The sequence below is a fragment of the Chryseobacterium sp. CBo1 genome (assembly GCF_001693475.1).
Classification (GTDB): Bacteria; Bacteroidota; Bacteroidia; order Flavobacteriales; family Weeksellaceae; genus Chryseobacterium; species Chryseobacterium formosense.
Genome location: NZ_MAUH01000067.1, coordinates 1 through 57,671, shown reverse-complemented (window position 1 = coordinate 57,671; position 57,671 = coordinate 1). Strand labels below are relative to the sequence as shown.

General features: G+C 34.5%; 48 protein-coding genes, 3 tRNA genes and 1 pseudogene (1 of these 52 running past the window's edge). 36 read left to right on the top strand and 16 right to left on the bottom strand.

Features of this window, described 5'->3' with window-relative positions; all coding sequences use genetic code 11:
• Together ribB and BA768_RS18990 are read right to left on the bottom strand one after the other, a co-directional pair.
• Positions 1-677 carry the 5' portion of a 3,4-dihydroxy-2-butanone-4-phosphate synthase gene (gene ribB, locus BA768_RS18995; RefSeq protein WP_034673097.1) on the bottom strand. Its footprint begins 445 nt before the window's first position, so the window shows 677 of its 1,122 coding nt (coding positions 1-677); the start codon lies at positions 675-677; its stop codon lies beyond the left edge, outside the window.
• 280 nt (positions 678-957) lie between these two features.
• On the bottom strand, positions 958-1,959 hold the full coding sequence (locus BA768_RS18990; RefSeq protein ID WP_083206748.1) for an LLM class flavin-dependent oxidoreductase: 1,002 nt from the start codon (positions 1,957-1,959) through the stop codon (positions 958-960).
• A gap of 172 nt (positions 1,960-2,131) precedes the next feature.
• Between BA768_RS18990 and BA768_RS18985 the strand changes: the two genes are divergently transcribed.
• Positions 2,132-2,611, top strand: a complete 480-nt coding sequence (locus BA768_RS18985) for a hypothetical protein (protein WP_065722012.1) — start codon at positions 2,132-2,134, stop codon at positions 2,609-2,611.
• Here the strand turns inward: BA768_RS18985 and BA768_RS18980 are convergent.
• A complete protein-coding gene (locus tag BA768_RS18980) occupies positions 2,608-4,734 on the bottom strand; it encodes a helix-turn-helix domain-containing protein (RefSeq protein ID WP_065722011.1) in 2,127 nt (708 codons plus the stop codon). The two genes, BA768_RS18985 and BA768_RS18980, sit on opposite strands and share 4 nt — an antisense overlap.
• A gap of 92 nt (positions 4,735-4,826) precedes the next feature.
• On the opposite strand from BA768_RS18980, the gene BA768_RS18975 reads away from it, so the two are divergent.
• A complete protein-coding gene (locus tag BA768_RS18975; protein ID WP_065722010.1) occupies positions 4,827-5,267 on the top strand; it encodes a hypothetical protein in 441 nt (146 codons plus the stop codon).
• A gap of 260 nt (positions 5,268-5,527) precedes the next feature.
• On the opposite strand, the gene BA768_RS18970 is transcribed toward BA768_RS18975, so the two are convergent.
• The gene (locus tag BA768_RS18970; RefSeq protein ID WP_065722009.1) at positions 5,528-6,043 is read right to left on the bottom strand and encodes a gamma carbonic anhydrase family protein; all 516 of its coding nucleotides are present in this window, start codon (positions 6,041-6,043) and stop codon (positions 5,528-5,530) included.
• Positions 6,044-6,196: 153 nt separating this feature from the next.
• Here BA768_RS18970 and BA768_RS18965 point away from each other — a divergent pair, with 153 nt between their 5' ends.
• The 4 genes from BA768_RS18965 (at position 6,197) to BA768_RS18950 (ending at position 8,889) form a co-directional block, all read left to right on the top strand.
• Positions 6,197-7,075 carry a NifU family protein gene (locus tag BA768_RS18965; protein WP_065722091.1) on the top strand — a complete coding sequence of 293 codons (879 nt, stop codon included), beginning with the start codon at positions 6,197-6,199 and terminating at the stop codon, positions 7,073-7,075.
• 84 nt (positions 7,076-7,159) lie between these two features.
• Positions 7,160-8,182 (top strand): ferrochelatase, encoded by a 1,023-nt coding sequence (gene hemH / locus BA768_RS18960; RefSeq protein WP_065722008.1) that lies wholly within the window; start codon positions 7,160-7,162, stop codon positions 8,180-8,182.
• Positions 8,183-8,395: 213 nt separating this feature from the next.
• Entirely contained in the window at positions 8,396-8,623 is a 228-nt protein-coding gene (locus tag BA768_RS18955; protein ID WP_034673087.1) for a hypothetical protein, read from the top strand.
• On the top strand, positions 8,623-8,889 hold the full coding sequence (locus BA768_RS18950) for a hypothetical protein (RefSeq protein ID WP_065722007.1): 267 nt from the start codon (positions 8,623-8,625) through the stop codon (positions 8,887-8,889). The genes BA768_RS18955 and BA768_RS18950 overlap by 1 nt, the downstream gene beginning before the upstream one ends.
• A gap of 128 nt (positions 8,890-9,017) precedes the next feature.
• Here BA768_RS18950 and BA768_RS18945 read toward each other — a convergent pair whose 3' ends face one another.
• Positions 9,018-10,229, bottom strand: coding sequence for a DUF5103 domain-containing protein (locus tag BA768_RS18945; RefSeq protein ID WP_065722006.1), 1,212 nt, complete (start codon positions 10,227-10,229; stop codon positions 9,018-9,020).
• A 71-nt stretch (positions 10,230-10,300) separates the two neighbouring features.
• Here BA768_RS18945 and BA768_RS18940 point away from each other — a divergent pair, with 71 nt between their 5' ends.
• Positions 10,301-10,939, top strand: coding sequence for an MBL fold metallo-hydrolase (locus tag BA768_RS18940; RefSeq protein WP_034673081.1), 639 nt, complete (start codon positions 10,301-10,303; stop codon positions 10,937-10,939).
• Positions 10,940-11,217: 278 nt separating this feature from the next.
• Here BA768_RS18940 and BA768_RS18935 read toward each other — a convergent pair whose 3' ends face one another.
• Genes BA768_RS18935 through BA768_RS18925 form a run of 3 tightly spaced genes read right to left on the bottom strand, consistent with a single transcriptional unit; the run spans position 11,218 to position 16,393 of the window.
• On the bottom strand, positions 11,218-13,656 hold the full coding sequence (locus tag BA768_RS18935; RefSeq protein ID WP_065722005.1) for a TonB-dependent receptor: 2,439 nt from the start codon (positions 13,654-13,656) through the stop codon (positions 11,218-11,220).
• Positions 13,657-13,682: 26 nt separating this feature from the next.
• Positions 13,683-15,161, bottom strand: coding sequence for a trehalase family glycosidase (locus BA768_RS18930; protein WP_065722004.1), 1,479 nt, complete (start codon positions 15,159-15,161; stop codon positions 13,683-13,685).
• Between the two features lie 2 nt (positions 15,162-15,163).
• Entirely contained in the window at positions 15,164-16,393 is a 1,230-nt protein-coding gene (locus BA768_RS18925; protein ID WP_034673075.1) for an MFS transporter, read from the bottom strand.
• A 121-nt stretch (positions 16,394-16,514) separates the two neighbouring features.
• On the opposite strand from BA768_RS18925, the gene BA768_RS18920 reads away from it, so the two are divergent.
• Positions 16,515-17,420: an AraC family transcriptional regulator gene (locus BA768_RS18920; RefSeq protein ID WP_065722003.1), complete on the top strand. Its 906-nt coding sequence runs from the start codon at positions 16,515-16,517 to the stop codon at positions 17,418-17,420.
• A 428-nt stretch (positions 17,421-17,848) separates the two neighbouring features.
• Here BA768_RS18920 and BA768_RS18915 read toward each other — a convergent pair whose 3' ends face one another.
• Positions 17,849-18,403, bottom strand: coding sequence for a thioredoxin family protein (locus BA768_RS18915; RefSeq protein ID WP_034673072.1), 555 nt, complete (start codon positions 18,401-18,403; stop codon positions 17,849-17,851).
• Positions 18,404-18,703: 300 nt separating this feature from the next.
• Here BA768_RS18915 and BA768_RS18910 point away from each other — a divergent pair, with 300 nt between their 5' ends.
• From BA768_RS18910 to BA768_RS18895, 4 genes are all read left to right on the top strand, one after another.
• On the top strand, positions 18,704-19,300 hold the full coding sequence (locus BA768_RS18910) for a TetR/AcrR family transcriptional regulator (RefSeq protein WP_065722002.1): 597 nt from the start codon (positions 18,704-18,706) through the stop codon (positions 19,298-19,300).
• Between the two features lie 333 nt (positions 19,301-19,633).
• Complete coding sequence (locus BA768_RS18905) at positions 19,634-20,794, top strand: efflux RND transporter periplasmic adaptor subunit (protein ID WP_065722001.1); 1,161 nt, start codon at positions 19,634-19,636, stop codon at positions 20,792-20,794.
• Between the two features lie 131 nt (positions 20,795-20,925).
• Positions 20,926-24,108, top strand: a complete 3,183-nt coding sequence (locus BA768_RS18900) for an efflux RND transporter permease subunit (RefSeq protein WP_034673069.1) — start codon at positions 20,926-20,928, stop codon at positions 24,106-24,108.
• A gap of 379 nt (positions 24,109-24,487) precedes the next feature.
• The gene (locus BA768_RS18895; protein WP_065722000.1) at positions 24,488-25,900 is read left to right on the top strand and encodes an efflux transporter outer membrane subunit; all 1,413 of its coding nucleotides are present in this window, start codon (positions 24,488-24,490) and stop codon (positions 25,898-25,900) included.
• A gap of 235 nt (positions 25,901-26,135) precedes the next feature.
• On the opposite strand, the gene miaA is transcribed toward BA768_RS18895, so the two are convergent.
• A complete protein-coding gene (miaA, locus tag BA768_RS18890; RefSeq protein WP_065721999.1) occupies positions 26,136-27,056 on the bottom strand; it encodes a tRNA (adenosine(37)-N6)-dimethylallyltransferase MiaA in 921 nt (306 codons plus the stop codon).
• A 172-nt stretch (positions 27,057-27,228) separates the two neighbouring features.
• Here miaA and BA768_RS18885 point away from each other — a divergent pair, with 172 nt between their 5' ends.
• From BA768_RS18885 to BA768_RS18815, 15 genes are all read left to right on the top strand, one after another.
• On the top strand, positions 27,229-28,086 hold the full coding sequence (locus BA768_RS18885; protein WP_034673062.1) for a YicC family protein: 858 nt from the start codon (positions 27,229-27,231) through the stop codon (positions 28,084-28,086).
• A gap of 70 nt (positions 28,087-28,156) precedes the next feature.
• Positions 28,157-28,720: a guanylate kinase gene (gene gmk / locus BA768_RS18880; protein WP_065721998.1), complete on the top strand. Its 564-nt coding sequence runs from the start codon at positions 28,157-28,159 to the stop codon at positions 28,718-28,720.
• Between the two features lie 96 nt (positions 28,721-28,816).
• Positions 28,817-29,836: a quinolinate synthase NadA gene (gene nadA, locus BA768_RS18875; RefSeq protein WP_065722090.1), complete on the top strand. Its 1,020-nt coding sequence runs from the start codon at positions 28,817-28,819 to the stop codon at positions 29,834-29,836.
• Positions 29,837-30,069: 233 nt separating this feature from the next.
• A complete protein-coding gene (gene folB / locus BA768_RS18870) occupies positions 30,070-30,456 on the top strand; it encodes a dihydroneopterin aldolase (protein ID WP_065721997.1) in 387 nt (128 codons plus the stop codon).
• 27 nt (positions 30,457-30,483) lie between these two features.
• The gene (locus tag BA768_RS18865; protein WP_065721996.1) at positions 30,484-31,842 is read left to right on the top strand and encodes a DUF4403 family protein; all 1,359 of its coding nucleotides are present in this window, start codon (positions 30,484-30,486) and stop codon (positions 31,840-31,842) included.
• 18 nt (positions 31,843-31,860) lie between these two features.
• Entirely contained in the window at positions 31,861-32,358 is a 498-nt protein-coding gene (locus tag BA768_RS18860) for an RDD family protein (protein ID WP_065721995.1), read from the top strand.
• A gap of 48 nt (positions 32,359-32,406) precedes the next feature.
• Positions 32,407-32,477: transfer RNA gene (locus tag BA768_RS18855), tRNA-Cys, on the top strand.
• Positions 32,478-32,755: 278 nt separating this feature from the next.
• Positions 32,756-33,289 (top strand): glycine zipper domain-containing protein, encoded by a 534-nt coding sequence (locus BA768_RS18850; protein WP_065721994.1) that lies wholly within the window; start codon positions 32,756-32,758, stop codon positions 33,287-33,289.
• A gap of 53 nt (positions 33,290-33,342) precedes the next feature.
• Complete coding sequence (locus BA768_RS18845) at positions 33,343-34,977, top strand: LIC_10190 family membrane protein (protein ID WP_065721993.1); 1,635 nt, start codon at positions 33,343-33,345, stop codon at positions 34,975-34,977.
• A 51-nt stretch (positions 34,978-35,028) separates the two neighbouring features.
• Positions 35,029-36,099, top strand: coding sequence for a chorismate synthase (gene aroC / locus BA768_RS18840; RefSeq protein ID WP_065721992.1), 1,071 nt, complete (start codon positions 35,029-35,031; stop codon positions 36,097-36,099).
• A gap of 14 nt (positions 36,100-36,113) precedes the next feature.
• Complete coding sequence (locus BA768_RS18835) at positions 36,114-36,677, top strand: thioredoxin family protein (RefSeq protein WP_065721991.1); 564 nt, start codon at positions 36,114-36,116, stop codon at positions 36,675-36,677.
• Between the two features lie 10 nt (positions 36,678-36,687).
• Complete coding sequence (locus tag BA768_RS18830; RefSeq protein WP_065721990.1) at positions 36,688-37,227, top strand: TlpA family protein disulfide reductase; 540 nt, start codon at positions 36,688-36,690, stop codon at positions 37,225-37,227.
• 82 nt (positions 37,228-37,309) lie between these two features.
• The gene (locus BA768_RS18825) at positions 37,310-37,654 is read left to right on the top strand and encodes a YkvA family protein (protein WP_034673033.1); all 345 of its coding nucleotides are present in this window, start codon (positions 37,310-37,312) and stop codon (positions 37,652-37,654) included.
• A 247-nt stretch (positions 37,655-37,901) separates the two neighbouring features.
• The gene (gene pyrF, locus BA768_RS18820; protein WP_065721989.1) at positions 37,902-39,260 is read left to right on the top strand and encodes an orotidine-5'-phosphate decarboxylase; all 1,359 of its coding nucleotides are present in this window, start codon (positions 37,902-37,904) and stop codon (positions 39,258-39,260) included.
• A 158-nt stretch (positions 39,261-39,418) separates the two neighbouring features.
• Positions 39,419-42,238 (top strand): aminopeptidase, encoded by a 2,820-nt coding sequence (locus tag BA768_RS18815; RefSeq protein ID WP_065721988.1) that lies wholly within the window; start codon positions 39,419-39,421, stop codon positions 42,236-42,238.
• A 45-nt stretch (positions 42,239-42,283) separates the two neighbouring features.
• On the opposite strand, the gene BA768_RS18810 is transcribed toward BA768_RS18815, so the two are convergent.
• On the bottom strand, positions 42,284-43,975 hold the full coding sequence (locus BA768_RS18810) for a T9SS type A sorting domain-containing protein (RefSeq protein WP_083206746.1): 1,692 nt from the start codon (positions 43,973-43,975) through the stop codon (positions 42,284-42,286).
• A 19-nt stretch (positions 43,976-43,994) separates the two neighbouring features.
• Positions 43,995-44,711 carry a hypothetical protein gene (locus BA768_RS18805; RefSeq protein ID WP_065721986.1) on the bottom strand — a complete coding sequence of 239 codons (717 nt, stop codon included), beginning with the start codon at positions 44,709-44,711 and terminating at the stop codon, positions 43,995-43,997.
• 412 nt (positions 44,712-45,123) lie between these two features.
• On the opposite strand from BA768_RS18805, the pseudogene BA768_RS20980 reads away from it, so the two are divergent.
• A pseudogene (locus BA768_RS20980) lies at positions 45,124-45,447 on the top strand (DNA-binding protein); the annotation flags it as partial.
• 59 nt (positions 45,448-45,506) lie between these two features.
• On the opposite strand, the gene BA768_RS18800 reads toward BA768_RS20980, so the two are convergent.
• Positions 45,507-46,427 carry a T9SS type A sorting domain-containing protein gene (locus BA768_RS18800; protein WP_065721985.1) on the bottom strand — a complete coding sequence of 307 codons (921 nt, stop codon included), beginning with the start codon at positions 46,425-46,427 and terminating at the stop codon, positions 45,507-45,509.
• A gap of 343 nt (positions 46,428-46,770) precedes the next feature.
• On the opposite strand from BA768_RS18800, the gene BA768_RS18795 reads away from it, so the two are divergent.
• Positions 46,771-49,842: a hypothetical protein gene (locus BA768_RS18795; protein WP_410493545.1), complete on the top strand. Its 3,072-nt coding sequence runs from the start codon at positions 46,771-46,773 to the stop codon at positions 49,840-49,842.
• A gap of 214 nt (positions 49,843-50,056) precedes the next feature.
• On the opposite strand, the gene BA768_RS18790 is transcribed toward BA768_RS18795, so the two are convergent.
• Positions 50,057-50,127: transfer RNA gene (locus tag BA768_RS18790), tRNA-Gln, on the bottom strand.
• 144 nt (positions 50,128-50,271) lie between these two features.
• Positions 50,272-50,342: transfer RNA gene (locus BA768_RS18785), tRNA-Gln, on the bottom strand.
• Between the two features lie 99 nt (positions 50,343-50,441).
• On the opposite strand from BA768_RS18785, the gene BA768_RS18780 reads away from it, so the two are divergent.
• The 5 genes from BA768_RS18780 to BA768_RS18760 all read left to right on the top strand — a co-directional run bounded on the left by BA768_RS18780 (position 50,442) and on the right by BA768_RS18760 (position 54,970).
• Positions 50,442-51,470, top strand: coding sequence for an AMP-binding protein (locus BA768_RS18780; protein WP_034673019.1), 1,029 nt, complete (start codon positions 50,442-50,444; stop codon positions 51,468-51,470).
• 77 nt (positions 51,471-51,547) lie between these two features.
• Entirely contained in the window at positions 51,548-51,940 is a 393-nt protein-coding gene (gene arfB / locus BA768_RS18775; protein ID WP_034673016.1) for an alternative ribosome rescue aminoacyl-tRNA hydrolase ArfB, read from the top strand.
• A 46-nt stretch (positions 51,941-51,986) separates the two neighbouring features.
• Positions 51,987-52,655, top strand: coding sequence for a hypothetical protein (locus tag BA768_RS18770; protein ID WP_074958857.1), 669 nt, complete (start codon positions 51,987-51,989; stop codon positions 52,653-52,655).
• A 27-nt stretch (positions 52,656-52,682) separates the two neighbouring features.
• The gene (locus BA768_RS18765; protein ID WP_034673009.1) at positions 52,683-53,654 is read left to right on the top strand and encodes a deoxyhypusine synthase family protein; all 972 of its coding nucleotides are present in this window, start codon (positions 52,683-52,685) and stop codon (positions 53,652-53,654) included.
• A 224-nt stretch (positions 53,655-53,878) separates the two neighbouring features.
• The gene (locus BA768_RS18760) at positions 53,879-54,970 is read left to right on the top strand and encodes an acyltransferase family protein (RefSeq protein ID WP_065721984.1); all 1,092 of its coding nucleotides are present in this window, start codon (positions 53,879-53,881) and stop codon (positions 54,968-54,970) included.
• A gap of 468 nt (positions 54,971-55,438) precedes the next feature.
• On the opposite strand, the gene BA768_RS18755 is transcribed toward BA768_RS18760, so the two are convergent.
• Positions 55,439-56,230 (bottom strand): glucose 1-dehydrogenase, encoded by a 792-nt coding sequence (locus tag BA768_RS18755; protein ID WP_034673005.1) that lies wholly within the window; start codon positions 56,228-56,230, stop codon positions 55,439-55,441.
• 215 nt (positions 56,231-56,445) lie between these two features.
• On the opposite strand from BA768_RS18755, the gene BA768_RS18750 reads away from it, so the two are divergent.
• Positions 56,446-56,742 carry an MGMT family protein gene (locus BA768_RS18750; RefSeq protein ID WP_065721983.1) on the top strand — a complete coding sequence of 99 codons (297 nt, stop codon included), beginning with the start codon at positions 56,446-56,448 and terminating at the stop codon, positions 56,740-56,742.
• Positions 56,743-56,870: 128 nt separating this feature from the next.
• Positions 56,871-57,551 (top strand): alpha/beta hydrolase, encoded by a 681-nt coding sequence (locus BA768_RS18745; RefSeq protein ID WP_065721982.1) that lies wholly within the window; start codon positions 56,871-56,873, stop codon positions 57,549-57,551.
• The last annotated feature ends 120 nt before the right edge of the window (positions 57,552-57,671 follow it).

The window sequence follows — 57,671 nt, the reverse complement described above, 5'->3', positions numbered from 1 at the left end:
TCATACTCTCCATAAGCGGTATTTACTTTTCTTTCTTCAAGTCTTTCGATCAGGTTACCTTTTTTAAGCTGATAATGAATCAGATCTTCGATGGAAACGATCTTCATATCATGCTTCTGAGCAAATGCATAAAGTTCAGGTAAACGAGACATTGAACCATCTTCATTCATGATTTCACAAATAACACCACCTTCTTTCAAACCTGCAAGACACGTAAGATCGATCGCAGCTTCAGTATGCCCTGCTCTTTTTAGAACACCACCTTTTCTAGCACGAAGCGGGAAAATATGACCGGGACGCATAAAATCTGTAGGTTTAGATTTTTCATCCATCAAAGCTAAAATTGTTTTCGCTCTGTCACTCGCAGAAATTCCGGTAGAAGTTCCGTTTCCTAAAAGATCGACAGATACGGTAAAAGCAGTTTCTTTTGGATCGCTGCTTCGGCTCACCATCACATCAAGACCCAGCTCATCACATCTTTTCTCAGGAAGCGGCATACAGATCAAACCTCTCCCATGGAATGCCATAAAATTGATGATTTCAGGCGTTGTCAATTCAGCTGCACAAAGAAAATCTCCTTCATTTTCTCTGTCTTCATCATCTACAACTATGATTATTTTACCATTTTTAAGGTCTTCAATCGCCTCAGGAATAGTATTTAATTTAATATCAGACATTTTTACTTTAAATTTTCGCAAAGATACTTAATAAAATAAGCATCGACAATTAATATCAGTGGTTTGTTTTAAGCCATAAATTTTAACCACAAGAAGTTTTTAACACATGAGTCACATTAGTTTTAGTTTAAAATATTGAAAACACTTTAGAACATATAAGATTTGAAAATCAAAGATTTTAACAAACCGATTGTAACTCTCCCTCTCAAAAATCTTTGATTTTTTCCCTAATGTGTTCTAAATATTTTCAATCCAAGAAAAAATCTTTGTGACTTATGTGCTATCCAACTAAAGAATTTTTCGCTTTCCTAATGATTTCATATGACTCCAATCTTTTCTGATGGTCGTAAATGTGAGAATTAATCATCAGTTCATCAACCTGATATTTTTCCTGAAAGTTTTTAAGCTGCTCTGCAATTTCTTCTTGGTTTCCAATAAAACTGAACTTTAATTTCTGTAAAACCATCGATTTTTCCATGGCTGACCAAATTTCGTCCATATCTTCAACCGGAGCAGGAAAAGGTTTTCTGTCGTTTCTGATGATGTTGATAAATGCCTGAAATAAAGTAGTCGAAAGAAAATGTGCTTCTTCGGAAGTTTCTGCAGCAACTCCGTTCACACAAGCCAAAACAAAAGGTCGATCTAAATATTTCGAAGGTTCAAAATGTTCTCTGTAAATTTTAAAAGCCATATCCATCTGTTCGGGCGCAAAATGTCCTGCAAAAGCATAAGGAAGTCCCAACTCGGCAGCCAACCACGCGCTGTCTGTGCTCGAACCGAGAATATACATCGGAATATCTAAACCTTCACCAGGAATCGCCCGAACCAAAGCGTTTGAATTTTCTTTCGAAAAATATTTCTGCAATTCTAAAATTTGTCTTGGAAATTGTTCATTAATGATTGCAGGATTTCTACCCAAAGCTTGAGCCGTCAAACCATCGGTTCCGGGAGCTCTTCCCAAACCCAGATCGATTCTTCCGGGAAAAAGCGATTCCAAAGTTCCGAATTGTTCGGCAATCACGAGCGAACTGTGATTCGGAAGCATAATTCCACCTGAACCGACTCTTATTTTCTTTGTTCCGTTGGCAATAAAACCAATCAGAACGGATGTTGCAGAACTTGCAATGCTTTCCATATTGTGATGTTCGGCAAGCCAGAATCTTTTATAATCTAAATTTTCAGCGTGATTTGCCAAAGACAAACTATCCTGAAAAGTATCGTGAATGGTCTTTCCTTGTTTTACGGGAGCAAGATCAAGCACGGATATATCAAAATTTTTCATTATAACTAATTTGAATTAACAAATTTAAAGCTAATAAACTGCATTAGTTACTTTTTGTAATTGATGGAATTGATTGGGTTGTTGTGGGAAAAACTATTGGAAAATGAGTTCTAATATTTAAACTTTTATTTAGCGAAAACTCTATTTTGTATATTTGACTATATATAATTATATGAGTAAATTTAATAACAATATTGAATTCATCATCAAAACCCAAAATTCTAAAGTCAGTCAAGAAAGTATTGTTCATAATAAGAATTCGAGAAGAAATAAGATTAAATTAACTTCCGCAGAGTACAATGATTTAATTATTATTTGGAGTTTATCACAGTTTCAGAGACAAATGCATTATGATGGAATCGAATGGCAATACCAATCATCTAGAAACAAATTAAATAATGGATTATTGGCTGAAAACATTTTAACTTTGCTAAATTCTGAAATAATTTTTGAAAATTATTTACCTAAAGAAAATGACTTTTTGAAAATTTGGTTAGAATATAAACACACTAAAAACCATAATAAATCAAGACCTTATATTGGCGATTTCATTTCATTCATTTATAATAAGGAATGGAAAATAAACAATGGTTTTGATCATATAAACTTTGAATATGAAATATTACAAGAAGGTGAAATAAAAATTTATTAGTTATTCTTCTCCTTCTGATACGTAAAATGATTAATCAAAATCCTGATTTCATTAAATTCAAAATTACTTGGTAGAGCATTTTTCCACTCTGTCAGATTTTCTTTTGGATTTTTGTAAAACATTTCTTCAAACGCTTTTATTTTATCGGAAGTGATGACTCTTGAAATATCCAGTAAGCCCTGTTCTGCAAATTTGGCAAGGTGACCGATGATGGTTTCTTTTACCAAACCTCTTTCCAAAGCAATTTCTGAGATGGTTTTCCCTTCCTCAAACAACTGAAAAGTAAGAACCTGAGACGGAACTTTTGCAATTTTCATGCTGACTTCCTTATCATTTTTTTCGTCGAGAAGTTTGGTTTCGAGCAAATGAATTTCTTTTAAACTGTTCAGATATTCTTCAATATCTTCCAACCAATTTTTAAGCTCTTCATTGTATTGCTTTAAGCCTTTTGCACCTTTTATTTCGGAGTAAAAATCTTTTAACGGATTAAAAACCTTGTCTCTGATTTCGGTAAAAAAGAAATTCACAGCGCCTTTAGATTTACTTTCGATCTCAGTCCATTGTTCTTTATTCTCAATAAACAGATTCACTTTTTGGAAAATTACCCTCTCTAATTTTTCGAAAATCTTTCCTAAATTTAAAACATCACGCTTTAACTGAAGATACAATTGATTAGATTTTGTACGGTCGATGCTTTTGGTCACAATTGAAAGATTATTCCATTGTTCTACTTCTTTTAAAAACCATTGACAATCTAGTGTACGAAGCAGTTTTCTGATGCTGTAATCGTATTTTTCCTGATTTAAGATATTTTCAACGTTATCATTTGCCTGAGTTTCACCCTGGAATTTAAGAATCCGGTTATCTTTAAAGATAACATCGGGAGTAATTTTTGATTTTAAAACAATTCCTTCCAAAGTACGACAACGGGACAATGCCACATAAACCTGACCTGCCGTAAAACTTTTTCCGGCATCAATGATCACTTTATCAAATGTCAAACCCTGACTTTTGTGAATCGTCACCGCCCATGCTAATTTTATCGGAAACTGCTCAAAGCTTCCCAAAACTTCTTCCTTGATATTTTTATCGGTATCGAGCGAGTATTTTTTCTGTTCCCAGACTTCTCTTTTTACAACGATTTCTCTTTCACTTCCTTCAAGAATGACCTTGATTTCATTTTCATCTAATAATGAAATTTCACCTAATTTACCATTGAAATATTTCTTTTCACCTGAAATATCATTCCGAATAAACATCACTTGAGCACCAATTTTTAATTCTAAAAACTGATCATTAGGAAACTGATTTTCTTTAAACTCACCAAAAAGTTTAGCTTCATACGTACTTGGACTGACTTTTATATCTTTCAGTTTTTCCTGATTGATGTCGTCTGCCATTTTGTTGTGCGAGCAAAGATAGACGTAAGGTTCATCGCCTGCTTCAAAACCAGGATCGTATCTTTCATTCAGATGATTAAAATCGATATTGGCAACATCTCCGTCACGGATTGCATTTAATATTTCTAAAAATTCCTGATCGGTTTGGCGGTAAACTTTCGTTAATTCAATCGTGATTAACGGAATATCTTTAATTGCCAAACTATCGAAAAAGAAAGGCGAATTGTAAAACATTTTCAAGACATGCTCATCTCTCACCACCGGCGGAAGCTGATACAAATCTCCGATGAACAACATCTGAACACCACCAAAACGCTGATTATTTCTACGGATAAATCTCAGAGAAAAATCCATCATATCCAAAACATCTGCACGAAGCATCGAAACCTCATCAATGATCAAAACTTCAACTTCTCTTAAAAGTTTAAGCTTATCTTTTCTATATTTAAAATGTTGCTGAAGATCAATAATATTGTTGGCGATATTGCTATCAATACGATCTGTTGTTGGCAAAAAAGTACGCAAAGGCAAACCAAACATCGAGTGAATGGTAACTCCGCCTGCATTGATGGCAGCAATTCCGGTGGGCGCAACAACAATGTGCTTTTTTTTTGTTTTCTTTACAAATTCGTTAAGGAATGTTGTCTTACCCGTACCCGCTTTTCCCGTAAGAAAAACGCTTCGGTTGGTATATTCTATTAAGTCAAAAAAATGATTATTCATCGCCGGCAAAATTACGGAAAAACTGCTTAAGGAATAAATTTTGATTACCTTTAAAAATTAAATTAACCAACTTTACAATAATCAAACCCAATATGAAAAACATTATTATAAGCTCCACGATAATATTATCGATAACAGCAATCTCACTAAGCTCGTGCAAATCAGCAAACAGCGACACTTCTACTTTACCAAAAGATATTTCGGAACGACCTGCCGATGAAAACAGCCAAAAATATGACGAAGCCGCTCTGGAAAAAATAAAAAGTGCCATAGAATCTGAAATCGCAAAAGAAAAATGCACAAGAAATGCAGACTGGGCTTTTGCACCCATCGGTTCTAAAGCTTGCGGCGGACCTTCAGGTTATATTGCTTATCCGAAGAAAATAGAAACTTCCATTCTTCCTAAAATAGAAAACTATACTCAAAAAATGTCAGAATTCAATAAAAAACACAATATTACTTCCGATTGTATGATGGCTCCGGAACCCACTTCTGTAAGATGTGATAACGGAAAAGCAGTTTTAGTGTTTTAATAAGAGCCAAGGGAAAAGTTAAAAGTAAAAATTTCTGACTAAACCAATCAGAACTTTTTTTATTTAAATCTCTCGCTGATTTTGCAGATTACGCAAATAATCGTTTTAAAATAATCTGCGAAATTTGCTAAATCTGCGAGAAAAGCAATAAGTTTAGGTTAAAGCTGTTGAAATTATCTTCATAAAAAAACGGGCTAAAGCCCGTTTCTATTGATAAAATTCATTTGAAATGCTTTGTGATTTCAAAACTAAATATATTTTTAATCTTTATACCAAGAAGAATACTTTACATAATTATCTGCAATTCGGTTCACTTCACCTTCCAAAAGTGCCGCTGAAATATCTTTTATTTTTCTTGCAGGAACTCCACCCCAAACTTCTCCGGATTTGATATGCGTCCCCTGGGTTACCACAGAACCTGCTCCCACAATAGAATTTTCTTCAATTGTACAGTCATCCATCACAATAGAACCCATCCCGATTAAAACATTGTCGTGAATTCTGCAACCATGAACAATCGCATTGTGACCGATAGAAACGTTATTTCCGATTTCTAAAGGAAATTTTTCGTAAGTACAGTGTAACATTGCATTATCCTGCACATTTACTTTATCTCCCATTGTAATGTAGTGTACATCTCCCCTGATTACGGCATTATACCAAATGCTGCAGTCTTTTCCCATCGTTACATTTCCGATAACCGTTGCCGTTTCTGCCAAAAATGTATTTTCACCAATTTGCGGTGTTTTTCCTAAAAGTTCTTTTATAAGTGCCATTTAAATTAATTTGAAAATTTGATAATGAGTTAATTTGAAAATTAAAGTATGAAATCACAAATTGCAAATTACAGTGATAGCAAAAATCTAACTTCCAACACCCAGCTTCTAAGTTCTTATCCGTATTTTTGTATTCTCAAATTTAACGAAAAAATGCGTACGATACTTATAGAGCCAACAGAAAACCCGAAAGTGATGAAATTTGTAGCTGATTACAATCTGATTCCGGGGTCATTGGAGTTGGACAGAGATTCAGATATATCAGAAATTCCTTTAGCACAGGAACTTTTCAATTATCCTTTTGTGGAAAGAATTTTCATTACTGCCAATTTTGTGGCGATTGCAAAACAGGACACTGTAGAATGGGAACACGTTGCAGAAAGCCTTAAAAATGTAATAGAAGATGAGCTTTTAGCCAACCCAAGAATTTATTTGCAGAAGAAAAAAGAGATGTATGAGATTTATGCTGAAATGACTCCCAATCCGAATGCAATGAAATTTGTTTCGAGCAAAATGCTGATGGATGGTTTTGTGGAAGTAAAGTCGAGAAACGAAGCTCAGGGAGTTCCTTTAGCTCAGGCTATTTTTACTGAATTTGATTTTGCACAGGAAGTTTTTATTTCTGATAATTTTGTTGCTGTTACAAGAGACAATTCTGTAGAATGGCATCAGGTAATGATGGCTGTTCGTGGCTATATTGCAGAATACCTTCAAAGCGGTGGCGAAATTTCAAATATTGAAGCTCAGAAACATGAAAATCCTGTAGAAAAGATCATCAACAGAGATTATACAGATGACGAACAGAAAATTTCGGATATCTTAAACGAATACGTTGCTCCTGCTGTAGAAAACGACGGCGGGAAAATTTCTTTAATGGAATATGATGCTGCCAACAAAACGGCAAAGATGTTGCTACAAGGTGCTTGTTCAGGCTGCCCAAGTTCAACTGCTACATTAAAAGGCGGAATCGAAAATATTTTAAAGCAATTCGTTCCGGATTTAGTAGAAAGAGTGGAAGCCGTAAACGGATAAAATATAAGCAATAAATGATGAGTAATAAGTAATTTGCATGCGGATTATTTATTACTCATTATTCATTACACATTACGTATATATATGAAAGGAATATTATTAGTCAATCTTGGTTCGCCAAAATCTACTTCAGTACCCGATGTACGAGAATATCTTGATGAATTTTTGATGGACGAAAAAGTGATTGATTACCGATGGTTTTTTCGTGCACTTTTGGTTCAGGGAATTATTTTAAATACAAGACCTGCAAAATCTGCCGAAGCGTATAAAACGGTTTGGACAGATGAGGGCTCACCTTTAATTGTCATTACTCAGAAAATTCAGAAAAAACTTCAGAAGCTGGTTGATGTTCCGGTAGAAATCGGGATGAGATATGCTCAACCAAGTATTGAAGCGGGAATTCAGAAATTGGTAGACCAAGGTGTAAGCGATATCGTTCTTTTCCCGCTGTATCCGCAATATGCGATGAGTACAACTGAAACGGTAATTGAAAAAGCGGAAGAAGTAAGAAAAAAGAAATTTCCGGGTATTAAAATTAATTATGTACAACCTTTTTACAATCGGGAAATTTACATTGACTGTTTAGCAGAAAGCATTAAGGAAAAACTTCCTGAGAATTTCGATGCTTTACAATTTTCTTATCACGGTGTTCCCGAAAGACATATTTTCAAGACAGATCCGACCAATACCTGCAATCTGAACGATTGTTGTACTCGAGAAAACAACCCAAGTCATCAGTTTTGTTACCGTCATCAATGTTTTGATGTGACTAATTCTGTGATTAAAAAATTAGGATTGCCAAAAGAAAAAGTAATGGTAACCTTCCAATCGAGATTGGGGAAAGACAAATGGATGGAACCCTACACCGACGAAACATTAGAGACAATTGGTAAAAAAGGAGTTAAAAACCTCGCTATCGTCTGTCCGGCTTTCGTATCTGATTGTCTGGAAACTTTAGAAGAAATTTCTGTGGAAGGAAAACATCAGTTTGAGCACGGTGGTGGAAAAAACTTCCATTACATTCCTTGTTTAAATGATGAAGACCGCTGGATTGATGTCGTAAAAATTCTTTGTGAAGAAAAGCTGAATGAATTTTATTTCGTTTAAAATAAATTTCTTTTAAAAATACATTAAGACACTTAATTTCGGTTCAAGTGTCTTTTTTTATGAATACACCCCATAAAAAATGGGGCAATCTATGATAAAATACATTTATTTAAAAAAATATACTAAATTTTATAAGGGTATGTTTTGTTATTTGATATTTTTTGTTACCTTTACCCTATCAAAAGACAGGGGTTAGTTTTAAAATTGCAAATAATGGATACAAACGTAGAAATTTTAAAAAGAAAGATAGAGAGTTTCACTCCGGAGCTTATCGATGCGTTTACAAAGATTGTAGATAATCTGGAAACTGTTCAGCAATCTGCAATTCCGCAGTTTCATCTTGATGAAGTTTTGTACAGATTGGAGTTTCATTCTGAAAATCCAAAAACAAAGCTTGATTTTTTTGAAAATATGAATGATCTTGAGAAAAACTGTGCGTAATGAAAGTTTTACTGTCATCTATCGCAAAAAATGACATCAAAATGCTGATGAGGGTTTTCAATGCAGAAGAACAGCACAAAGACAAATATTTTCTGAATGATTTAAAAGAATCTATTTACAAAATCCTTAATGATTCTGAAAAAACAGATATAAAAAGCAAAGAAATGCAGGTTTATGAAACTGAAAACTTTCCTGTTCAGATTCATTATCTTTTTGAAGACAACAATTGTCTTTTTATCACGGCAATATTCAAGAGCAATAATTGATAAAGCCTTTAGTAAAGAACTTTTTTGACGTTATTATATAGTTTAATTTTTCTGTTGTGTCTTTCTGAAAGACATATGCACTTTTTTGACAGAACCTTACAGGCATGCAAGCTGTAAGGTTTTGTATTTTATCTCACTGGTGTTCTGAATTCTCCGTATCCTGCTAAACCGTCGTAATTTCTTCCAAATGGTCTGTAATACAAAAATGCCTGGTATAAATTTTCGGTTTGCCAGAAATTACCGTTGATCTCGCCTAAGTTTAAAGTTCCGTTTGCTTCTTTTGTCGCCAGAATATAATTATAGAAACCTTGTTTCAGATAAATCTTAGCAATGTATTTTTTAGACGCTTCATCATAAAGCATCTGATATTCTTTCGTTGCTTTGAAATCATTAAAACCACCGACTATGTATAATTCTTTATCCATCGGATCAGAATCTAATGAAAAATGCACCCAAGAATAATCACCTTCACGATTGGCGTCTCTCTCCAATCCCAGATCGTTTCTTCTGTAATACCAAGCTCCATTTACATCAGGTTGATACTGATAATTTAAAGGATATGCCCAAACCGGATGAAGAAACGTTTGATTCACTCCGTCAACAACTCCCGTTTCGCGAACCATATCTGCAGCCATTCTCATATTTTTGTTGTCGAAATAATAAAATTCATTATTCCCCGGAAACGCAAGATTCAACTGTTGGAAAAGCAATTTATTCCCCATTGTTGAGCTTGGTTTCTGGTTGGTAATCTTCATATTCGGATTGTTGTTCTGCATCACGTTCAGCGTCATAGAATTAACATTCGAAGCCAAATCTCCTGCTTTTGAAACAGCCTGTACTTCTACCCTTTGGTTGATATTCGGCATTTTTGCATCAGCAATTCTAGAAATATTTAAAGCTAAATTTACATTATCTTCATAAATAGAAAACCTCTTTTTAATCAGCGGTTGATCTGCAGAACTTTTATAAACAATTAATTCAAAATTCCCTGATATTTTCGGCTGAATTTTCTCGTTTGGAAAAGTTAATTTATAATGCGTGTAAGGCTGTAATGTATTAAATGAATACTGAAACTGATCCAGCATTGCATTCATCTGTCCGTTTGCAATTTCACTAAAAAACAGATTGTCATCTTCCCAGTTTCTGTCGAAATGTTTAATGGTATAACGATAAACTTCACTTGAATTGGTTAAGTCATCAAAACTCAGGATCAATTGCTGATTCATACCGATAACCGGCGTCTCATCGTTGGTTTGAGGATTAAACAATTGTACACTCTGAATATTCTGCCCGAAAGCAAATGCACCTAAACTTAGTAAAAATATCTGCAACGTTTTCATTCTTACGAAGATAACGAAAAATGCCCATTTTCCTATTATTATTGTATTTTTGATGAAAATTTAATCTCAATATGTTTCGTATACAGCCTTTCGTATTCAATTTTGCAAGTGAAAATACCTACCTGCTTTTTAATGAAAATAAAAATGCATGGCTCATTGATCCGGGAAATATGAATGAGAATGAGACTCAGGTAATTTCAAGTTTTATTACAGAAAATGATTTAAAAATTCAGAAAATACTGCTTACTCATGCACATATCGACCACGTTTTGGGTTTACAATGGGCTTTTGACACTTTTAAAGTTCCGGTTACAATGCACCAAGACGATAAAGAAGTTTTAGACATGTTCCAAATGAGCGGAATGAGATTTGGTTTCCAACTGGATCATATTAACGTTGATATAGAATATGTAAACGAAGGCGATGAACTTGATTTTGACGGAGAAAAATTTAGAATCTATCACGTTCCGGGACATTCTCCGGGAAGCATCGTTTTTCACAATGAAAATCAAAAATTCATGATTTCAGGAGATGTTTTATTTGAAGGAAGCATCGGAAGAACAGATCTGTACAAAGGAAATTACGAACAATTAATTGAAGGAATTAAAACCAAACTTTTTGTTCTGGACGACGAAACTCAGGTTTTCTCAGGACATGGAAATCCTACGACGATTGGGTTTGAGAAGACATATAATCCGTTTTTGAAGTAGAAGGGTTTGAGAGTTAGAGAATACTGAGTTCTTATACCTAGTTCTTCCAATCAGAGCGGAGTGAATGAGAAGTGAAGAATCTTTCTCCCGCAGATTTTCACAGATCATTGTGAATATTCATGAAAACATTTGTGCTTTTCGTTTTTAGAAATATGTTTTGGCTAAAGCCAAATTGAATGATTTACTTTAATTAAACGGACTAAAGTCCGTTCCTATTAAAAACAAAAAACCGTCAGAAAAATTTCTGACGGTTTATCAATTTTATGAAGAAAGTAATTTTAGAAATCCAAAGTAATTGAACCCCTTACTGCAGCACCCATAATCGGCCTTGCCATAATAATTCCGTCTCCGGTTGGAGATCCCGCTCTTGGATCGCCCTCTGTAATTCCTATCGTATTGAAAATATTGGTTCCATCCACAGCAAAACGTATTTTTCCTAACTGATAAGACATTCCCGCGCCAACTTCTGAGAATGAAGGCAAAGTTTGTGTATTTTTCTCATCCTGAAAACGTTTACCATAATAATTCATGCTTACATATGTTCTCCATTCTTTCGTAATATTCACTGCAGGAGAAATATTGAAGTAGAATTTTGGCATTCTTCGTACTGTATTGTCATCATAATTAAAGGTTGATCCGTCTGCATTTCTGCCGGTGAAATCTTTATACTTCGGACTTTGGATGGTTCCGTTGAAAGCCACTTCCAATAAATTATTAAATAATCTTGCATATCCTTCCAATTCAACCCCCATATTCGTAGTATTAGCAAACTTATTTTCTGAAGTTCCATCAGAGAAAACATCGGTAAACGAAAGATTTTTCAAGGTAGAATAGAACGGAATCACCGCAACATCAAACGTTCTTGAATAATATTTATACCCCACTTCCACCTGATTGGTTGTTACAGGTTTTATTGCCGATAAATCATTCATATTGTTGTAATACGCTTCTTCATTCGGAGATCTGAAACCATTGGAAAAACGCGCATATACTGCATTTTCTCTATTGATTTTGTAATTCAGCGCCGTTGTGAAAGACACTCTGTTTACATCAAAATTCCAATACGTATATTTATTTCCTAAAACAGACATATTATCATCGGCTGTCGTAGTATCAAAACCGTGAGTTCCATCCGTTGTCAAGCCAGAATTATTCAAGTTTCCTGTTGTCGTATTTACACCATAACCTTTGTAGAAATCACGGCTGTAACGGATTCCTCCATTGAAACTTAAATTATCTGTGATATTGTAATCCAAATTCAAGTATAGATCATTTAGACTCCCCTGAATCTGGGAATCCCTCACTAGGAAAGACATATCTGTAACTCCGTTATATGTTTTAGAATAACCTGTACTTGTCGGAGATAAAGAAGTATCAACCAAATTCAGAAGCTCTGGCCTGTCTGAGGCTGTGGTCAAAATATTGCTCCAGTTCCAATACTGATGAGATTTCCAATTTGATTTGTAGAAGCCTGCCGTTACATTTCCCTTATCAAATTTATAGTTGAACTGTAAATCGTTCACAAAATTATTCATCTGCTTATCAATTGCCCAGAAACCTAATTCCTGAACATACGCAGGATTTATAACTGCACCTGAGCTAACCGAAGAGTATTGAAAAGTATTTCCTGCAATTCCGTTAGCCAAAGCAAATTCTGCCGTCGTTTTTGGTCCGCCTGCCGGGAAAATCCCGGTATAGTTCATATCGATATTGGTATACCTTGTTTTGTTTAAAACAGAGAAATTGTTACCCAAATCATATTTGAATTCAGCTCCCAACACATCAACTTTAGGATGAATTCCGTCTTCTAAATTTCTGCTGAAAAATCCTCCTCCAGCTTGCGGAATATTCAACTGACTGATATTTCTGTAGCTATACGTTCCGTAATTTGCATCAAAACCAGAAAATTCTTTCAGGTCATTTCCATTTTGCACTAAAGGAATCGGCAAAAAGAATGTATTTCTGTCATCTAATTTTTTATAATATACTTTTGCATATCCTTTATCGAAAACATATTTCAGGTTCATTCTGATCTGTCCGCCCTGATTGGCTTTAAAACCGGTTTTTCTGATTCCGTCGTCTGTTCTGTAAAAACCTCCGACATTAAAGAACAATTTATCCTGAATCAAAGCACCACCAACATTCACGTCAGTTCGCATTAATCCGTATGTACTTGTTTCCAGTTTTGCAGTTCCTTTGAAATCGTTTCCGCCTTCTTTCGTAATGAAGTTGATCAAACCTCCGGGAGAATTCGTTGCAAAAATAGACCCTGAACCTCCTCTCAAAGCTTCCAATCGACTGACAGAATTATCAACTCTGAAAAAGTTATCCGCATTCGCAAACTGTAAAGCTCCGTCTTCAAAAACTGGCAAACCATCTTCCTGAACCTGCACAAATTCATAAGCTCCGGCAGAAGGAATACCTCGTGCGAAAAGGTTATTTCCGACTTCACCACCTGAAGTTTCTACCGCAAAACCAGGAACTCTTTGGAGCAAAGCCGCCGCGCTGATCGGGTTTTGTTTTTGAATTTCTTTTGCTGTAAATGTAGAAATTGCCGTACTCGATTCTATCTTTTTTTTCGGACCGGAGTTACCCGTAATTACAATTTGCTCAATGGATGCCGTTCTTGTAGAATCCTGTGGAGCTTCCTGAGCGTAAGTGTTGTTGAAATAAAATGTTGCAATTCCCGTGAGCAACAAAATAGATTTTTTCGTCATAGCTTTTTTTGAATTTTATAGTTTGTTTAATTTTGTTTTAATTTGAGATAGACCCCATTAGTCCACCCGAAACCATCCTGGTTAGGATATTCTCCTCCACCTGCTACCGTCTCTACGTCGAAAGCATTGTATTTCTCCATCAATTTCCCGGTATTATTATAGACTCTTTCTACATTCGAACACCAATTTTTCTTAATTTTTTCTGCTAATTCATCAAAGCCATAATTTTTCATTGATTGAAAACCTAGCCATTGATAAGGCGCCCAAGCGTTCGGAAAATCCCATTGCTGACCAGAGTTTTTTGTTGTAGTAATCAATCCGCCCTGATAAAGAAATTTCTCTTCAATATTTTTAGCGACAGATTCAGCTTGTTTCTTACTCACTATTTTTAGAAATAATGGATAAAGAGCTGCAACATGTTCAGATGGTGTTGTTGTATTCTTTTTGATATGATAATCTTTGTAAGTTCCAGAAGCTTCATCCCAAAAATATTTATTGATCATCTGTTTACGATCGGCTGCTCTTTTTTTAAAATAGTTTTCTTTTTCAGACAAATTTTGGAGTGATGAAGATTTGGATAGTGTTTTTTCTAAATGCCACAAAAGACAATTCAGATCGACTTCTGCCAAATTCAACGTTTCAATGGTCTTTATACTTTCGCCATCTGCAAACCATCTGCTGGAAAAATCCCAACCCGACTCGCAGGCACTTCTTATGTTTCTGAAAAATTCTTCTCCTGCATTTTCGCTGTCTTCAATATCAATTAGATAACTTTCAGGACGCGGATCGTTTTCTGAATCGAAATATCTGTTGAGAATATCTCCGTTCGCAGTTTTCACCACTCTTTTAAAAGCTGAGTTATTGTCTACATCCTTTTCACCATTCATCCAAAAAGCATATTCTTTTTCTAATGTGTCGTGATATTTTACGTATATATTCTGGCTTTTAGTAATCTCAAAAAGTAAATCGAGCATTAGCGAAAAATACGGAGGCTGAGAACGACTTAAGAAATGAGTTCTGCTCGCATTCGGCACAAATCCAACAGTTTGAATTAAATAAGAACAGTTTTCAATAATATTTTCCATCATTTCCACTCTTCCGGAAACTTGTAAACCCAGCATAATGTAGTAACTGTCCCAATAGAAAAACTCATTAAAGCGTCCTCCCGGAACGATATATGGTTTCGGAAGTTTTAGTAGAGTTCCTCTCTCTTCATAAGCGGTTCTGGTCAGCTCATCCCAAAGCTTTTCTATATGCTCATCAATCGGCAGATGTTTTTCCCGTACAACTGAAGTTTTGGTGTCTAAAAAATCAAAATTTGACAAGACAAATTGCTTCAAATCAAAACCTTCCACATTTTTTTCCTTTTCATACTTGGAATTGATTTCATCAACAGGAAATAACGAAACCGCATCGCTCATTGTTTTTTGATCTTCAAAAATCTGAGACCTTTGAACCTCATCAAAAAGAGCCTGAATTTCGTTAATATATAACTGTTTGTTCATTTTTATTTTTTAGGATTTATTTTTAATTTATTCATAATTATTGCGGACACAATTAACAAAGAAAGCGGAATCAACGAAAGATAAAATGCCTGTTGCCCACTGAATTCCTGAAACACAAAACCTGTGATAATCGATCCGATCGTACCTCCGATTGCAGAAAAAACTACAATTAAACCAGACATCGCACTGTGTAAATATTTCGGAATTGATGCTAAAATCACAGAATTGATACTTGGATAAATCGGCGCCAATAAACCGCCCATTAATGGAAATAAATACACGACAAGCGGAGCATTTAGCCACGTTGTGTTTATATCAATAAGCGTATTGTGAGTTAATGGTAAAACCAATAAAATACTTATCGCAAAACCAATTACACAAAAGGAAACGACATAAATCCAACTGAATTTCTTTGAGAAAAACCCCGATAAAAATCTTCCCAATGCAAAAGCTCCCGCCAAAACCGCTCCCGCCTGAATACTCATTGAGGTCGGAACTTTTAAAATTTCTTTATAAAAAGTCGGTGTCCAGGTCTGGAAACTCTGCTCAACCAAAACAAAAAGGAAAGCACATAGCAAAAAGAACAATACTTTTTTGTAACTGAATAAGCTAATGCTGTTTTTTAAGTCTCCTAATAAATCTGTTTTCTCACTTTTCGCTTCATTTTCATTCAATTTTGTAAAGAATAAGAACAGAAAAGACAAGGCTGAAAGTCCGCCTAATACCCAATAAACATTCAGCCAATGGGTTGATTTTGGATTGTGGTCATCAATAAATAAGCTGAATAAAACATTTCCCATTAATACGCCAATCATGAAAAACCCTTCCAGATACCCCATAAAACTAGAATGCTCCTTATCTGTATTTGTTACCAATCCGATGGAAGTGAAGACTGAAATTTTGATTAACGCGAAAGAAATTCCGACAATCGTAAATAGAAGTTTGAAAAACCAGAAATTGTTGGCAAAAGGCATCATAAAACACATGCAACTCACCAAAAATAATGCAATCAACATTGAATTTTTAATCCCTATTTTTGGTAAAAATGAAGCCAAAATGAATGAGCAAATTGCAATCGGAAGATCTTTAAAACCCTCCAAAACACTTGCAGAAGATTTTGATATTCCGAAATTTTGCTGCATTTGTAGAATCACTGTCCCTACGGAATTCAACAGGATTGCGAAGACAAAATAATTTAAGAATAAAACTGCTTTTATGTTTAAATTTTTCATTATTAATTTCTTGTCGGTGAAGATAGAAGCTATTCAGTTAACAATAATTTAACTTAGTAAATGAATATTTGAACTATATTAATATAATTTGTATTTTCACATAATTATTATAATTAATTAAATGAAAGTTACATTTGAGCACGTAATACCAGACGAAAAAAGTTCGTTTTGTGTAATTCACAATAATTTACCTGTATCATTGTTAAAATGGGAGTACCACTACCATCCGGAAATTGAGTTGGTCTGTGTGCTTTCAGGAAGTGGAACCCGCCACGTGGGATACCACAAAAGCAATTATACAAACGGAGATCTTGTGTTAATAGGATCAAACATTCCTCATTCAGGATTTGGATTAAATTCAATAGATCCTCATGAAGAAATCGTACTGCAATTTAGCGAAGAAATTTTGCAGTTTCCACAACAGGAAGTGGAAGCGAGATCAATTAAAAACCTTTTAGAATTGTCAAAATATGGGATTCATTTTCATGATGAGGTTCATAAAATGATGCTTCCAAAATTGAAATTGATGTTGGAATCGGAAGGTTATAAAAGGTATTTATTATTGCTTGAAATTTTATTTGAATTATCGAAATGCACAGATTATGAGCTTTTGAATAAAGAAATCATGCCTTACACGATTATTTCTAAAAATAAAACGCGTCTGGAAAATATTTTCACTTACGTTGAACATAATTATGATAAGGAAATTAATATTGAAGATGTTGCAAAACTGGCGAATCTTACGTTGCCTGCTTTCTGTAATTTTTTCAAAAAAGCGACACAGATTACGTTTACAGAATTTGTAAATAGATATCGAATTAATAAGGCTTGTTTGTTGATGGCACAGGACAAAAGTATCTCGGAATGCAGCTATAGTTGTGGTTTTAATAATGTGACTTATTTTAATAGAATGTTTAAAAAATATACCGAGAAAACGCCTTCTGAATTCATGAAGAATTTTGCACAGAATAAGGTGAATGTGGATTTGAAGGTTGAGAGTGAGGTGAAGATTAAAGCTAGTTTTTAAAGTATTTTTGAGATGTTTCGACACTAAATATAATGATTCTTTTAATACTTTATATTTTAAACCTCTCGCGGATTTGGCAGATTGCGTAGATCTTTTTTTAACGCAAAGATTTATTTTTTAGACAATATATTCTAAGAGCAAAGATTGAATCAAGAAGTTGATTTGATGAAGCTAAACGTTCGCTTCGTGTAGCAAATTTATTTGCCTTTGCTCTACTTAAAAATCAAATATAAAGTTATAGAAATCTTTGCGTTTAAAATTTCCCAGAGATCAACGAATTTTACAGATGATTGCATATAAAAAATCTGCGCAATCTGCCAAATCCGCGAGAGAAAACAAAAAAGCCATTCCAAAGAACAGCTTAATATATTATATGAGATTGTGTTGCAAAAGCCATCAACAGAACACCCGCAACAATCAACCAAAAATTATTTCCACTTAATATTGCAACCCATGCTCGGTCTTTGAATTTCCTCTTGTGGCTCACCCAACAAAAGATTTTCAAAAGCAATAATTAAATCCTCACCCGTTACATCTTTGTTATTTCCCGGTCTTGAATCGTCCATTTGCCCTCTGTAGACAAGATCCAGTTTTTCATCAAAGAAAAAGAAATCCGGTGTACAAGCAGCATCATACGCTTTAGCAATTGCTTGGCTCTCATCATATAAATAAGGAAAATCAAAATTTCTTTCGATCTGGAATTCAATCATTTTTTCAGGAGAATCTGCCGGATACTTTTCTACGTTATTCGAGTTTATTGCAATAAATTCAATCCCTCTTTCATTATAATCTTCATATAATTCGTTTAACTTATCGATCACATGAAGAACGAACGGACAATGGTTACACATAAAGATCACCAATGTACCTTTTTCTCCTTTCAGATCGTCCAATGACTGAACTTCATTAGTTTTTGAAGGGTTCGGAAGTTCAAAAAAAGGAGCTTTTGTACCTAAATCGATCATATTTGAAGGAGTATTCATAACTTTTTTATTTGTGCACAAAGATAGAGATTTTCTTTGTTATATAGGTTAGAAGCTTGAAGGTGAGTGTTTGAAGTTTTGTTATTTTCGTAAGAAAAATAATATCCAATTGAATTAGGCTATGTGAAATATTAATTTTTACAATAATTTTAAAATAACTTTCGAAACAGCTATTATTACAGCATTTTCAACGATTCAAAAACAAGCCTAAATTAATTCTTAAAGTAAAATACAAAAAATTGTTTGGAAGATATATTCAAAAGTTTGTAGTTTTGCTAACACTGTTAGTAATAAAAAATCATGGGTCTACATGAACGTCGACAAAGAGAAAAAGAAAATATACGCACCAGTATTTTGGATGCGGCTTTCTCTTTGGCAAAAACCGAAGGGTGGGCTTCACTTTCCATGAGAAAAATTGCCGATGCTATTGAGTACAGCGCACCGGTAGTTTATGATCATTTTGAAAACAAAGAGGCTATTTTATACGAGATCTCGTTGAATGGTTTCCATTGTTTACACATCGAATTGTTGAAAGCTCAGAGAGAACATGACAATCCGGAAAATCAATTAAAGGCTATTGTGGATGCTTATTGGAAATTTGCATTCAAAAACAAAGAGTATTACCAATTGATGTTTGGCTTGGGAATGCAATGTAGCGGAAAAGGAATGATGAAAGAAGAATTTTCTTCGTTTCAGGATATGCTTTACGATTGCACGTATGAAATTATAATGAAAAAAGGATCAAATCCCGACAATGCCTGTCACTCGTCACATGCCTTATTTTCGGCGGTGCATGGATTGATCTCAATCATGATGATGCGTAATGATGATATTCCTTCTACGATGAATAAAACGACTTTGGATGAAACAGTTTCTGCTTTCATTAAGTCTTTGTAAATTTTTTTGAACTAAAAATTAACACCGTTAGGAATATTAACGCTTAATAATATTGAAACTATTAACAAATTTAGATATCATGTAGAATTACGAGAAAATTAATGGTCATTTTTTTTATCGCACCAATTAACACTGTTAGTAAAAATAACACCACATTATACTTAAATCAAGAGAAAAAACTTCAATTATGAAAACAACGATTTAACATCTAAGATTACGAAATCTGTAATTTTTTTTAAACTTAAAATTAACATCGTTAGCAAAAATAACAGAATTCAAATTAAAAAACATTATTATTTTATTTAACACTTCATTAAAAAAACTTAAACTAAAATGAAAATATTTGGAAAAATAAGGTTCATTGTACTTATATCAAGTATTATCCTCTTACAAAACTGCACAAAAGCAGCCGAAGGTTCTAATGCAGCACCACCTCCTCCTGAACTTCCTGTCTATACTGTAATCTCATCTCCTGCGACCACATACCAGGAATTCCCGACTGCTTTGGAAGGAAAAAATAATGTGGAAATCCGTTCGCAGGTAGACGGATATTTAGATAGAATTTATGTGGAAGAAGGCGCTTATGTTAGAGCCGGACAGCCTCTATTTAAGATAGATTCAAGAGCTTACGGAGAGCAGATGAATATGGCAAATGCCAATTTACAGGTTGCCAATGCCAATATTCAGAAAGCAAAGGTAGAGGTTGACAGACTTGAACCTCTTGTAGCTGCAAAAGTAGTTTCTGATGTACAATTAAGAACAGCAAAAGCAAATTATGCAGCAGCTGTTGCAGCCGCTTCACAGGCAAAAGCGTCTGTTGGCGGAGCAAGAATTAACGTCGGGTTTACAACGATTACAGCTCCGGTAAGTGGATATATCGGAAGAATTCCTTACAAAAAAGGAAGTCTGATTTCAAGAACAGACCCGAATCCATTGACATTATTGTCAGACATCAGTGAAATTTACGCCTATTTCTCTTTAAGTGAACTGGATTTTATTGGTTTTCAAAATAAATATCCCGGAGCAACTTTAGAAGAAAAACTTAAAAATATGCCGATGGTTGAATTGGTCATTGCAGACAACAGTGTTTATTCTGAAAAAGGAAAAATGAGTATTGTTGACGGACAATTTGATAAAACTACCGGAGCAATCAGCGTTCGAGCAGTTTTCCCAAATACCAATGGAACATTGAGAACCGGAAATACAGGACGTGTTCGTATGCCACAGTTAATGTCTAATGCCTTGATCATTCCACAGGAATCTACATTTGAAATTCAGGACAAAACTTATGTTTATGTCGTCGGAAAAGACCAAAAAGTAACCAGCAAACCCATTACAATTTCTGGTAAAACTGATAACTATTACTTTATTTCCGAAGGTGTAAAACCCGGAGAAAAAATAGTATATGTAGGATTGGGAAGCTTAAAAGATGGTGTTTCTATCAAAGCAAAACCAATTTCTTCTGATAGCTTACTGAAAGCAAAACCGTTGTAAATCCGCTTTTTGCTTCTCGCTTCTCGCTTTTGCATTCAAATGCAATATTGAAAAATTAATAATTCAGAAGCATTATTTCTTGCCAGTGGCCAAAAGCTAATTGCTATAAGCAACTTAAAATTAAACTTCTTATGTTAAAACAATTTATAGAAAGACCGGTACTTTCAACGGTCATTTCCATCATACTTTTATTATTGGGAGCACTGTCTCTCTTTAATTTACCGATTGCCCTCTTTCCCGATATTGCGCCGCCGAGTGTTCAGGTAACGGCATTCTATCCGGGAGCGAATGCGGAAGTTGTCGCTCGTTCAGTAGCGACACCTATTGAAGAAGCCGTGAATGGAGTTGAAAACATGACGTACATGACTTCGAATTCCAGTAACGACGGAACGATGACCTTAAGTGTATTTTTCAAACAGGGATCCGATGCAGATAATGCAGCGGTAAACGTTCAGAACAGAGTTTCTAAAGCGATGAGTCAGCTTCCTCAAGAAGTTGTTCAGGCGGGAATCTCCACACAGAAAGTTCAGAACAGTATGATTATGTTTATGGGATTGTCAAGTAATGACCCAAAACAATATGATGAACTTTTCCTTCAAAACTATTTGAAAATCAATGTCATTCCACAAATCCAGCGTATTCCGGGAGTTGCTCAGGCACAGGTTTTCGGAACGAGAGATTATTCGATGAGACTTTGGCTGAAACCGGACAGACTAGCTGCGAACGGACTTTCGCCTCAGGAAGTCTTGAATGCGGTGAAAGACCACAATTTAGAAGCTGCTCCAGGACGTCTTGGACAAGGTAGTAAGGAAACTTATGAATATATTTTAAAATATAAAGGTAAATTAAACAAAAACGAAGACTATGAAAACATTGCCATCAAAGCCAATAGCGACGGTTCGTTCCTGAGACTGAAAGATGTGGCAAGAGTAGAATTCGGTTCTTATACCTATACCGCAGCTAACAGAATGGATGGTAAACCTGTTGCCGGATTTGCCATCCTTCAAACAGCAGGCTCCAATGCCAACGAAATTTTAACAGATATTGAAAAACAGATTGAACAGATGAAAACTACGCTTCCAAAAGGAGTTGAGCCCATCATTATGTACAATTCTAAAGATTTCTTAGATGCATCCATTCATCAGGTTGTTGAAACATTAGTTATTGCATTTATTCTGGTATTTATTGTAGTGTATATTTTCCTTCAGGATTTCAGGTCTACATTAATTCCTGCGATTGCCGTACCGGTTGCAATTGTTGGTACCTTCTTCTTCCTTCAATTGTTTGGATTCAGTATTAATATGTTGACTTTGTTCGCATTGGTTCTTGCCATCGGTATTGTAGTGGATGATGCCATTGTGGTTGTAGAAGCTGTCCACTCAAAAATGGAACGAACAGGAATGCCGGTTGAACAAGCTACGATGAGCTCGATGAGTGAAATTTCGGGTGCGATTATTTCGATTACTTTGGTGATGTGTGCTGTATTTATTCCGGTTGGTTTCATGCAGGGTCCTGCAGGAGTTTTCTACAGACAGTTTGCGTTTACATTGGCGATTGCGATTTTAATTTCGGCGGTTAATGCATTGACTTTAAGTCCGGCTTTATGTGCTATGTTTTTAAATGATCCTCAAGGAGAACACGGCGAACATGGAAAGAAAAAAGGTTTTGGAGCAAGATTTTTCAACGCTTTCAATGCGAGCTTTGATAATATGACCAAAAAATACATCTACAGCCTTAAATTTTTAATTAAAAATAAATGGGTTGCAGTTGGAGGTTTAGCCATTTTGATTGCCGGAAGTGTTTTCTTGATTAATAAAGCACCTTCAGGATTTATTCCGACCGAAGATCAGGGATTTGTTTTGTATGCTGTGAATACGCCTCCGGGAAGTTCATTAGACAGAACCAATAAAGCAACTGAGCAAATTGATAAAATCATTAATGGCGAAAAAGCTAAAAACCATCTTTGGGTAGCCGATGGAATGAACTTTATCAGCAATTCAAACGCGTCTCCTTATGCTGCTGGTTTCCTTAAACTAAAAGATTACGATCAGCGTGGCGATGTGAAAGACCCAGACCAGATTGCAGCGGCATTAACAGGAAAAGTAGCTCAGGTAAAAGATGCGAATGCGTTCTTCTTCAATTTCCCTACCGTGCAGGGATTTGGTAACGTTTCCGGGTTTGAATTTATGCTTCAGGATAAAACCAACGGCACTTTTGAGCAATTGGGAACAACCACTCAGGCATTCATTGGAGAATTGATGAAACGTCCGGAAATTGCTTTTGCCTTTACAACCTATGCAGCCGGAAACCCACAATTTACGATTGATGTCGATTCAGATAAAGCCAATCAGCTAGGAGTTTCGATTACTGAATTGATGCAGACGATGCAGATTTATTACGGAAGTAGCTTCGTTTCCGACTTCAACAGATTCGGAAAATACTACAGAGTAATGGCTCAGGCAGATATTCCTTACCGTAGCGATGCGAATTCTCTGGAAGGTATTTATGTTAAAAATAAATCGGGCGAAATGGTTCCTGTAAAAACTTTGGTGACTTTAAAAAGAACTTTTGGTCCAGAAACGGTTACAAGAAATAACTTATTTAACGCCGTAACGATTAACGGGACTCCAAAACCTGGCTACAGTACAGGAGATGCCATTAAAGCCGTAGAAGAAGTTGCCGAAAAATCACTTCCTAGAGGTTTCGGATATGAATGGACAGGAATTACCCGTGAAGAAATCAAAACAAGCGGACAAACCACTTTCATCTTTGCCTTAAGTATTCTGTTTGTGTATTTCTTATTGGCAGCTCAATATGAAAGTTATATTCTTCCGTTTGCGGTTATTCTAACGATTCCAACCGGGATTTTCGGAGTATTTGCTTTTACAGGTTTAGCAGGAATTGATAACAACATTTATGTGCAGGTCGGATTAATCATGCTCGTCGGATTGCTCGCCAAAAATGCCATTCTGATTGTGGAATTTGCCGTTCAGCGGAGAAATGCGGGAAGATCATTGTTAGAATCAGCGCTTCAGGCTTCAAGATTACGTTTAAGACCAATTTTGATGACTTCATTTGCATTTATCGTAGGAATGTTGCCATTGGTCTGGACGCAAGGTGCAGCTGCAAAAGGTAATCACTCCATCGGAATCAGTACCGTTGGTGGAATGTTTACCGGTGTTGTCTTCGGGATTTTCATTATTCCGGTAATGTTTGTGATCTTCCAGTATCTACATGAAAAAATGCCAAGCAGAAAAAAGAAAAGACTTCAAAGACAAAAATTGGAGGAAGATCTTTTAGCAACAGCTCATTAATAAAAAATGATTGACAAAACTTTGAGAAATTTAATTTAACCACAAAAGTCACAAAAGATTTTACACTTAAATTATTTGAAGTTTAAAGGTTTGAAAATAAAAGGACACATAAGTCTTTTTCAAATCAAGATTTAAAATAATCATCTGTGAAAATCCGTGAAATCTGTGGGAAATAAAAAATAGAGAAGAAACTATTCAAACTAATATCATAAAAAGCAAAGTGTATCTCCTACTAAAGACTTCTTTGCTCATTAATTTCTCAAAGTTTTGTAATCAATTTAAATTTTAAAATTATGAAATCGCCTTAGTTTGAATATATCAACCGAAATGAAGATGTAGCGATTGCATATGACTTTAAAAAAACAATAAACATCATCATATGAAAAGAGTAAAAAATATAATCATCGCTTTCGGAATTGCATTAGGAGCGGTTTCCTGCGTGCCAAAATTGGCATATGAGGAGACAAAACCCGAGCTTCCCGAAACATTTAAATATACCGCAACTGCGGACACAGCAAGTGTTGCCAATCTTGAATGGAAACAGTTTTTCAGTGATCCGATGCTCCAAAATTTAATCGAAAAGGGAATTAAAAACAATTACGATTTACAAATTGCTTTAAAACAGGTTGCCTCATCGCAGGAAAAACTAAAACAGGCAAAATATCTTCAATATCCTGATGTAGGTTTCGGAGTTGCAGCACAGATTTCAAAACCTTCAAAAAACAGCATGAATGGACAAAGCTTGAATTTATTTTTAGGCCAGAGTCATGTTGAAGATTATAATGCAGCCTTCAACCTTTCTTGGGAAGCTGATATTTGGGGTAAGATTAAAAATCAGCAGGAAGTTTCAAAAATGCAGTATCTTCAGACTTACGAAGCGACAAAAGCTATTCAGACACAGGTTGTTGCAGCGATTGCACAAGGATATTATAATTTATTGATGCTTGACAAACAGTTGCAAATTGCAAAATCGAATTTAGATCTGAGCACCAATACCCTTTCTTTAACAGAAAAGTTATGGAAAAGTGGTGACACAACTTCTTTGGGAGTTCAGCAGGCAACCGCTCAAAAACAATCAACAGAATTGTTGATTACCCAGTTGGAACAGAATATTGCCATTCAGGAAAATGCATTGAGTATTTTAATCGGTGAAAACCCAAACAAAGTTGACAGAACGATTGAAATGTCTGATACTTCTTTGCCACAGGATATTTCAGCGGGACTTCCTGCTGCGATGGTAAGCCGTCGTCCGGATGTTCGTCAGCAAGAACTGGTATTGTTGGAATCTAATTCAATCGTGGGAATTGCTCAGGCCAATATGTATCCTTCATTAAAAATTACAGCAAACGGTGGTGTGAATTCATTTAAAATTGATAATTGGTTTTCAATTCCGGCATCATTGTTCGGATCTGTTTTAGGTGGAATTACGCAGCCAATTTTTCAGAAAAGACAGTTGAAAACGGATTTAAATGTTGCTAAAATCCAGAGAGAGAAAAATGTATTGGCGTTCCGTCAATCTGTTTTAAATGCTGTTGGAGAAGTTTCTGATGCTTTGGTTTCAAATGAGAGCTTAAAAGTTCAGGAACAAAAAGCAACCGAACAGGTAGCAACCTTAAAAGACGGAATTAAAAGTGCCGAAATGCTTTACAAAGGCGGAATGGCAAATTATTTAGAAGTAATAACAGCTCAGGGAAATTCTCTGCAGGCAGAACTGAATCTTGCGTCCGTAAAAAGACAGAGATTGAGCAGTATTGTTGATTTGTACCGAGCTTTAGGTGGCGGTTGGAAGTAGTAAATTTAATTATATTGTTAATGGAATGCGGTCTTTCGGGATCGCATTTTTTCTATGTTGGAAAATCGCAAAGGCGCAAAGATTTTAGAATAAAATACTGTTTTTAAGGCACAAGAAAATCAAAGATTTTCAGCAAAGTCAACGTATTACAATTTTATTGAAGATAAAATCCTTGCGTCTTAAAGCATTAAGAAAAAATTATTTCTTTGCGCCTTTGCGTTTTCCAACAATTAAACTATTCCAAAGTATGCTCATTAATATACTCAATCAACCCATCAAAATCCTCTTGCGAATATCCCAGCTGCAAATAATGAATATCATCCGCTTTTCGATACCATGTCAGTTGACGTTTTGCATATCTTCGGCTGTTTTTTTTAATTTCAGAAATAGCAAAATCCAAATCCCATTCACCATTAAAATATTTGAATAATTCTGAATAACCAACCGTATTCAAAGCCGTCAAATGTTTAAATTTTTCTAAACTTTTTGCTTCCTCCAGCAAACCTTTCTCCATCATCATATCCACTCTCCTGTTGATTCTGTCGTATAGTTCTTCTCTTGCAGCTTCAATTCCGATTCGGATGGTATTAAAATTCCTGGAATCTTGTGAAACCGCAATTTGTTCAGAATATTTTTTATTCGTCTGCCAAATTACGTCGATGGCACGCAAAAGCCTTCTGTGATTATGAAAATCAACTAATGCAAAATATTCAGGGTCTAATTCTTTTAAAATCTCCTGAAGTTTTTCAATTCCTTCTTTTTCGAAAATTTCATGTAATTTTTTCTGATTGTTTTCATCAGCCTCTGGCAAATCGTTCAACCCTTCAATCACTGCTTTTTCATACATCATGCTTCCACCCACCAAAATGACGGTATCGTATTTTTCAAACAGTTCATCGATTTTTTTTAAAGCATCTTCCTCGTATTGCCCGATTGAATAATAATCTTCAACAGAAAGATTTCCGATGAAATGATGAGTTGCTTCTGCCAATTCTTCTGCAGAAGGTGCTGCTGTACCAATTTCCATTCCTCTAAAAAACTGTCGGGAATCACAGGAAATAATTTCCGTATTAAAATACTTAGCCAAATCAATTGCTAATCTCGTTTTACCGATTCCGGTAGGCCCTACAACAGAAATTAAATTTTTCTTTTTCACGACGCAAATTTACAAAAAGGAGTTTATTTAATTGGCTGGAAGATGGAAGTTAAAATTGGAGGTTCATTTATATCCAAGATAGTCTTCCCGCTTCCAGCATCAAACTTCCAGCCTTACTACTTTAGCCAAACTATAGACTTAAATGTTTATCTTTGTACGACAATAAAAAACTATGATTTTATCAATGACCGGCTTCGGTAGAGCCGAAGGTGTTTTTGAAGGTAAAAAAGTTACAATCGACATCAAATCTCTGAACTCAAAGAGCTTTGATCTAAACATTAAAGTACCTTTACGATATAAAGAAAAAGAATTCGAAATCAGAAAAATTCTGAATGATAGAATTATCCGTGGAAAAGTAGATTGTTACATTAATCTGGAAAATCTTGAAGAAACCAACGATGTGAAAATCAACAGAAGTTTAATCGATTCTTACATGTCTGAGCTTAAAAATATTGCTTCAGACGGCCCAGATTTTGAATATCTGAAAATGGCGGTAAGACTTCCGGATGCCATCACTTCAAGACCTGATGAATTGGGAGAAGGAGAATGGGAAGCTTTAGCAAAAATCGTTAACGAAGCAACAGATAAGTTCCTGGAATTCAGAAAAACAGAAGGAAAAATCCTTCATGAAGAGTTAGAACGAAATATCAAAAATATTGACCAATACCTGTCTGAGGTTTTACCTTTCGAAGAAGTGAGAATCAATGCTGTAAAAGAACGTTATCAGAAAACTTTGAAAGAATTTGAGAATGTGGATGAAACAAGATTCTATCAGGAAATGGCGTATTTTACAGAAAAATTAGATATTTCAGAGGAAAAAGTAAGACTTGCCCAACATTTGAAATATTATTCTGAAGTAATGGATAATGAAGATTTCAACGGAAAAAAGCTTGGGTTTATTTCTCAGGAAATCGGAAGAGAAATCAATACTTTAGGTTCAAAAGCCAATCATGCAGAAATTCAGAAATTAGTCGTGATGATGAAGGATGATTTGGAGAAAATTAAAGAGCAAACGTTAAACGTTTTGTAAGAATCAAGTAAAAAGAGTCAAGTAAAAGTAAACGCATAGTCAATCAATCATCATTTATCTCTTATCATTTATGAATAAGGTTATCATATTTTCAGCGCCTTCAGGAAGCGGAAAAACTACATTAGTAAAGCATTCTTTGGAGGTTTTTAATGAATTGCAGTTCTCTATTTCTTGCACAACGAGACAACCGAGAGGTACTGAAATTCATGCTGTAGATTATCATTTTATTTCGCCTGATGAATTCAGACAGAAAATTGCTGAAGATGCTTTTGTGGAATTTGAGGAAGTTTACACCGACAAATATTACGGAACCTTAAAATCTGAGGTCGAAAAGATCTGGAATCAGGGAAAAGTTGTTATTTTTGATGTAGACGTAAAAGGCGGAATTTCATTAAAAAAATATTTTGGGGAAAAAGCACTGTCGATTTTCATCGAACCACCTTCGATTGCCGAGTTGGAACGAAGATTGATTTCAAGAAATACCGATGATGTCGAAACCATAAAAACACGTGTAGCAAAAGCCGAAGAAGAGCTTACCTACGCTATTGAATTTGATAAAATCGTGATTAATTCCGATTTGAACGAAGCAAAATTAGAAATAGAAAGTTTAATAAAGAATTTTATCAAAAGTTAGATGACGGAAGATGGAAGATGGATGTTTTAACACAACCATTTAAAGTTGTTTTCATTAAATTTAGTTTCTGATAGAACAAAAAACATTGAGGCTGAAATGAGCACCGAAACATTAGAAAAAGCCAAATCTACACTTCCTGTGAAAGGATTTTTAGATATAAAAGACATCGATATTCCGCAAGGAGAAGAATTGGTAAAAACTATTCTTCAACTTAAAGAAGAAAAAAATGCCGTTATTCTTGCGCACTATTATCAACCCGGAGAAATTCAGGATATTGCCGATTTTCTTGGAGATTCTTTACAATTAGCAAGACAGGCAAAAGAAACCAACGCCGATATGATTGTATTCTGCGGAGTACATTTCATGGCGGAAGCTGCAAAAATTTTAAATCCGACCAAAAAAGTAGTCCTACCCGATACAATGGCGGGATGCTCTTTAGCAGACGGATGCAGCGGTGAGGGTCTTAGAAAAATGCGTGAACAGCATCCAAATGCTTTAATCGCAACCTATATTAACTGTAATGCAGAAACAAAAGCAGAAAGCGATATTATCGTGACCAGCTCCAATGCTGAAACAGTAATCGAAGCACTCCCGACAGACCGACCAATCATTTTTGCACCGGATAAAAACCTGGGAAGATATTTATCACAGAAAACAGGTCGTGATATGATTCTCTGGGACGGAAGCTGCATCGTACACGAAGCTTTCTCCATGGAAAGAATTGCAAAACAATTGGCAGACAATCCGGATGCTAAATTAATTGCACACCCAGAAAGTGAAGAAGCAGTTTTAAAGCTTGCTCATTTTATAGGATCCACTTCTGCCCTTCTGAATTTTGTTGAAAAAGATGATTGCCAGAAGTTCATTATCGCTACAGAAGAAGGAATTCTTCACGAAATGAGAAAACGTGCCCCGCATAAAGAATTGATTCCAGCTTTGGTTTTTGATGAAAGCTGCAACTGCTCGGAATGTTTTTATATGAAACGAAATACAATGGAAAAACTGTATTTATGTATGAAATATGAACTTCCTGAAATTTTAATTGAAGAAGAACTTCGACTGAAAGCATTAAAGCCCATTGAAGCAATGCTCGATCTTTCGAAAAGTATTAAATAAATTTTAAAGCGGGTTTTTACTCGCTTTTTTTACTTAGTTTTTACCACAAAAGTCACAAAAGATTTACAGTGAAGTGTTTTAAGTTATAATATTAGCTTTTTAAAGTACCTCAAAGTTTTTAGAAAATCTTTGATTTTCAATTCTTATGTGAACCTGTACTTTTTGAAGCATCAAACTTTTGGAATTTTAAAAAAACTTTTGTGGCTTTTGTGGTTAAATTTTCAAAATAATCAATTATGAGCAAAATATATCTTGAAGACGTAAAAATCTATGCTTACCACGGAGTTTTACCCGAAGAAAATATCATTGGAACTTATTATATCTTAAATGTAGAAATCCACACTGATCTTTGGAATGCCGCTGAATCTGACGATTTGAGCGACACCATCAGTTATGCAGAAATTAACGATATTATTCACAACGAAATGAAAATCAACTCTAAACTTCTGGAACATGTTGCCGGAAGAATTATTGCTAAAATTCATGACAGTTTTGAACAGATTTCTTATATCAAATTGAAGATCACCAAAACCAGTCCGCCCATGAAAGGCGAAATGAAAGGCGCCAGTATCGAACTTGAAAAAAGTTTTTTGTTGGGTGGTTCAGCAGAAAATAACTAATTTCACTTTTCAAAATAAAACATTCAGGTGAGAATTTTAAGTTTTCTTTTCGTACTTATTTCGTTCAATATTTTTGCTCAAACCGAAAATAATCAGGCAGTTTACAGCTTTCCGAAAATAAAATCGAGCATCACGATGCCGGTAACGATTCCGTTGTCGGAAATCAGCAATATGGTAAATTCCTCGGTGAAAGATCTTATTTTTCAGGATGATTCTTATACCGATAACGATAATGACCAGTTCAAGGTAAAAGTCTGGAAAACCCGTCCGATACGATTGGTAGGAGATGCCAATCAAAATATTTTCATTGAAGTTCCCTTAAAAATCTGGGCAGAAAAAGGAATCGGAACGCTCGGTTTGTACACGTATCAGGAAACGACTTTTGAAACGATTATGTATTTTAAAACCGCTTTAAGCTTTAAAAATAACTGGTCTGTAAGTACTTTTACGCAGCCAATGGGTTTTAAGTGGGTGACAAAGCCTGTACTGGATTATGGCAAAATAAAAATTCCGATTACTTCGCTTGTAGAATCAAGCTTGAAAGACCAGCAATATAAATTCTGCAAAACCATTGACGAACAAATGGCTGCACAACTGAATTTCCAGCAATACGCCGTTTTAGCCTGGAATGCATTCTCACAACCATTCAATATTTCGGAAGAGTACAATACTTGGTTGAAAGTAACTCCCATTAATGTTAATATTACTCCTTTAAAGTTCTATGGAAATCAAATCGATACCAATATAGGAATTGATATTTTTTCGGAAACTTTTACAGGAATGAAACCCGAAGCTTCACAACCTGTAAAAACAGTTATGAACTTCAATTTCATTCCGCTTCTTGCTGATAAATTTCTTTTACAAACTACAGCAAATATTCCTTTTTCGGAAGCAACAAATATTGCAAAAAAGACATTTTTAAATAAAGAATTTGACATCAGAGATTCTAAAGTGAGAATTACCGACATTAAAGTCTATGGGGAAGCAGACCGTATCATGATAGAAGCCGACACGGAAGGTTATGTGAACGGAACTGCTTTTATTTCGGGAATTCCTGTGTATGATGAAACAAAGAAAAAAATTGTTCTTTCGGATACAAAATTTAAACTTAAAACATCTAATATTCTTCAGAAATTGGCAACTTCCCTTTTCAAAGGCAAAATTGTAAAGATGATTGAAGACGAATACGGAATTCCGACAAACGAACTGGAAACCTCTTCTAAAAAAAGCATCGAAGAAGCTTTTAATAAAGAATATTACAAAGGCTTAAAAATTAGTGGAAAAGTATTTAATTTAAAACCATCAAGAATACTTTTAAATGATTTAGGAATTACCGCAGTCATTGACACCAATGCCAATCTAAAACTAACCCTGAAAGGATTTTAATAAAAACTAAACATAACCATGAGAAAATATTTACAAATTGTCGACAGACACAAAGCGTCTTTAGGCACAAGATTCGTCAATAACTTAATAGACACCATAATTTTGATGATTATTCATATTATTTTAGGGATTCTGTCTACTATAATTTACAACCTTACTTTTAATAACTTTTTTTTCTTCTTTAATAATGGTGGCTTCATCTGGGATGTATTTGTAGGTGCAGTGGTTGCTGTTATCTATTTTTTCCTTTGGGAATATTACACCGACGGAAAAACGCCCGGTAAGTATGTTACGGGTACAAAAGTAATCAGCATAGACGGAACGAGACCAACAAGTAAACAATATCTTTCACGAAGTCTTTATAGAGTTATTCCGTTTGAAGCATTTACATTTTTCGGCTCTGAAGGATGGCATGATGGGATGACAGACACGAGAGTGATTAATTATAAAAATTATGAGACTGAAAGACAGGCCAAAAGCGAGATCAACAACATCGGAGTTAAAGAAATTGCCTGAAAAATTTGGAGAAAATATAAATTTGAGTATATTTGCACCACTCTAAACGGTGCTTTGGCCGAGCGGCTAGGCAGTGGTCTGCAACACCATCTACAGCGGTTCGAATCCGCTAGGCACCTCGAAAATCCCTATTCTGAAAGTTTAGGGATTTTTTATTTTATACAATATAAGATCTTTTTAGAAAGATTTCAATCTAAAATATTCAAATTATAAATATCATCTGTTAAATACAAGTATTCCCTTATCATAAGATGTAAAATTCATTTACTATAATATTTATTTAACATAATTTTTAAATTTTAACAATCCTTTAACTAAAACTTGGCTTCATAATTGGAATGGGTTAAATATAAAAAGCCTCGCAGCTTAATAATTAATAAATAGAAAAATTTGAGTTATGAAAAATATAGTTTTAGCAGGTTTAATTTCAGTTTTTACACTGAGTGCCTGTAAGAAGGATGACAATAAAGTTGCCGAGAAAACTTTAGAACAACAAAAAATGGAATTTCAAGTGAGACAGCTTGAAATAGAGAAACAAAAACTGGCTATTGAAAGAGAAAGATTTGCATACGAAACACAGAAAAAAGCCGATAGCATTGCAGAAGTTGAAAAAGCAAAAACCGCAGCTGCTGCAAAACCGCAGGTAATTAAAGAAACGAAAACAATTTATAGAGATGCCCCTTCTTCAGGTAGCGGTGGTTCTTCTTCAGGAGGAAGCTCTTCACAAGGTACGACCGCTCAGAAAAAAGGAATCAGTGACGCAGCTAAAGGTACTGCGATCGGTGTAGTGAGTGGTGCTGCTTTAGGTGCAATTGTAAATAAGAAAAACCGTGGTGGTGGTGCCGTTGTAGGTGGTATTATCGGTGGTGCGACAGGATATACTTTAGGTAGAGCACAAGACAGAAAAAGCGGTCGAGTACAGCCTAAATAATTAAATATTTTCAAAAACATGAAAGATTGCTTATTTTTAGGCAATCTTTTTTTATGCTGTTAATTTTATTTTCTTCGTTTTTAATCATTTCAACCTTTATGGGTTGGGGAAAATTGCTTGAAAAATTTATAGGAGAAAACTTAAATGGTATTTCGGGGAAAATTCTATCTGGAATCTTTTTATCAGGTCTGATTTTCACAATTGTATCGTTCTTTATTCCACTCAATTTATATGTTGAAATACCTGCAATTTTGATCGGGTTATTCTTCTTTTTTAAAGACAAACTTTACTTGGATTTTTATAAATTTTCAAAAAAAGATTCAGGTGTTTTAGCTATTTTAGCAGCCGTTATTGTATTCTGCGGCTCGTTTTACCCTTTTATTTTAGATCATTTTGGATATTATGTTCCGTCGATCAAATGGCTTACAGAATATGGATTGGTGAAAGGAATTTCTAATCTTGATCTGATTTTAGGACAAATGTCGGCTTGGCATATTTTACAGGCCGGATTCAGTAATTTTTCGGATCCGATTCTAAAACTTAATGCTGTACTGCTGATTATTTATGCACTATACATCATTGAAAACAAAAGCTGGCTTCAGTTGATTTTTGTTCCGGTTTTATTAATTTTTACACAATCTCCAAGTCCGGATTTACCGGTCATTACTTTTTCTCTCATTATTTTAAATGAAATTTTATCCGGGAACAAAAACCTTTCATTCTTATTTGCATTTTCAGTTTTTACATTTGCTATAAAACCTACCATTATCTGGTTGCCAGTTTTCATTCTCCTCTACTCTATTTTCATCTCTAAATTTGATTATAAAAAATTCATTTTCGGTTCATTCGTATTTCTACTCTTTACGTTAAAAAACATCTGGATATTCGGGTATCCATTTTTTCCTATTGCTGTTTTTGACTTGGGAATTTCATGGAAAGCTAATCCCGAACTGTTAAGAGCATCCTCAGAATTCGCCAAGGTAAAAATGTATGATGAACAATACACGTATGAAGAAATTTTAAAATTCTCATGGTTTGAGCATATCAAAAACTGGTTATTTTTAAAAGGAATCAAATCCATAATCAATATTTTATTTGTTGTAAGTTTAATGGGATTTATCATATTTTCTTTTATTAAAAGAAATAAAATCGTCAGTTTAATTTGTATTTCTATTTTAATTAAAAGTATTTTAATCCTACTTTTTTCTGCGCAATACCGATTTTTCATCGATGTTTTTTTTGTGATGTTTTTTGTTATCTTTTTTAAACATTTAAATACAAAAAAATCGTTTCAGATTTCCTCATTTTTAATTTGTGCTGTAGTTGGATTGTTCTCTTTTCCAAATCTTATCCAGAAATTCGTACCAAGTTTTAATGTAGGAAGATTTATGACTCAGTTTGAAAAAAAACAGCTTTTAAAACCATCAAATTACGAATACAATCAATACAAATCTTATCAAGTCGGAGATCTGAACTTCAACGTTTCAAAACACTATCCTTTTAACTTTGATACACCAACGCCTGCCATTTCAGAAAGTTATGTTTTAGATTATCAAAAATTAGGAATATTTCCACAGCCAATTGATAAAAATGATTTAAAAAAAGGTTTCATCTGGAAAAAACTTAATGCTAAAGAGAAAAAAGAATTGGAGAAAACCATTGAAATCATCAAAAAGAACTATCAATAAAGCCATTACCTAAGACTTTAATATCTGAATAAAAAACGGTAATTTTGTACTATGTTCAATACTTTAGGTAATCTTCTCAGCCTTACTACTTTTGGCGAGAGTCATGGCGCAGCGTACGGCGGAATCATTAATAATTTTCCGGCAGGTCTGGAAGTAGACTTCGAAAAAATTCAATACGAATTAGACCGCAGAAAACCGGGACAGTCTGCAATCGTTACACAGAGAAAAGAAAGTGATACCGTGAAGTTTCTTTCCGGAATTTTCGAAGGAAAAACCACGGGAACACCAATTGGTTTTATGATTGAAAATGAAAACCAAAAATCGAAAGACTACGATCATATTGCCAATTCTTATCGTCCGAGTCATGCCGATTTTACGTATGACCAGAAATTTGGCATCAGAGATTATCGTGGCGGCGGAAAATCTTCGGCAAGAGAAACCATCAACTGGGTCGTTGCAGGTGCTTTGGCAAAACAATTTTTAAAAGATATTGAAATCAATGCTTACGTTTCTTCCGTAGGCGAAATTTTCTGCATAAAACCTTATCAGGATTTAGATTTCTCTAAAACAGAAAGCAATGAAGTCCGTTGTCCCGATGCTGAAACTGCCGAAAAAATGATTTCAAAAATTAAAGAGATCAAAAAAGAAGGAAACACAATCGGCGGAACAATTACCTGTGTTATTAAAAACGTTCCTGTAGGAATTGGTGAACCTGTTTTCTCTAAGCTTCAGGCTGAACTGGCAAAAGCAATGCTCAACATTAATGCCTGCAAAGGCTTTGAATACGGAAGCGGATTTTGCGGTGCAAAAATGACCGGAAGCGAACACAACGACCAGTTTAACACCGATTTTTCTACAAAATCGAACCTTTCTGGTGGAATTCAGGGCGGAATTTCTAATGGAATGGATATTTATTTCCGTGTGGCTTTCAAACCTGTCGCAACGATTTTACGACCTCAGGAAAGTGTTGATAAAGATGGAAATGCAGTAACAGTAGAAGGAAAAGGAAGACACGATCCTTGTGTGGTTCCGAGAGCTGTTCCTGTGGTGGAAAGTTTGGCGGCATTTGTTTTGGCAGACTTATTTCTGATCAATAAAACGAGAAACATTAATAATTTTTAATAAAAATATTGGTAATGAAAAATTACTGGGACAAAGCAATTTCTTTTGAAGATTATCTTCAGATTGCGCATGAAAGACTCGAAAATCCTGCGACTCCGCAAGATGCAGAATATAAAATGTATTATGAACTGGGAATCCAGAGAATGGACAGAACCCTGAAAAAATTCGTAATCGATGAAGGACAACTCAACGAACTAAAATCTAAGAGTTTCAACGGAAAAATTCTGATTATTTCTGAAGCTTGGTGTGGTGATGCAAGTGCCACAGTTCCAGCTTTGGTAAAGTTTTTTGAAGGTCATAATGAAGTGAAAATCTTTTTACGAGACAGCGATAAAAGCCTGATCAATGAGTTTTTAACCAACGGAACAGAATCTATCCCGAAAGTGATTATCCTGGATGAAAACTATAATGTGAAAAATTCCTGGGGACCGCGTCCGAAATTTGGTCGTGAATTGTTATTAAAATTTAAAGCAAATCCTGAAGAATATCCAAGAGAAAGTTTTTACAACGATTTGCAGGTTTATTACTCGAGAAACCGTGGAAAAGATGCCATTCAGGAGATTTTAGAATTATTGTAAAATAGTGAATATGAAAAAACTGATTACACCGATTGTCATCCTAATCATTTTGGGCATTATATTTTTAGTTCCCGGAGTAAGAAATTTTCTTAAGGATCAATTTTTTCCGGTAGCAACGATAGAAAATGCCGTTCACATCAGTCAGGATGACTACGATGTTGATTTACAGGGAATCAATGTACCGAGTACCAATCTGAAAAACTTTAAGAACAAACCTGTTTTTCTGAATTTTTGGGGAACATGGTGTCCTCCTTGCCGAAAAGAATGGCCATCCATCCAAAGATTGTATGACCGGAGAAAAGGCCATATCGATTTTGTGCTTATTGCTATGAAGGATGAAGAAGAGAAAGTTCGAACTTTTTTAAAGGAAAATAATTATACGGTTCCTGTGTACATTGCACAAAGCCCAATCTCCGAAAAAATACTTCCTAAAGCTTTCCCTACAACGTTTCTTTTAGACCAAAACGGAAGAATTTTAATCAAGGAAGATGCTGCAACTGATTGGGACGCAGAATCTATCCATCAGTTCATTGATAATATTGTTAAGTAAACTTTAACTAAAATTTAGATTTACTTGGTATAAATTTTGCGAAATTTACAGAGTTGAAATTATTTTAAAAGCAAACACAAAAATGAAATATTCAAAACTCAATCTTGCCAAAGAGGCAATTGCCCACAAAGGCTTCGTAAAAAAAATACCTGATATTTTCCGGATGGTGAATATGTGGAGAAAAGGAGCGTATCCTGTAAAGTCGATGGATCTTATTCTTCCTTTGGTAGGTCTTCTCTATGTCATTTCGCCAATTGATATTATTCCGGATTTTATTGTTGTTGCGGGAGTATTAGATGACTTGGCAGTTTTGTCATTAGCAATTCCGAAGCTGATAAGGGAAGTTGATAAATTCTTACTTTGGGAAGCCGAGCAGAAATACAGCTCTGAAACTACAAAAATCATCGACGCAGATATCGTTAAATAATATAAGCATCCTTTCGGGGATGTTTTTTTGTGAAAGATTTAAATTTAAACATTAGGGAAATTAAATTTTTAAGATTAATTAAAGTAAAAATCATTAAGCTGTATCTGAAATCAATTAGTTGACCTTAATAATACTAAAACTTTTAATTAAACTTAACGGTAAGATCATTTTAAAATCTCTTTTCAAGCAAAATCACAATTGACATTAAACATCAAATCCTTAAATTTGCACATCTAATAAAAAATTAATGGAAAGTAAGAAAGAATTCTTTTTGGAGTGTTACAAACTAGGCATCATCAAATTCGGAAGATTTACATTAAAAAGCGGTATTGAAAGTCCGTTTTATGTAGATTTAAGACCTTTGGCATCAGATCCCAAAATCTTAAAAAACCTTGCCAATTATTTACTGGAAATGCTTCCTCTGGATAATTTTGACCTGATCTGCGGAGTTCCTTACGCTGCACTTCCGATGGCAACAGCAATGTCTCTGGAAAGCTACATCCCATTAATCATCAAAAGAAAAGAAGCGAAAGAATACGGAACTAAAAAAATGATCGAAGGAATTTACCAGAAAGGACAAAACTGTCTTTTGGTAGAAGATGTGATCACTTCCGGAAAATCGTTGATCGAAACCATTGCCGAAGTTGAGCAGGAGGATCTGAAAGTTGCCGATATTGTCGTTGTTTTGGATAGAGAACAGGGCGGAAAACAACTTTTAGAAAGTAGAGGTTTCAGAGTTCATACTTTATTTAATATTTCCGAAGTTTGTACAATTCTGCAGGAAGAAGGAGAATTGAGCAATGACGAAGTAAAGAGAATTCAGGATTTTTTACAGGGAAATCATATTCAGTTTGAAGAGAAAAAAAGACTTTCTTATCAGGAAAAATTTGAAAATGCACAGCATTCTGTTTCAAAAAAATTATTAGAAATTGCTTTGGCAAAAGAATCCAACCTGATTGCTTCGGCTGATGTAACAACCACTCAGGAATTGCTTGAACTGGCAGAAAAAGTAGGTCCGCATATTATTGCTTTAAAAACGCACATCGATATTATTTCAGATTTCGATTATCAAAATACAATTGTTCCTTTGAAAGAACTGGCTTCAAAGCATAAATTCTTATTAATGGAAGACCGAAAATTTGCTGACATCGGGAACACTCAGGAATTACAATTCACCAGCGGCGTTTTCAAAATTACAGACTGGGCAGATTTTGTGACTTCTCAGGTCATCGGTGGTTTCGAATCTTTAGACTGCTTTACAAATGTAGGTGTTGTAGCGATTATCGGAATGTCTTCAAAAGGAACTTTAACGACAAATTCTTACAGAGAAGAAGCTTTAAAAATAGCTCTATCTCATCCGAATGTGATCGGCGGTGTTTCTCAGAATGCCCTTCCTGAAGAAGTATTGCTTTTCACTCCGGGCGTAAATTTAGCCGATTCCGGAGACGGAAAAGGTCAGCAGTATAATACTCCTGAACATGTGTTTAAAACACTTCACACCGATTTCATCATTGTCGGAAGAGGAATTTACAAATCTGAAACCCCGGGAGAAGCAGCAAGTAATTATAAGAATGAAGGCTGGAATGCTTATCTGGCTTCACTTTAGAAATAAAATCAACATTTTTATCATCAAATTGCTCTCTTTTTCGGGAGCAATTTTTATTTAAACAATCTGCAATATAATACTGATTTTTGATAAATCTTAACTAAAAAATCATAAGAATTAAATCTAAAATAAGCTATATTTGAAGCTTTATAGGTATTTTGAAAAAGTTTTGCATTGGTATTTTTTTGATATTTGGAATTGTACAGGTTTCTGCACAAAAGGACAGCATTTATATTAAGGCTAAATTATCGCAGGATAATAAAACCCTTGAAGTGAATCAGGAAATTATCTATCACAATCATTCTGAAAAAAGTCTCGACAGCATTAAACTTTTAAACTGGATCTCTGCTTACAAAAAAAGAGGCACATCACTAGTTTACAGAAAACTTGAGGACAGAAACAACAGTCTTCATTTTGCACAAAAGCATGAGCTGGGAAAAGTTTTAGAGCTAAATATAAAAAACACTGATAACCAATCGATTCCTATTAACAATATTTCTGACGAAAACTTATACGTCAATTTAAATGAAAGCCTACAACCCGGAAAAAGCATCAAGCTCCAACTACAGTATAAAATGCAGCTTCCGGACAAAAAGTTTACCGGTTACGGTGTTTCTGCACAAGATACAGCCTTAAAATATTTCTTTATTGTTCCTGATCATTTCGATCCCGAAAACAATGATGAAAGAGATTTTCTCGACACCGAAGAATCTGTCAATTTCAATACGTATTGGACGGTAGATTTCGAAACTTCAGGTAATAATTTTATTGAAAGTAATCTTGAGCAGACTCTACCCAACTCGTTTAAAGGATATTTAGATTCTGATCCGGAATTTATTATTTCAAAAACCAACTTTCCGGAGATAAAAATTAATGCGGAAGATATTAAAACAGAAATCAAATTTGGTTATAATATCATGCCACAGGAAATTCAGAATCTTGAGTTTTACCTTCCTTTACAGCTTAGATTTATCAAAGACAGAATTGGCTTTATTCCTGAAAGAATTTTTATTTCTGAGAAATTCAGAGCTAAAGAAGATTTTTTCGGCAACAATGATATTCGCTTTTGGACATTCAGATTTAAACTTTTTTCCGATGCAGAAAATACCGATCTTGATTATTTCGGAATTATTTCAAAAAAAATCTTGGATGAGAGCATTATCACCGATAAAGAAGAAAATCACTGGTTTAAAAATGGTTTAAAATCATATCTCGAAATCGAATACCTGAAAAAATTCTACAGTGATAAAAAACTGTTGGGGAATCTTCCGGAAACGAATATTTTAGGGCTAAAACCTTTGAAATGGTTTCACGCATCGAGGGTGAAATTATTGGATCGATATGGTTTGGCGTATCAGTACATCATGTCGCAAAATCTTGATCAGAAAATTGATGAGCCGTATTCATACCTCAGCAATTTCAATGATATGGCAATTAGCAGTTTCGAAACTGGAACACTTTTCAACTATTCTGCAGATAAAATAGGTGAAGAGAAATTCAACAATTTATTGAAAAACTACATTGCTGAAAATACCGACAAGCAGATTACTCCTGAAGATTTCCTGGATCAGCTTGCCAAAGAAGATGCTTCAACTTCCTATTTAAAAGGTTTTTTACGGGAGAAAAACAGAATTAATTTTAAGCTTAAAAATTTCAGAGCCAAAGATGATTCATTGAATATTAAAATTGTAAAAAATACTGACGAGGCAATTCCTGTAAAGCTGGAAACAGAAACAAAAGAAGGCACAAAAACTTCCTACTGGATAGAAACGGAAAAAAACGAACGATTAAAAACCGTAAATCTTCCTTCTGAAGAGGTGTATAAAATTACCTTAAACAACGATTATATATTCCCTGAAGCCAATTACAGAGATAATTTCCTTTATACAAAAGGTTTGTTTTCAAATGCCAAAAAAATCAAATTTAAATTAATTAAAGACATTCCGAATCCTGAATTCAATGAAATATATCTGAACCCTAGAATACGTTTCTCCAATACTTACGATAAATTCCTTATCGGGATGAATTTTAAGAATCAATCGCTTTTTGACCAGAAATTTTTGTATTCATTAACTCCTTATTACAGTACAGGAACTCAAGAACTGACAGGTTCAGGAGCAGTCTCCTATTCTTTTTTGCCCGCTGAAAGCATTATCCAGAGATTGATGTTCGGTGTTTCCGGATCTTACTTCCACTATGATTACGATCTGTCTTATCAGAAAACGTCTTTAGCGGCAAGCATCAGTTTTAGAAAAAATCCGAGAAGTACGGTAAGCAGAGGTTTGAGTTTTACGTACAGCTATTTTGAAAGAGATCTGAGCCAGAAAATGATTCTCGCTAATGATTACGGAAAATACAATATCTGGACAGCCGGTTACGGATATTCTGACAACCAGATGATTCACGAAAAAAGTTTCAGCCTGAGCACACAGGGAATGGAGGATTATAACAAAATCACAGCCGAAGGTTTTTACCGATGGGAATTTGCGCCAAGACAGAAGCTGAGCTTAAGACTTTTTGCAGGATATTTCGCCAGAAATGAAACCCGAAACAATACTTTCGACTATGGAATTTCAAGAGTTTCTGATTATTCATTTGCGTATAATCTTTTAGGCCAAAGCGCAACAAGCGGAGTTTTGTCTCAGCAATATGTTTTGGCAGATGGTGGTTTTAAATCTTTCATTCCGGGAACAGCCAATCAATGGATTACTTCATTCAATGTCGATTCAAGCGTCTGGAAAATCTTCCATGTGTATGCTGATGCAGGTTTATATAAAAATAAAAACAATCCGACACAATTCATCTGGGATAGCGGTGTGAAAGTTCGTCTTATTCCTGATTTTCTTGAAATATTCCTTCCGGTGCAATCTTCTTTAGGATTTGAACCGGGCTTTAAAGATTACGGAAAAAGGATAAGATATACTTTGGTGCTGAATCTGAGTACGATTATTAATGCTGCGAGAAGGGGGTGGTATTAAAATAAAAACACAATTGTCAAATGACAACTGTGTTTTTTAGTGAGTCTATTTCTTTATAAATTTCTGACTTGAAAACCCTTGTGTCGTTTCAATATTTACTATATAAGTTCCTGATGGAAGACTTTTAACATCTATTTTTTCTCCATCTAATTTTACATTCATAGTTCTACCACTCATATCTATAATAGAAAAATTGTTGATTTTAGCATTTGATTTTATATTTAAAATATAGGATGTAGGATTTGGAAAAATACTAATATTATTTAATTCTTTTTTATCTGCATTATCAAGCCATATATCAATGGGTTTTTGGCTATCATTTACTTCTTTTTGCATTCTTAGATTTACACATTCTTCTATTTTTGCAAGAAAACCTGCTCCTGCTTGAATATGAGTGTTTGGAGAAAGAGTTATACTATTACCTGCTTTAAAAACAATATTTTGACTCGAAGGATTTATTTGATAATTATTTTCTGTTTTTATAGTATTAAATGATTTATAAACATATGAAGTATTTGCTTCTGGTGTCGTTAATATTATATCCGACTTACATTCTGAATCAAAAGTACGATGCATAATTAGTTGAGGAAGTCCATATTTTGCTAAATTTTGATCAGTATTATTTGTTCCTAAATTAAGATAATTTAAGTTTACACTAATACCTGCACCATAATTATTTGGATTATTTATTTTCCCTAAATAATTACGGTTTATAATACTAAAGAAGATATCATAATATTTATTCATTTGAATCGAACCTACAATCGTATTTGCTCCAAAATCATAAACTTGTGAAAATACAGGATTAGCTGAAGTAGAATTTAATAAATCAACAGCATAGAGCTTATTATAACCCAAAAATAATACTGAAGAATTTCTATTAAATTCCGGAGTATAAGAATTAATACTATATATATTGAGTCTGTAATTTGGAGTTATCTTTCCTGTTGAATGATTAAAAGAATAAATTACATTTTTAGAATTTGGATTATCAAATGAGCTAATACATAAATAGTGAGAAAAACTATAATTAGAGTTTAATCTTTGGGATACTTTAATTCCAAAATGATTATAATCTGTTTCTGATAATGATGCTGGAAAATCTAAATCACTTATAACAGGGTTTCCATTATTAAAGCCTAAACTTTCGCTAAATAAATAACTATACAAATGCAACCCATTTGGTATAAGAACCCAAAAATCTCCTGATGAAGTTGGAACTACTGTTATTGCTTCGGTTTTAAAAAAATTACCATTGCTATCTTTTACTGGTACATTCCGAAGATTATCCACAATTTTTCCTAAAGGGAGTCCATCCAACCCTGAACTGCCCAATGACATATCTATAACAGTATAAGCTATTTTTGAATTCGATGTTGGATTATTAAGTCCTGTTGTAAATATGTAATATTGATTTTGATTGCCTGGATGCTTCACTATAGCTAATTGCTGACTTGACCAATCTCCGCTTAATCCCAATCCCCCTCCGTTCATAATTTCATGGTCTCTGTTCCAAATTATACTTCCGTCTGTATAGAAAAGTAATTTCCCATTTGCATCACTTGCTGTTCCACACGCTTCAATAGCACTAAACATCTGACTATTATTAAGAGCTATAGGAACTGCAGACGAAAAATTAACAGCAGCCTTATAGCCAAAATACCAATGATCGTTCTCACCCTGTGAATATCCCAAGAAGGATAAACAAAGACATAGTATTATATAAAATCTGTTCATGACTTTCTATTTTATATAATTATTGAATCTTTTTCTCTAATGCCTCAATTCTCTTCTGCTGCTCAATCGTGTACAATGTAAGTTCTTCTATCTTTTTCAAAAGGAGAATATTCATTTCTTTGAGCTCAATACCATTTTTAATGGCTTCTTCCGTAGTAGGAACTTCCGGTAGGTGACCATTGGTATTAATAAACTGATCCAGCTCCTTTAGTGGCATCAGTTTATAGTCTTTTGCAAAAACATAATCTGCCCAACCATTTTGCGTGGCAATATCTACTTGTACTTTTTCTGTGCGGATTCCATCTTTTACGAAAAGTTTATAACCGTCATAGTTACTAGTATATTGTGCAAGTTGTGCTCCAATAACTACTCTTCCAGACTGCTCTTGTAAAAAAACAGTTTGACTATCTGTATCAACTCTAATATTAATAACTTCGTTAGGGCTATTGTTATAAACAACAAAAGCATTTTCCCATTCACCATGTATATCAAACTTACTTTTACCATTAAAGGTGGACTGATAATTAGGATCAATATCACCTACAGCAAACTTTCCTTGCTTATCCAATTTAAGTCTTTCAATATTATTAGTTTTAAAAACTAAATCCTGATTATCAATAGTTCCTAAAAAATTGGTACTTGCATTTGTTCCTGAATTCCCTGTCAAAGACCAAGAAGATTGTGCATTTACACTTAATCCAGAAAGAATACTCAAAAAAATAATTGCCTTTTTCATAGTTAAAATTTTTAATGTTATAGTTCCCCTAAAATAGATAAAAAAGTTCTATAAAAAGCCTATTCACAGCATATCCTTAAAAGATTAATAATTTTTAAACCTATTTCTATCAATACATTATTTTTATTAACATTATATTATGTTTAATGAAAAATATTTCTTTGCAGACCGAACTTCAGACTTGTAATTTGTAAAAACACAACCAATTTTAAAATATATTTCATCATTATTCCTAACTCATCAAGATAAATTATAAAATTTATCAAGGTAATTTAAATTGATTATCCTGATAACTTTATTGGTTCATAAAAGATCTATTTAATTTTTGAAAACAAGTGACAAAAATCCACCATAAGCAATATAAAATGAAAACAAATTTTTATTACATTTAAGAGACCTTAATGAACCAGAGAAGTACTACGCCGATGTCATCGGAGAAGGTAAAACTACCCTTGAAGACCTTGCCAAATATGCTTCCACTGTTTCTACCGTTTCAAAAGCCGACATTCTTGCCGTACTCGAAAGTATATTCTCTAAAATTGCCGATGATATTGCAGACGGAAAGATCGTCTATGTAGGAGAATATTTTACCTTACAGGCAGGAGGTTCCAGCGAAGGAAGAGAGACTGCGGATGAAGTAAATGCTTCAAGCATTAAAAGTGTAAAGACCATTTTCCGACCGGGAAAGATGATCAAAAATGCGCTGAAGCTTGCCGAGTTTAAAAAGAAAGGATAATTATCAACAAAAACAGCCGTCGTTTGACAGCTGTTTTTTATTTCTATCCTAATAAGAAATTAGTCTTTTAAAATTTTCTGAGAAACTGCCTGATTGTTTACAGTTCCAGTAACGATGTAGTGACCTTCAGCTAAATCAGCAACGTTTAATGTTCCGTTAGCTTTTACAGAAGCAGTTTTTACCAACTGACCTGTTAAAGTATAAACTTTTACATCCTTAGCATCAGCCCCGAAAGTGATTTCGTCATTTTTAACGAAAGTGTTTTTAACGAAATTTGATTTTGTTTTGTTTAAGTCTGAAACAGCAAGAACAGCAGGTGGTGTTGTTGTAATAACCAAATTATCTATTTCAATAAATGGAGTTTCAGTTGCACTATCTTGTCTTAAAAAGAAAGTGCTTGCTGATGTTAAATCTGTCCCAGTATGTGTATCAATTGGTGTAGCTAATAAATTGTTTACCCATAGATTTACCGTATCATCGGAAGTACTTGGGTTAAAAGTATAACCTACAGTAATCTGGTAAGTTTGGTTGATATTATAATCTGCAGTACTCCATGTTGTAGTTGCCCCAGCTGCGGTTCTAACCTCAATACCTAATTTATATGTAGTATCTGTGATTTTTTTTGTCCATATAGTACCACCAAAAGTAGTATCATTTTGCCCAAAACCTGCAAAATATCCACCATCTGCTAATGTTGCAGCAGTAATATTAGTTATTTTTAAATCCATTGAATAAAAAACACTACCAGAACTGACTGGCGTAATAGCTTGCTTCAAATCTTCACCAGCTCCATCAAATTTCACAACACCTGATTGAACTAAAATTTTGTCAGTAGCATTTGCAGATTGTACCGCCCAGTTACCTTGACCATTAAGATCTCCGTCTGGATAAGTAAATGTTTCACTATAAGGTAGGGTCGCTTGCGCATTCGCAATTCCAGCTATTGCTACAACTCCTAAAACTGTAAAGATTTTTTTCATAACTTAATTTTTTAATTATTAATAATTTACATAGCAAAAATAAGGCTATTTTTCCATTTGGGACAATATTCAGGTTAATTTTCTGTTAATAATGCTAAAACTCCTACCGTTCACATTTTTTAGTTATTTTTACCAATTATTTTTTAAAGACTTGCGGAATTCTATTCTGATATTCTTCCTTTTTTTTCTGGGCTTATCTTTGAATAACGCTCAAATTTTTACGTGGAAGAACCCCAACATTCCGAAAGATTCTGCATCAACAAAGAATGACAGTATTTTAGCGATAAAAAAAGACAGTATTCTTGCTTTCAGATTCGGGCAGGATATTTTTGCAAAAGACACCATGGATTTTGTGAAAACACAGAACCGTATTATTGTAGACGAAGCTGTTCTGGCAAAAAATGATACCAAAAGATTTTTAGGGGAACTCAATTCAAAAGGTTCCATTATTCGAGGGATCACATTTGGTAATAATCAGGGACAATCGGTTCAGAGCTCAATGGATCTTCAGATTTCAGGAAGACTTTCGAAAGATGTAACCGTTTTAGCAAGTATTTCCGATCACAACTTACCGATTCAGGCAGATGGTTATACGCAGACCTTAGAAGAATTCGACAAGATTTACATGCAGCTTAATATTAAGGATAAATCTATTCTCAGGGCAGGTCATCTCGATTTGGTAGATTCTAAAAATTATTTTGCAAAATATCAGCGTCGAAGCATGGGACTTCAGTTTCAGACACAGTTTGGAACAGATAATAAAACCTTCGTTGATATTTCAGCCGGTGTGGCACGAAGTGAATTCCATAGAATTCGTTTTCAGGGAATTGAAGGAAACCAGGGGCCTTACCGCTTAACAGGTAAAAACGGCGAACAGTTTATTACGTTGATTTCAGGTTCTGAGCAGGTTTTCATCGATGGTATTTTGATGAAGCGTGGAGAAAACCAGGATTATATTATTAATTATAATACAGGTGAAGTTACTTTTACCAGTTTCCGTCCGATTTTCCAGCAGAATTTCATTACGATTTCATTTAATTATGCTAACCGAAATTATTCCAGATATTTATTCACCGGAAAATTAGAACATCAGAGAGAAAAGTTCAGAGTCGGACTAAACTGGTTTATGGAGAACGATAATAAAAATGCTCCGTTAGCTTTAAATTTATCCAAAGAAGATGAGCAGATTTTGGCTGATGCAGGAAATGATGCAAATCTGATGTATGCTCCTTCGGGCGTTGTCGCAGAATATGATGTGAACAAAATTCTGTACAGCCTTGTTCCCGGTCCGAACGGAAATTATTATCAGTTTTCTACGGATGCCACTCAGACTTTATATCAGGTTTCGTTTACGTATTTCGGAGCAAATCTTGGTGATTACAAGCTGAGCCAGACTACCAATAATGGTCGTGTTTTTGAATATGTTGGTCCTAATCTTGGTGATTATCGTGCAGTACGAAAATTACCTTCACCACAAAAATCTCAGGTTTATACTGTAAATTCTGAATACTTGCTAAAAGACGGAAAAATCGGGGCAGATGTTTCATTGAGCAATTATGACATCAATTTATTTTCGTCGAAAGATTCAGATCAGAATCTGGGATATGCAGCAAGGATTTTCGGGAATAAAACATTTACTAAAAACAGCTGGAAAGGAACACCAAGTTTTGAATATCAATACATCGACAGACAATTTCATATTTTAGACCGAATTAATGATGTAGAATTTTCCCGTGATTTCAACTTAACTCAGGAATTTAATGGTCTCACTCAAAACCGTTTTATTTTTAGCTTTCAGAATAAATGGAACAATAAATCCACTCTAAATTATCGTGTCAATTATCTCGACGAAAGAGATTCTTACAAGGGGATAAAAAATGACCTTGATTTCGGATGGATCAAAGGAAAATTTAATACAAAAGGAAACTTTTCTTACCTGAACACCAATGCGCTTCTTCAGGATACCAAATTTATTCGTGGTGGAGCAGGAACCGAATATACCGGCAAAAAAGGAAGCTGGGCAGTCGGCGGAAGCATGGAGCACAACGAAAAAAAGTATAACGATACCGATCTGATGGATGTCACCAGTTTCAGCTGGAAAGAATTGTTTGTTCAGAAAAAAATCGGTGACAGTGCAAGAACAAAACTTTTATCTAAAATCTATGTAAGAGACAACGACTCCGTGCGTGATAACCGTCTTCAGAACATGAACAGAATCTTAGGTTTCATGGCGGAAAGTCAGATCATTAAAACTGAAAAAACAACATTAAACGCTTTACTTCATTACAGAAAATTCTTTTATAAAAATGATGATGTAGACGTCAATCAGAATAAAGATTTTGTGGTTGGAAATATTTTGTACAACCAACAGCTTTTCAAAAACGGAATGCGTCTTCAGGCTTTCTATGAATTAGGAAACGGGCAGGAAGCACAAAGAGAATTTCAGTATATCAAAGTTACAGACGGACAGGGAGTTTACAAATGGACCGATTATAACGGAGACGGAGTGCAACAGCTCGATGAATTTGAGATTGCAGAATACTCCGATCTGGCTCAATATATCAGGATTTACACCAATTCGGTGCGGTATATTCCGTCCAACAAAAATAAATTACAGTTGGCATTATTCGTGAACCCGTCAGTAATTTTCAGCTCGGAAAATAAGTTTTTAAAACGCTGGAATTTCAACATTTCATTAAACTCACAGAATTCCTTTTACAAAAAAGACAAAGTTTTGGTCTTAAATCCATTTGAAAAAGGCGAAAACCAGATTTTGAAAAATCAGAACATTCTGATGTCTGCTCAGTTCAACCCTACCGAAAAATCGGGCTGGAACGGAAATTACCGTTTTATACAGAATGACAACCTCATCAATGCCAATTTCAGCAACGAAGAACGTAACCAGACCTCACATTTCGTAAACATCGGGTATTGGTTCAATAAAGAATTTAGGATCGACTGGGAAAATTCTGTTCATGATCTGCAAAATTCATCACAATTATTTGCTACAAGAGATTACAGACTGAATAATTTTGAAACCAAGCCAAAAGCAACCTATAAATTCACAGATGCGATTCAGGCAGAATTCTCATCAGCTTACCGTGAAAAACAAAGAAAAGACGGCGAAGAATTGCTGAAAGCATTTGATATTACAGGAACGATCCAGTGGGAGCGTAAAAAAACGTCCATCAGAGGAAATTTCTCGTTTATCAATAATGATTTTACAGGAAACAGTTTCAGCATTGTCGGGAACCAGATGCTCGATGGTTTAAAGCCTGGTAAAAATCAGGTTTGGAGTGTTTTCATTCAACAGGCAATCAACTCTTTCCTGCAGTTGAACTTAAATTACGAAGGAAGAAATTCCGGTGAGAGAACCATTCACATCGGAAGCATGCAGGTGAAAGCCAGTTTTTAGGAGCTGTTTGACTACATCCAGAAGATGAGTCATATTTTCTTATTTGAAGCTTTTTCCAGCTCTCCACTATATCTTTTTTGCCCCTGCTTTTCCTTTAAACAAAAAAGGATGCCGTTGCGATCTGGGCTAGTTTTAGATTTTAAGACGATTGTGTTTTCAAACCAAAACTTTAGTATTATAAAAAACAAAAACCACCCTTAAAAAGAGTGGTTTGTAGACCCACAGGGATTCGAACCCCGACTGACGGTACCAAAAACCGGAGTGCTACCGTTACACTATAGGTCTGTATTTTTTGGTGAGGCAAATTTACATAAATTTTCTTTACGTACAAATGAATTTTACATTTTTTTGATTTTTTCCTTAAAATATTTTTAGCGAATAAGGTTTAAATATAACAAACAAAAACCACTCTTAAAAAAGAGTGGTTTGTAGACCCACAGGGATTCGAACCCCGAATGACGGTACCAAAAACCGGAGTGTTACCGTTACACTATAGGTCTGTTTTATTTTGGTGATGCAAATTTAAAGCTTTTTTCTTTATTTGCAAATCCTTTTTTAATTTTTCTTTAAATTTACATTACAATTTAACTGCCAGAAACATGCTGCTAGACTTCAATAATCTCGGAATTAATAATTTACAACCTCAAACTGAATTCGAAAAAAAAGTGATTTTTTTTGTTGAAGAATGGCAGTCGGATTCTAAAACGGTGAAAGTACAGACTTCAGGTTCTACAGGAGTTCCCAAGGTTTTTGATATTGAAAAAGAGAAAATGCTAAACTCCGCTCAAATGACCTGTGATTTTTTAAAGCTTAAAAAAGGAAATACTGCTTTGCTTTGTCTTCCGATAGAATATATATCAGGAAAAATGATGGTGGTGCGTTCTTTCGAAAGAAAATTAAATCTATTTGTTGCTGATCCATCTTTAAAACCCTTAGAAAATCTTCATCAGGAAATTGATTTCTGTGCAATGACGCCTTTACAGGTAGAAAATTCTTTAGACAAAATTCATTTCATAAAAAATCTGATCATTGGCGGAGCAGCCGTTTCAGAATCTTTAAAAAAGAAAATCACTCAAACACTAAAACTCTCCACCTCTGAAACAAAAATTTATGAGACTTACGGGATGTCTGAAACACTTTCACATATCGCATTAAAAAACATTTACCCAAATCCGGATGAATATTTTACTGTTTTTGAAAATATTGATATTTCTAAGGATGAAAGAGGTTGCCTGAAAATTATTGCTTCAAAACTGAATTCTGAAATTTTGCAGACCAATGATCTTGTTGATATAAAAAATACAGATCAATTCAAATTTTTAGGAAGAATTGATAATGTCATCAATTCGGGAGGTGCAAAAATTTTTCCCGAACAGCTTGAAACTTTGATAAAAAAAGAGATTACTAATGAAGCTGTATTTTTAGCAATAGAAGATGAAAGTCTGGGACAAAAATTGATTTTGGTTATTGAAGGATCTGAAAACGAGAATCTCAAATCTCAAATCTCAAATCTCACATTTGAAAAATCTTTCCATAAGCCGAAAAAAATTATCTTTATTGAAAAAATTCCGAGAACGCCAAATGGAAAAGTGAATCGATTAGAATTAAAAAAAAAATTGTCAGTCTAAACCACTCCGTCAAAAATTCTTGCGAATTTTCGCCATCCCTCCAAGGGAGGGGAATTTTTGTCATCAAAATATAATATATGAAAAACTTTACCTCAGAACTGGCTTATAAAACTTCACGAAGCAGCGGTGCAGGCGGACAAAACGTAAACAAAGTGGAAACTTCTGTTACAATAATGTGGGATATTGAGGAAAGCAATTTCTTTTCAGACGAAGAAAAAAAATTAATCTATACTAAGCTTAAAAACCGCATCAATTCTGAAGGCATTTTGCAACTGACCGTTTCGGAATCCAGAACTCAGCTACAGAATAAGAAGATTGCCACCGAAAAAATTTTGGAATTGGTAGATCAAGCCTTAATTATTCCAAAGAAAAGATTCAAAACAAAACCTTCTAAATCATCAGTTGAAAAAAGAATTCAGCAGAAAAAACAGCATTCGGATAAAAAAGAAAACAGACGTTTCAAATATTAAGTCTCCGTATTTTGAAAAATAGTATTTTTGCGGAAATTTCAATACAATGTTCAGAAAACTAATGTTATTAGGAGTATGCGTTGCTCCGTTTCTTTTTTCAGCACAAGAAGCTGGTTTAGCACCACAACCAAAAGTTGCCGTAATGCCTTCTGTAGGATATGCTTGGCGTTTAGCAAAGACACCTTCAGGAATTACCAATGAAACAAAAAATTACATCAAAGGCCTGAAAAGTGGTGTTGATGTAAGTATTGGCACTTATTATCTGCTTAATGGAAACGGAGCAATCGGATTAAAATATTCGGGTTATTTTGCATCAAGCGACGGAAGACTTACTGTTGCAGGACCGAATGGTCAGAATGTTTCGGGCTTCGTAAGTACAAAAGATAATATCAGCTTTATTGGTGCTTCTTATATGTTTTCAAATTTTAAAGAAGATACCAGACATAAATTGTTTTATGATATTTCGTTAGGTGTAATTACCTACACAACCAAAACAGGAACTGTAAAAGGAACAGGCTCAAATGTAGGTGCAGAAATTAATTTTGGATATCAATATGCATTGACTAACCAGATTTTCATTGGTCCAAAGATTGGAATGACCGGTGGAACATTAAGCAAAATGAAATACAATGGTACTACAGTAAACTTCGGTGAAGAAGAAAGAGAAGGTTTAACCAGACTTTCTTTGAGTGCTGCTGCGACTTTCCGTTTTTAAATTTTATCTTTGTAAAAAATTTAAATAATGAGCAAACCGATAACTGAGTTCATAGAAAAATATTATCTGCACTTTAATGCAGCAGCTTTGGTAGACGCATCAAAAGGATATGTTGCACACCTTAAAGACGGAGGAAAAATGATGATTACGCTTGCAGGAGCGATGTCGACAGCCGAACTTGGGAAAATCTTAGCGGAAATGATCCGTCAGGGAAAAGTAGATTTCATTTCTTGTACAGGAGCGAACCTTGAAGAAGATTTAATGAACCTTGTTGCGCATTCTCACTATGAAAGAGTTCCTCACTACAGAGATTTGACGGCTCAGGATGAGTGGGATCTGTTGGAAAGAGGTCTGAACAGAGTTACAGATACTTGTATTCCTGAAGAAGAAGCTTTCAGAAGATTGCAGAAACACATCGTTGAAATTTGGAAAGATGCTGAAGCAAAAGGAGAAAGATATTTCCCGCACGAATTCATGTACAAAATGATTCTTTCAGGCGTTTTGGAGCAGTATTATGAAATTCCAAGAGAAAATTCATGGATGATTGCAGCAGCTGAAGCTAACTTACCAATTGTTGTTCCGGGATGGGAAGATTCAACAATGGGTAATATTTTTGCTTCTTATTGTATTAAAGGAGAACTTAAAGCGACTACAATGAAGTCAGGGATCGAATACATGACGTATCTGGCGGATTGGTACACTAAAAACTCAGGTGGAAAAGGAGTTGGTTTCTTCCAGATTGGAGGAGGTATCGCAGGAGATTTCCCGATTTGTGTAGTTCCGATGTTGTATCAGGATATGGAAATGCATGATATTCCGTTCTGGTCTTATTTCTGTCAGATCTCAGATTCTACGACGTCTTACGGTTCTTATTCGGGAGCTGTACCGAACGAGAAAATTACTTGGGGGAAATTAGATATTACGACTCCGAAATTTATCGTTGAAAGTGATGCTACGATTTGTGCGCCTTTGATGTTCTCTTACATCTTGGAAAACTAATTTTAGAACTAAAACTCAATATATTTAAAAGGCTTATTTATTAAGCCTTTTTTATTTTTTAACCGCAAAAGATTCAAAAGAACTAATTGAAAATACAAATTCAAAAGTTGGCAAAATGTTACTGCTTACTTCTTTAGTTTTGCAAACTTTTGAACTACTAATAATATATCAAAATCTTTTGAATCTTTTGCGGTTAAAAAAAATAGATTTTACTTTTATAAAACTTGGAAACTCTTCAGAAAAATAAATTCGATGCTTTAACCGGAATGCGTGCCATTGCCGCTATCATGGTTTTTGTATATCATAATAGAAAATACTGGCGAAATGATTTGCCGTTTGAAGTGATGCGATTCATTAGTGAATGGCACATTGGTGTGACCGTATTTTTTGTTTTGAGCGGATTTTTATTGGCGTATCGCTATGAAGAAAAACCTCTAGAATCAAAAAAATCATATCTAAAATATATTCTTCTGCGTATCGCAAGAATTTTTCCGCTGTACTGGATTTTGCTGAGCTGTTTTTTTCTCGATACAGCTTATTCAAAAGAGGTAAAAACTTATTTTTTACAATATTCACTTTTCTATTCTTTATTTGAAAAATATTCTGTTTCAGGAATTGTGCAGGCCTGGTCATTAACAGTGGAATTTTTCTTTTACCTACTTTCACCACTTTTATTCTTATTATTAAAGAAAAACTGGAAATACTGCCTCCTGTTTTTAATCGGGTTTTTCTTTTTAGGTTGGGGAATCGGATATGGTTTGAAGGAATTTAATGGAAATCCTAAAGGCTTTTTATATCCTTTACAATTCATGATCGGAAGCACATTTTTCGGTCGAAGTCTTGAGTTTTTCTTCGGAATGTTGCTTGCTTATTTAATGAAAAAAGAAAATGGAATTCAGTTTCTAAATAAGATTAAAAACCCAACACTTTGGGGTGGAATTGGCATTTTAATTTTAATGATTTGCATTAGAATTTTTGCACGAAATAATTTCGTTCATGGTGTTGAAAGATGGGAAGGGAGACTGATTCACGAATTGCTGCTACCGATTGTCATTATCGTTTTCTTTTGGGGATTGATGAGTGAAAACACCTGGGTTTCAAAAGTTCTTTCGACGAAGTTTTTTATTTTGCTGGGAAATGCTTCTTTCGTTTTTTATCTGATTCATCTGAGTTATTTCAACATGAAACTGAAATCATACGTTTATCTTCCTGACAAGAATTTTGTTCTTCTTTGGATTTGCTCAATTATTATTTATCTTTTGATTGAAAAACCTTTGTATGAGGTTTGCAGGAAGCTGATAGGAAAAATTAAATAATTCTTTTCTCTCGCCGATTTGGCTGATTTTTTAAACATTAAGTTTTTTAAGTATTGAAGCAAGATTCTTCATCATTTTAAGAATCAATAAATTGATTTTAGATTAATTTTAATAAGCTGATTATATTAAAATCTGTGAGGATACTTATTATCTGTGGGAATAATTCAATCCAAAGAATTAATCAAAACAAAGTATCTGTAAGCCAAAATTCCTTTCTGAAACTTAGTTAGCTTTAAAGGATCTTTATCACTCAATTTCGGTAAAATTTTCTTATTGATTTTATTTAAAAATCTAAATATCGATTTTTTCATTGTTAGCCTTTTTTGATTTCAGATGTGAGTTCAAAAATTGTGCATTTTTATTTTAACTTAGATAATAGCTGTCGGGAGCTGGAGGTTGAGCAGTCAAAAAATAAAAAATTGTCCTCAAAAGATGAAGACAATTTTTAAAATAGTGAGTAAAAGCTATTTATGGATTTCCGTACATATTCGACTCTCCCCCATCAATGGCAATCACTTGTCCGGAAACATAACCATTTTCATCACTTAATAAATAAGCTACCAAATTCCCGACATCTTTCGGATCCCCCAATTTTCTTGTAGGATTTCTTGATGCGTATTCTTTTTCTGCCGCTTTCGGGTCTGTAGGATTTACCTGGTTGAAAGCTTCAGCAACCATTGGCGTCAAAATCGCACCCGGAGCAATGGCGTTCGTTAATATATTATCTTTACCATATTCCAAAGCTGCATTTTTAGTCATTCCGGCTACAGCATGTTTTGTGGCAACATAAGCAGTTTGATTAAGAACTCCTCTGATTCCTCCAACTGAAGCTACATTGACAATTCTTCCGCCACCATTTTTCTGCAATTCAGGAATAACGTATTTCATTCCAAAATAGACACCCATCAGATTAATATCGACCACTTTTTTAAATACATTAATATCATAATCAATCAGAGGAGCCTGCTTCCCTTCAATTCCGGCATTGTTGTACAATCCGTCAACTTTCCCGAACTCTTTTACGGTTTGATCAACATAATTTTTCACATTTTCTTCCACTGAAACATCGGCTGTTACTGTAAGATATTTACTTTCAGGATATTTTGAGGATAATTCTGCTTTTGCTTTTTCCAAAGCTTCGCCATTATAATCTACAAGAGTCAGATCAGCTCCTTTTGAAGCTAATGCATCTGCTGCAGCCAAACCCAATCCCATTGCTGCTCCTGTTACGATAATTACTTTTCCTTTAAAATTTGCCATACTATTTGTTTTATTTCATTGCTTCAATTTACAACAATGAAATAATTTTTACAATTATTTGATGATAATATTTTGTTAAACTTTTCGAATTTCTATGTTCTAGGTTAATATTTACAATTTCTAATAACATTGATAAGGTTGGTTAATGAAACATTCTCATTGGAAAGATTTACATGATTAATTTCTTACATTTGAATTTTATTTAAATCAAAAAAATGAACGAAATCTTCAAACAACAGGTCTGGGAAATCACCAAATTGGTTCCAAAAGGTAGAGTGACTAGTTATGGTGCGATTGCAAAGGCAGTTGGTTTTCCAAATCACTCGCGTCACGTAGGAAAGGCAATGGGTGGCTGTCCGAAAGACGTTCCAGCGCATCGTGTAATTTCAAGCTCAGGAACATTGTCTGTACCGGAATTTCAATCAAGATTGGAAGCGGAAGGAATTACTGTTGAAAATTTCAGAGTAAAAAACTTTAAAAGTCTGTTTTGGAATCCTTTGGAAGAACTTTAAAATAAAATAGAAAATTTTTCCTGAACGTAAAAATTACTGTTCAGCATAAAAAAGTAACCGTTCGGTGATTTAAATTTTTAAAAAAGCTTTGCAGAAACTATATTTGCGTCATAATTAATAACAACATTATGAAAGCTAAAACAATAATTACATTTCTATTTGTAATTCTTACTCAATTTTTTCAGGCTCAAATCGACGACAAATTTTATCAGCCAAAAAAAGAGCTACAACCTATTGAGCTAAAACATGAAAACATTTCAATTCCTGTAGATAAAGATACGATTACAGCAATTTTCTTAAAACCTAATATTGCAAAACCTAAGGCAACAATTTTATTTTTTCATGGTGCAGGCGGGAACGTTTCAACGTATATTTTTATGATTAAACCTTTAGTTGAGGCTGGGTTTCAGGTTGCCATGGTTGACTTCAGAGGATACGGAAAATCTACCGGAACTCCTACTCACATTAATGTTGCAGCTGATGGACAAAAGTTTTTTGACCAAATGTCTCAAAGAGAAGATGTGAAGAATACAAAACTGATTGTGTATGGTGCTTCTTTAGGTTCTCAGATTTCAGCTCATTTAGCCAAAAACAATAAAGCTAAAATTTCAGGATTGGTAATCGATGGCGGAATGTCATCATTCGCTGATATTGCAGCCGTTTTTGCCCCTCAGTTCAAAGATGCTCTTACAAAAATGTTAGCTTCAGTTTATTCTGCTAAAGAAGATATTAAATCTACAGAAGGAGTTCCTAAGCTTTTTATTTACAGCAAAAATGATAAGACCGTTCCTTATTCTCACGGAGCTTGATATTCATCAACTAAATCCTTCGGTAATTTAAAATCAAGATTTTCAATAGAAATATATTGCGGATGTAAAGCGTAGACAGAAACTGCGGCGTATGGGTAAGAATCTGTCCATGAATAATTT

What these genes read in the sequence shown, in the direction of transcription:
- BA768_RS18925 (WP_034673075.1), bottom strand. Translation starts at nt 16,393, where the DNA reads ATGAAAAATTTAAACATAAAAGCAGTTTTATTCTTAAATTATTTTGTC.
- BA768_RS18810 (WP_083206746.1), bottom strand. Translation starts at nt 43,975, where the DNA reads ATGAACAGATTTTATATAATACTATGTCTTTGTTTATCCTTCTTGGGA.
- BA768_RS18830 (WP_065721990.1), top strand. Translation starts at nt 36,688, where the DNA reads ATGAAAAAACTGATTACACCGATTGTCATCCTAATCATTTTGGGCATT.
- BA768_RS18745 (WP_065721982.1), top strand. Translation starts at nt 56,871, where the DNA reads ATGAAAGCTAAAACAATAATTACATTTCTATTTGTAATTCTTACTCAA.
- BA768_RS18970 (WP_065722009.1), bottom strand. Translation starts at nt 6,043, where the DNA reads ATGGCACTTATAAAAGAACTTTTAGGAAAAACACCGCAAATTGGTGAA.
- BA768_RS18885 (WP_034673062.1), top strand. Translation starts at nt 27,229, where the DNA reads ATGATTTTATCAATGACCGGCTTCGGTAGAGCCGAAGGTGTTTTTGAA.
- aroC (WP_065721992.1), top strand. Translation starts at nt 35,029, where the DNA reads ATGTTCAATACTTTAGGTAATCTTCTCAGCCTTACTACTTTTGGCGAG.
- BA768_RS18765 (WP_034673009.1), top strand. Translation starts at nt 52,683, where the DNA reads ATGAGCAAACCGATAACTGAGTTCATAGAAAAATATTATCTGCACTTT.
- BA768_RS18895 (WP_065722000.1), top strand. Translation starts at nt 24,488, where the DNA reads ATGAAAAGAGTAAAAAATATAATCATCGCTTTCGGAATTGCATTAGGA.
- BA768_RS18795 (WP_410493545.1), top strand. Translation starts at nt 46,771, where the DNA reads ATGGATTTTGTGAAAACACAGAACCGTATTATTGTAGACGAAGCTGTT.
- BA768_RS18955 (WP_034673087.1), top strand. Translation starts at nt 8,396, where the DNA reads ATGGATACAAACGTAGAAATTTTAAAAAGAAAGATAGAGAGTTTCACT.
- BA768_RS18845 (WP_065721993.1), top strand. Translation starts at nt 33,343, where the DNA reads ATGCTGTTAATTTTATTTTCTTCGTTTTTAATCATTTCAACCTTTATG.
- BA768_RS18900 (WP_034673069.1), top strand. Translation starts at nt 20,926, where the DNA reads ATGTTAAAACAATTTATAGAAAGACCGGTACTTTCAACGGTCATTTCC.
- BA768_RS18860 (WP_065721995.1), top strand. Translation starts at nt 31,861, where the DNA reads ATGAGAAAATATTTACAAATTGTCGACAGACACAAAGCGTCTTTAGGC.
- BA768_RS18945 (WP_065722006.1), bottom strand. Translation starts at nt 10,229, where the DNA reads ATGAAAACGTTGCAGATATTTTTACTAAGTTTAGGTGCATTTGCTTTC.
- BA768_RS18800 (WP_065721985.1), bottom strand. Translation starts at nt 46,427, where the DNA reads ATGAAAAAAATCTTTACAGTTTTAGGAGTTGTAGCAATAGCTGGAATT.
- BA768_RS18910 (WP_065722002.1), top strand. Translation starts at nt 18,704, where the DNA reads ATGGGTCTACATGAACGTCGACAAAGAGAAAAAGAAAATATACGCACC.
- BA768_RS18965 (WP_065722091.1), top strand. Translation starts at nt 6,197, where the DNA reads ATGCGTACGATACTTATAGAGCCAACAGAAAACCCGAAAGTGATGAAA.
- BA768_RS18940 (WP_034673081.1), top strand. Translation starts at nt 10,301, where the DNA reads ATGTTTCGTATACAGCCTTTCGTATTCAATTTTGCAAGTGAAAATACC.
- BA768_RS18920 (WP_065722003.1), top strand. Translation starts at nt 16,515, where the DNA reads ATGAAAGTTACATTTGAGCACGTAATACCAGACGAAAAAAGTTCGTTT.
- BA768_RS18980 (WP_065722011.1), bottom strand. Translation starts at nt 4,734, where the DNA reads ATGAATAATCATTTTTTTGACTTAATAGAATATACCAACCGAAGCGTT.
- BA768_RS18985 (WP_065722012.1), top strand. Translation starts at nt 2,132, where the DNA reads ATGAGTAAATTTAATAACAATATTGAATTCATCATCAAAACCCAAAAT.
- BA768_RS18835 (WP_065721991.1), top strand. Translation starts at nt 36,114, where the DNA reads ATGAAAAATTACTGGGACAAAGCAATTTCTTTTGAAGATTATCTTCAG.
- BA768_RS18905 (WP_065722001.1), top strand. Translation starts at nt 19,634, where the DNA reads ATGAAAATATTTGGAAAAATAAGGTTCATTGTACTTATATCAAGTATT.
- BA768_RS18950 (WP_065722007.1), top strand. Translation starts at nt 8,623, where the DNA reads ATGAAAGTTTTACTGTCATCTATCGCAAAAAATGACATCAAAATGCTG.
- BA768_RS18780 (WP_034673019.1), top strand. Translation starts at nt 50,442, where the DNA reads ATGCTGCTAGACTTCAATAATCTCGGAATTAATAATTTACAACCTCAA.
- BA768_RS18825 (WP_034673033.1), top strand. Translation starts at nt 37,310, where the DNA reads ATGAAATATTCAAAACTCAATCTTGCCAAAGAGGCAATTGCCCACAAA.
- BA768_RS18755 (WP_034673005.1), bottom strand. Translation starts at nt 56,230, where the DNA reads ATGGCAAATTTTAAAGGAAAAGTAATTATCGTAACAGGAGCAGCAATG.
- arfB (WP_034673016.1), top strand. Translation starts at nt 51,548, where the DNA reads ATGAAAAACTTTACCTCAGAACTGGCTTATAAAACTTCACGAAGCAGC.
- gmk (WP_065721998.1), top strand. Translation starts at nt 28,157, where the DNA reads ATGAATAAGGTTATCATATTTTCAGCGCCTTCAGGAAGCGGAAAAACT.
- BA768_RS18805 (WP_065721986.1), bottom strand. Translation starts at nt 44,711, where the DNA reads ATGAAAAAGGCAATTATTTTTTTGAGTATTCTTTCTGGATTAAGTGTA.
- hemH (WP_065722008.1), top strand. Translation starts at nt 7,160, where the DNA reads ATGAAAGGAATATTATTAGTCAATCTTGGTTCGCCAAAATCTACTTCA.
- pyrF (WP_065721989.1), top strand. Translation starts at nt 37,902, where the DNA reads ATGGAAAGTAAGAAAGAATTCTTTTTGGAGTGTTACAAACTAGGCATC.
- BA768_RS18750 (WP_065721983.1), top strand. Translation starts at nt 56,446, where the DNA reads ATGAACGAAATCTTCAAACAACAGGTCTGGGAAATCACCAAATTGGTT.
- BA768_RS18850 (WP_065721994.1), top strand. Translation starts at nt 32,756, where the DNA reads ATGAAAAATATAGTTTTAGCAGGTTTAATTTCAGTTTTTACACTGAGT.
- BA768_RS18990 (WP_083206748.1), bottom strand. Translation starts at nt 1,959, where the DNA reads ATGAAAAATTTTGATATATCCGTGCTTGATCTTGCTCCCGTAAAACAA.
- BA768_RS18975 (WP_065722010.1), top strand. Translation starts at nt 4,827, where the DNA reads ATGAAAAACATTATTATAAGCTCCACGATAATATTATCGATAACAGCA.
- BA768_RS18935 (WP_065722005.1), bottom strand. Translation starts at nt 13,656, where the DNA reads ATGACGAAAAAATCTATTTTGTTGCTCACGGGAATTGCAACATTTTAT.
- BA768_RS18915 (WP_034673072.1), bottom strand. Translation starts at nt 18,403, where the DNA reads ATGAATACTCCTTCAAATATGATCGATTTAGGTACAAAAGCTCCTTTT.
- BA768_RS18770 (WP_074958857.1), top strand. Translation starts at nt 51,987, where the DNA reads ATGTTCAGAAAACTAATGTTATTAGGAGTATGCGTTGCTCCGTTTCTT.
- BA768_RS18930 (WP_065722004.1), bottom strand. Translation starts at nt 15,161, where the DNA reads ATGAACAAACAGTTATATATTAACGAAATTCAGGCTCTTTTTGATGAG.
- nadA (WP_065722090.1), top strand. Translation starts at nt 28,817, where the DNA reads ATGAGCACCGAAACATTAGAAAAAGCCAAATCTACACTTCCTGTGAAA.